This is a genomic window from Wenzhouxiangella sp. 15190, from assembly GCF_003417465.1.
GTDB lineage: Bacteria > Pseudomonadota > Gammaproteobacteria > Xanthomonadales > Wenzhouxiangellaceae > Wenzhouxiangella.
The window spans coordinates 57,672-103,682 of record NZ_QVMV01000030.1 but is presented as its reverse complement, the minus strand read 5'-3'; the positions used below and the strand labels follow the sequence as shown (position 1 = coordinate 103,682).

47 protein-coding genes are annotated in these 46,011 nt (G+C 63.4%); 20 read left to right on the top strand and 27 right to left on the bottom strand.

Annotated elements, in window-relative coordinates:
• Positions 1–83: 83 nt before the first annotated feature.
• Both DZK26_RS09010 and rnt read right to left on the bottom strand, forming a co-directional pair.
• Positions 84–665: a superoxide dismutase gene (locus DZK26_RS09010; protein ID WP_116896696.1), complete on the bottom strand. Its 582-nt coding sequence runs from the start codon at positions 663–665 to the stop codon at positions 84–86.
• A 369-nt stretch (positions 666–1,034) separates the two neighbouring features.
• Positions 1,035–1,655: a ribonuclease T gene (gene rnt, locus DZK26_RS09005; protein ID WP_181918209.1), complete on the bottom strand. Its 621-nt coding sequence runs from the start codon at positions 1,653–1,655 to the stop codon at positions 1,035–1,037.
• Between the two features lie 31 nt (positions 1,656–1,686).
• Here rnt and DZK26_RS09000 point away from each other — a divergent pair, with 31 nt between their 5' ends.
• Positions 1,687–2,559 (top strand): TraB/GumN family protein, encoded by an 873-nt coding sequence (locus DZK26_RS09000; RefSeq protein ID WP_181918210.1) that lies wholly within the window; start codon positions 1,687–1,689, stop codon positions 2,557–2,559.
• Here DZK26_RS09000 and DZK26_RS08995 read toward each other — a convergent pair.
• From DZK26_RS08995 to DZK26_RS08970, 6 genes are all read right to left on the bottom strand, one after another.
• Positions 2,553–3,344, bottom strand: a complete 792-nt coding sequence (locus DZK26_RS08995) for a DUF2063 domain-containing protein (RefSeq protein ID WP_116896699.1) — start codon at positions 3,342–3,344, stop codon at positions 2,553–2,555. The genes DZK26_RS09000 and DZK26_RS08995 overlap by 7 nt on opposite strands.
• Positions 3,310–4,167, bottom strand: coding sequence for a DUF692 domain-containing protein (locus tag DZK26_RS08990; protein ID WP_116896700.1), 858 nt, complete (start codon positions 4,165–4,167; stop codon positions 3,310–3,312). Before DZK26_RS08990 ends, DZK26_RS08995 begins: the two co-directional genes overlap by 35 nt.
• Before the next feature lie 12 nt (positions 4,168–4,179).
• Positions 4,180–4,488 (bottom strand): hypothetical protein, encoded by a 309-nt coding sequence (locus tag DZK26_RS08985; RefSeq protein ID WP_116896701.1) that lies wholly within the window; start codon positions 4,486–4,488, stop codon positions 4,180–4,182.
• Between the two features lie 95 nt (positions 4,489–4,583).
• On the bottom strand, positions 4,584–5,249 hold the full coding sequence (gene nth / locus DZK26_RS08980; RefSeq protein ID WP_116896702.1) for an endonuclease III: 666 nt from the start codon (positions 5,247–5,249) through the stop codon (positions 4,584–4,586).
• Positions 5,246–5,941, bottom strand: a complete 696-nt coding sequence (locus DZK26_RS08975) for an electron transport complex subunit E (protein ID WP_116896703.1) — start codon at positions 5,939–5,941, stop codon at positions 5,246–5,248. Before DZK26_RS08975 ends, nth begins: the two co-directional genes overlap by 4 nt.
• Positions 5,942–5,999: 58 nt before the next feature.
• Positions 6,000–6,614, bottom strand: coding sequence for an RnfABCDGE type electron transport complex subunit G (locus DZK26_RS08970; RefSeq protein WP_181918211.1), 615 nt, complete (start codon positions 6,612–6,614; stop codon positions 6,000–6,002).
• A 268-nt stretch (positions 6,615–6,882) separates the two neighbouring features.
• On the opposite strand from DZK26_RS08970, the gene DZK26_RS08965 reads away from it, so the two are divergent.
• Together DZK26_RS08965 and DZK26_RS08960 are read left to right on the top strand one after the other, a co-directional pair.
• Positions 6,883–10,077, top strand: a complete 3,195-nt coding sequence (locus tag DZK26_RS08965; protein WP_116896705.1) for a choice-of-anchor O protein — start codon at positions 6,883–6,885, stop codon at positions 10,075–10,077.
• 90 nt (positions 10,078–10,167) lie between these two features.
• Positions 10,168–11,058 carry a choice-of-anchor V domain-containing protein gene (locus DZK26_RS08960; protein WP_181918212.1) on the top strand — a complete coding sequence of 297 codons (891 nt, stop codon included), beginning with the start codon at positions 10,168–10,170 and terminating at the stop codon, positions 11,056–11,058.
• A gap of 13 nt (positions 11,059–11,071) precedes the next feature.
• On the opposite strand, the gene DZK26_RS08955 is transcribed toward DZK26_RS08960, so the two are convergent.
• From DZK26_RS08955 to rsxB, 3 genes are all read right to left on the bottom strand, one after another.
• Positions 11,072–12,118, bottom strand: coding sequence for an RnfABCDGE type electron transport complex subunit D (locus DZK26_RS08955; RefSeq protein WP_116896707.1), 1,047 nt, complete (start codon positions 12,116–12,118; stop codon positions 11,072–11,074).
• Between the two features lie 181 nt (positions 12,119–12,299).
• On the bottom strand, positions 12,300–13,829 hold the full coding sequence (gene rsxC, locus DZK26_RS08950; protein ID WP_116896708.1) for an electron transport complex subunit RsxC: 1,530 nt from the start codon (positions 13,827–13,829) through the stop codon (positions 12,300–12,302).
• Positions 13,822–14,379, bottom strand: a complete 558-nt coding sequence (gene rsxB / locus DZK26_RS08945) for an electron transport complex subunit RsxB (protein WP_116896709.1) — start codon at positions 14,377–14,379, stop codon at positions 13,822–13,824. Before rsxB ends, rsxC begins: the two co-directional genes overlap by 8 nt.
• Before the next feature lie 114 nt (positions 14,380–14,493).
• Between rsxB and DZK26_RS08940 the strand changes: the two genes are divergently transcribed.
• A complete protein-coding gene (locus DZK26_RS08940; protein WP_116896710.1) occupies positions 14,494–14,862 on the top strand; it encodes a cupin domain-containing protein in 369 nt (122 codons plus the stop codon).
• Here the strand turns inward: DZK26_RS08940 and DZK26_RS08935 are convergent.
• From DZK26_RS08935 to metG, 5 genes are all read right to left on the bottom strand, one after another.
• On the bottom strand, positions 14,859–15,641 hold the full coding sequence (locus DZK26_RS08935) for a DUF2189 domain-containing protein (protein WP_116896711.1): 783 nt from the start codon (positions 15,639–15,641) through the stop codon (positions 14,859–14,861). The genes DZK26_RS08940 and DZK26_RS08935 overlap by 4 nt on opposite strands.
• Positions 15,641–16,207 carry a PH domain-containing protein gene (locus tag DZK26_RS08930; protein ID WP_116896712.1) on the bottom strand — a complete coding sequence of 189 codons (567 nt, stop codon included), beginning with the start codon at positions 16,205–16,207 and terminating at the stop codon, positions 15,641–15,643. The genes DZK26_RS08935 and DZK26_RS08930 overlap by 1 nt, the downstream gene beginning before the upstream one ends.
• A 60-nt stretch (positions 16,208–16,267) precedes the next feature.
• Complete coding sequence (locus DZK26_RS08925; protein ID WP_116896713.1) at positions 16,268–17,584, bottom strand: PQQ-dependent sugar dehydrogenase; 1,317 nt, start codon at positions 17,582–17,584, stop codon at positions 16,268–16,270.
• Between the two features lie 81 nt (positions 17,585–17,665).
• Positions 17,666–18,244 (bottom strand): electron transport complex subunit RsxA, encoded by a 579-nt coding sequence (gene rsxA / locus DZK26_RS08920; protein ID WP_116896714.1) that lies wholly within the window; start codon positions 18,242–18,244, stop codon positions 17,666–17,668.
• A gap of 137 nt (positions 18,245–18,381) precedes the next feature.
• Positions 18,382–20,421: a methionine--tRNA ligase gene (gene metG, locus DZK26_RS08915; protein WP_116896783.1), complete on the bottom strand. Its 2,040-nt coding sequence runs from the start codon at positions 20,419–20,421 to the stop codon at positions 18,382–18,384.
• Between the two features lie 124 nt (positions 20,422–20,545).
• Between metG and apbC the strand changes: the two genes are divergently transcribed.
• A complete protein-coding gene (apbC, locus tag DZK26_RS08910; RefSeq protein ID WP_258870794.1) occupies positions 20,546–21,628 on the top strand; it encodes an iron-sulfur cluster carrier protein ApbC in 1,083 nt (360 codons plus the stop codon).
• Positions 21,629–21,780: 152 nt separating this feature from the next.
• Here apbC and dcd read toward each other — a convergent pair whose 3' ends face one another.
• Entirely contained in the window at positions 21,781–22,350 is a 570-nt protein-coding gene (dcd, locus tag DZK26_RS08905) for a dCTP deaminase (RefSeq protein WP_116896716.1), read from the bottom strand.
• A 248-nt stretch (positions 22,351–22,598) separates the two neighbouring features.
• Positions 22,599–23,693: a S1C family serine protease gene (locus tag DZK26_RS08900; RefSeq protein WP_116896717.1), complete on the bottom strand. Its 1,095-nt coding sequence runs from the start codon at positions 23,691–23,693 to the stop codon at positions 22,599–22,601.
• Between the two features lie 337 nt (positions 23,694–24,030).
• Here DZK26_RS08900 and petA point away from each other — a divergent pair, with 337 nt between their 5' ends.
• From petA to DZK26_RS08875, 5 genes are read left to right on the top strand one after another with little or no spacing between them, the layout of a single operon-like run.
• On the top strand, positions 24,031–24,651 hold the full coding sequence (gene petA / locus DZK26_RS08895) for a ubiquinol-cytochrome c reductase iron-sulfur subunit (RefSeq protein ID WP_116896718.1): 621 nt from the start codon (positions 24,031–24,033) through the stop codon (positions 24,649–24,651).
• A 2-nt stretch (positions 24,652–24,653) separates the two neighbouring features.
• A complete protein-coding gene (locus tag DZK26_RS08890) occupies positions 24,654–25,898 on the top strand; it encodes a cytochrome bc complex cytochrome b subunit (RefSeq protein ID WP_116896719.1) in 1,245 nt (414 codons plus the stop codon).
• On the top strand, positions 25,898–26,635 hold the full coding sequence (locus DZK26_RS08885) for a cytochrome c1 (RefSeq protein WP_116896720.1): 738 nt from the start codon (positions 25,898–25,900) through the stop codon (positions 26,633–26,635). The genes DZK26_RS08890 and DZK26_RS08885 overlap by 1 nt, the downstream gene beginning before the upstream one ends.
• A 52-nt stretch (positions 26,636–26,687) precedes the next feature.
• On the top strand, positions 26,688–27,302 hold the full coding sequence (locus DZK26_RS08880; RefSeq protein WP_258870789.1) for a glutathione S-transferase N-terminal domain-containing protein: 615 nt from the start codon (positions 26,688–26,690) through the stop codon (positions 27,300–27,302).
• Between the two features lie 3 nt (positions 27,303–27,305).
• Positions 27,306–27,713, top strand: a complete 408-nt coding sequence (locus DZK26_RS08875; protein WP_116896721.1) for a ClpXP protease specificity-enhancing factor — start codon at positions 27,306–27,308, stop codon at positions 27,711–27,713.
• A gap of 83 nt (positions 27,714–27,796) precedes the next feature.
• On the opposite strand, the gene DZK26_RS08870 is transcribed toward DZK26_RS08875, so the two are convergent.
• Together DZK26_RS08870 and DZK26_RS08865 are read right to left on the bottom strand one after the other, a co-directional pair.
• Positions 27,797–28,138: a DUF3301 domain-containing protein gene (locus DZK26_RS08870; RefSeq protein ID WP_116896722.1), complete on the bottom strand. Its 342-nt coding sequence runs from the start codon at positions 28,136–28,138 to the stop codon at positions 27,797–27,799.
• Positions 28,135–28,668, bottom strand: coding sequence for a Smr/MutS family protein (locus DZK26_RS08865; RefSeq protein WP_116896723.1), 534 nt, complete (start codon positions 28,666–28,668; stop codon positions 28,135–28,137). Before DZK26_RS08865 ends, DZK26_RS08870 begins: the two co-directional genes overlap by 4 nt.
• Before the next feature lie 59 nt (positions 28,669–28,727).
• Here DZK26_RS08865 and surE point away from each other — a divergent pair, with 59 nt between their 5' ends.
• Genes surE through DZK26_RS08845 form a run of 4 tightly spaced genes read left to right on the top strand, consistent with a single transcriptional unit; the run spans position 28,728 to position 31,583 of the window.
• On the top strand, positions 28,728–29,510 hold the full coding sequence (gene surE / locus DZK26_RS08860) for a 5'/3'-nucleotidase SurE (protein ID WP_116896724.1): 783 nt from the start codon (positions 28,728–28,730) through the stop codon (positions 29,508–29,510).
• Complete coding sequence (locus tag DZK26_RS08855) at positions 29,507–30,160, top strand: protein-L-isoaspartate(D-aspartate) O-methyltransferase (RefSeq protein ID WP_404976203.1); 654 nt, start codon at positions 29,507–29,509, stop codon at positions 30,158–30,160. The genes surE and DZK26_RS08855 overlap by 4 nt, the downstream gene beginning before the upstream one ends.
• 8 nt (positions 30,161–30,168) lie before the next feature.
• Complete coding sequence (locus tag DZK26_RS08850) at positions 30,169–30,744, top strand: YqaA family protein (RefSeq protein WP_116896726.1); 576 nt, start codon at positions 30,169–30,171, stop codon at positions 30,742–30,744.
• Entirely contained in the window at positions 30,732–31,583 is an 852-nt protein-coding gene (locus DZK26_RS08845; protein WP_258870790.1) for a peptidoglycan DD-metalloendopeptidase family protein, read from the top strand. The genes DZK26_RS08850 and DZK26_RS08845 overlap by 13 nt, the downstream gene beginning before the upstream one ends.
• Here the strand turns inward: DZK26_RS08845 and DZK26_RS08840 are convergent.
• Both DZK26_RS08840 and yhbY read right to left on the bottom strand, forming a co-directional pair.
• Positions 31,552–31,944: an Mth938-like domain-containing protein gene (locus DZK26_RS08840; RefSeq protein ID WP_116896727.1), complete on the bottom strand. Its 393-nt coding sequence runs from the start codon at positions 31,942–31,944 to the stop codon at positions 31,552–31,554. The genes DZK26_RS08845 and DZK26_RS08840 overlap by 32 nt on opposite strands.
• 12 nt (positions 31,945–31,956) lie before the next feature.
• Positions 31,957–32,253: a ribosome assembly RNA-binding protein YhbY gene (gene yhbY / locus DZK26_RS08835; protein ID WP_116896728.1), complete on the bottom strand. Its 297-nt coding sequence runs from the start codon at positions 32,251–32,253 to the stop codon at positions 31,957–31,959.
• A gap of 224 nt (positions 32,254–32,477) precedes the next feature.
• Here yhbY and DZK26_RS08830 point away from each other — a divergent pair, with 224 nt between their 5' ends.
• Together DZK26_RS08830 and ftsH are read left to right on the top strand one after the other, a co-directional pair.
• Positions 32,478–33,077, top strand: coding sequence for an RlmE family RNA methyltransferase (locus tag DZK26_RS08830; protein WP_258870791.1), 600 nt, complete (start codon positions 32,478–32,480; stop codon positions 33,075–33,077).
• A 66-nt stretch (positions 33,078–33,143) separates the two neighbouring features.
• The gene (ftsH, locus tag DZK26_RS08825; protein WP_116896730.1) at positions 33,144–35,057 is read left to right on the top strand and encodes an ATP-dependent zinc metalloprotease FtsH; all 1,914 of its coding nucleotides are present in this window, start codon (positions 33,144–33,146) and stop codon (positions 35,055–35,057) included.
• 150 nt (positions 35,058–35,207) lie between these two features.
• On the opposite strand, the gene DZK26_RS08820 is transcribed toward ftsH, so the two are convergent.
• Positions 35,208–36,044, bottom strand: coding sequence for a methylated-DNA--[protein]-cysteine S-methyltransferase (locus DZK26_RS08820; protein ID WP_181935620.1), 837 nt, complete (start codon positions 36,042–36,044; stop codon positions 35,208–35,210).
• 119 nt (positions 36,045–36,163) lie between these two features.
• Between DZK26_RS08820 and folP the strand changes: the two genes are divergently transcribed.
• The 3 genes from folP to DZK26_RS08805 are packed head-to-tail and all read left to right on the top strand — an operon-like array spanning position 36,164 to position 39,327.
• Positions 36,164–37,015, top strand: coding sequence for a dihydropteroate synthase (folP, locus tag DZK26_RS08815; RefSeq protein ID WP_116896732.1), 852 nt, complete (start codon positions 36,164–36,166; stop codon positions 37,013–37,015).
• A gap of 18 nt (positions 37,016–37,033) precedes the next feature.
• Complete coding sequence (gene glmM / locus DZK26_RS08810; protein WP_220336959.1) at positions 37,034–38,380, top strand: phosphoglucosamine mutase; 1,347 nt, start codon at positions 37,034–37,036, stop codon at positions 38,378–38,380.
• On the top strand, positions 38,377–39,327 hold the full coding sequence (locus DZK26_RS08805) for an isopenicillin N synthase family oxygenase (protein ID WP_116896734.1): 951 nt from the start codon (positions 38,377–38,379) through the stop codon (positions 39,325–39,327). Before glmM ends, DZK26_RS08805 begins: the two co-directional genes overlap by 4 nt.
• 3 nt (positions 39,328–39,330) lie before the next feature.
• Here the strand turns inward: DZK26_RS08805 and DZK26_RS08800 are convergent, their stop codons facing one another.
• The 4 genes from DZK26_RS08800 to DZK26_RS08785 all read right to left on the bottom strand — a co-directional run bounded on the left by DZK26_RS08800 (position 39,331) and on the right by DZK26_RS08785 (position 44,133).
• Positions 39,331–40,809 carry an NAD(P)/FAD-dependent oxidoreductase gene (locus DZK26_RS08800; protein ID WP_116896735.1) on the bottom strand — a complete coding sequence of 493 codons (1,479 nt, stop codon included), beginning with the start codon at positions 40,807–40,809 and terminating at the stop codon, positions 39,331–39,333.
• A 492-nt stretch (positions 40,810–41,301) separates the two neighbouring features.
• Entirely contained in the window at positions 41,302–41,886 is a 585-nt protein-coding gene (locus DZK26_RS08795) for a YigZ family protein (protein ID WP_116896736.1), read from the bottom strand.
• The gene (gene xseA / locus DZK26_RS08790; RefSeq protein ID WP_116896737.1) at positions 41,883–43,250 is read right to left on the bottom strand and encodes an exodeoxyribonuclease VII large subunit; all 1,368 of its coding nucleotides are present in this window, start codon (positions 43,248–43,250) and stop codon (positions 41,883–41,885) included. The genes DZK26_RS08795 and xseA overlap by 4 nt, the downstream gene beginning before the upstream one ends.
• Before the next feature lie 52 nt (positions 43,251–43,302).
• Positions 43,303–44,133 carry a UDP-2,3-diacylglucosamine diphosphatase gene (locus tag DZK26_RS08785; protein WP_116896738.1) on the bottom strand — a complete coding sequence of 277 codons (831 nt, stop codon included), beginning with the start codon at positions 44,131–44,133 and terminating at the stop codon, positions 43,303–43,305.
• Positions 44,134–44,265: 132 nt separating this feature from the next.
• Here DZK26_RS08785 and DZK26_RS08780 point away from each other — a divergent pair, with 132 nt between their 5' ends.
• Complete coding sequence (locus DZK26_RS08780) at positions 44,266–45,912, top strand: amidohydrolase (protein WP_116896739.1); 1,647 nt, start codon at positions 44,266–44,268, stop codon at positions 45,910–45,912.
• Positions 45,913–46,011: the final 99 nt, after the last annotated feature.

Here is a 46,011-nt window from a genome sequence, read left to right as displayed (position 1 = left end):
GTCACTCGGGTCGCACCACACGATCTGCGGCATTTCCGACTGAAACGCGCTCCGCGCAGAGTTATTCAGAGGCTCCTTAATGGTCAGTTGCGCAGACGCGAAGCGACGAAGTCCCAGTCGACGATCTCCAGGAAGGCTTCGACGTACTTGGGCCGCGCGTTGCGGTAATCGATGTAGTAGGCATGCTCCCACACGTCACAACCCAGCAGGGCGGTGTTGTCGGTCAGCAGCGGGTTTTCCGCGTTCGGCGTGGACGTGATCTCCAGCTTGCCGTCCGGAGTCTGTACCAGCCAGCCCCAGCCGGATCCGAAGCGCTTGACGCAGGCCTGGGTGAATTGATCGACGAAGCGATTGTAATCGCCGAAATCGCGCTGGATCAGTTCGCCCAGCTTGCCCTCGGGTTCCTTGCCGCCGTTGGGCGTCATGCAACGCCAGTACAGGTTGTGGTTCCAGATCTGGCCGGCGTTGTTGAACATGGGACCGGAGGACTTGCGAACGATGTCCTCGAGCTGCATGTCGGCGAACTCGGTGCCGTCGATCATGTCGTTGAGCGTGTTGACGTAAGTCTGGTGGTGTTTGCCGTAGTGATATTCCAGCGTCTCGGCCGAAATGTTCGGCGCCAGCGCGTCCATCGAGTAGGGCAGGTCGGGAAGCTCAAAAGCCATGTTGCGATCCTCCGTTGCGTGCGAATGAAGAAAACTCTTACCTGAAACTACATTGGAATGATAAACCCTTCCTTTCAAGGGCGTGCGAATTGGTGTGCTGTCTGGTCCTAATTGCTGATATCAGAGTCCCGCAAATGGTTCACAAAAAGGCGCGAGCCGCAGGGCAGAGTGGGCCTCTGTTCAAGGCTTGCAACGCCGTTGTGGGCCATTTGCGGGACTCCCTTTGGGCGAGCCGCCAAGCGGCCATCTGCGGCGTTGCGCGCTCTTGAAAGGGAACCTCCCTTCCGGCGAGCGAGCGCCTGGCAGCTGACCGCTTGGCGACTCGCTGATATCAGCAATTAGGGCCAGACAGCACACTAGGCCGGAGCGTCAGCCATTGTCTTCTTCCAGTTCCTCCAGGTGACGCCAGCGGTTGACGATGTTGCAAAAGAGCGCCGCGGTGCGCTCGGTATCGTAAGCGGCCGAGTGGGCCCGGCTCTTGTCCCAGTCCAGGCCGGCGGCCGTCACGGCCCGCGCCAGCACGGTCTGCCCGTAGGCCAGCCCGCCGAGCGTGGCGGTATCGAAGCAACTGAATGGGTGGAACGGGTTTCGCTTGTAGTTGGTGCGCTCGATTGCGGCATTGAGAAAGCCCAGGTCGAAATGCGCGTTGTGGCCGACCAGGACGGCGCGTTTGCAGCCGGTCTCACGCAGGCTGTGGCGAACGGGCAGGAACAGGTGCCGGAGTGCGTCGCGTTCAGCCACGGCCGGCCGGAGCGGGTGATCGGGACGGATACCGTTGAATTCCAGCGCGGCTTCTTCGATGTTGGCGCCCTCGAAGGGCTTGATATGCTGCATCATGATCTCGCCGGGCGAGAGCCAGCCGTCGTCGTCCATCTCGATGATGCACATGGCGAGTTCGAGGAGGGCATCGGTACGAGCATTGAAGCCGCCGGTCTCGACGTCGACGACTACGGGCTGGAAACCGCGAAAGCGGTTGACGATTGAAGGCATGAAAAGAGACGCAGGCAAAAGAGTCAGGATAATGCACCGTCACCCGTTTGACCACAGAAGGTTATGGATCAGCGCCTTCGCCCTGGCGTTGGCGTTCCTGCCCGTGGCGGTGTCGGCCGAGGTGTTCTGGTCGGTCACCGACGACAACGGCCGGCGGAACTGGTTGCTGGGTACGATGCACAGCGAGGATCCACGATTGCTCGAATGGCCAAAGCCGTTGGTCGAAGCGCTCGGGAAGGCGGACCGAATTGCACTCGAGCTCGTGCCCGACGGCAGAATGCTCGAGCGCTTGCAACAGGCGATGGTGTCCGAACGAAGCCTGGACGACGTTCTCGATCCCGAACTTCACCGTCAGGTGGTGACGATCCTGACCGACAAATACGGCCTGACCCGGTCGGCCGTCAACCGGCTCAAGCCCTGGGCCGTGGCGCTGACGCTGGCGACGCCGCCGCCGGAGACCGGGATGTACATGGACCTGATGATTTCCTACCGCGCCCAGGGGGCCGGTCTCGATGTGATGGCGCTGGAAACCGTCGATGAGCAGATCGATTTCCTGGCCGGCCTGCCGCTCGAAGATCAACTCAGCCTGATTCGCGAGACCGTCGACGACCACGATGACCACGCGGCCGTTTTCGAGCAACTCGTAGCGGCCTACCTCGACGGCGATCTCGAGCGGCTGGACCGGCTGGCCGAAGAGCAAATGGCGGGGTTGGACGGGCGCATCGTGCGCTACTTCAATGAGCAGGGCCTGGCCGCGCGCAATCGGCGCATGCTCGAGCGGGCCGAGTCCTGGCTGGAAGCCGGCGGGCTGATCATCGCCGTGGGGGCGTTGCATCTGCACGGCGAGGACGGGTTGGTCGAGTTGCTCAGGGAGCGGGGCTGGCAGGTCGAGGGAATCTACTGATTCGGTTTGGGGCGCGCCCCGAGCACGACTTCGCGCTCGAGCAGGCGCTCGAGCATGGAGCGACCGGACTGCACGATCGCTTGCGAGTTCGGTGCCTGCATTTCCTCGGCGATTTTTTCGAGAACCGCCCGTCCCGACAGTTGGGGTTGCTGGTCGATGAGTTCGAGCAAGCGTGCGGTGACTGCATTGAGTTTCATGAAGCCGGTGCGATCGTTTCGCCGGCGCCAGGCGGCCAGAATCAGCGGCTCGTCGAGCGGAGCATCGGGCTGGTTCTCAGGCGCGATTTCGTGCACCGGCCACCGGTACTGCGCCAGCCTCAAGGTGGGATTGAGCGCGACGGGGGCTGAAAGCAGATCGCCGTCGCTTTGACAGTCGGTCTCGTTCGGGTCGGCCTCGGCCAGTCGCACGCAGGTCTCCAGGAATTCCCAGTGGGCCAGCTCCAGCGCGAACGGCGGCAGGCCGTCGGGCTGTTCTTCCTCCAGAAAGCGCACGAATTCCCGGCCGATTTCGGTGAACATCGGCGTGGTCGAGCGATGCTCGGTCAGGAACTCGCGGATCAGCGATTGCCAGCGCTTCCGGTCGACGATTCTGTGGAGCACCGGGAAGTTCTTCGAGAACAGGTTGCTCAGGTTGCTGAAGACCAGCCGCCGGTAGATCGCCAGGCGACGCTCTTCAGGACCCTCCGGCGCCTCGATGTGCTCGGGGTCGCGAATATGCCCGGCGAACTGCCGCTGCAGGGCGAGCAGGCTTTCAGGAGGCGAATTGCTGTCGCTGTGCGGGGGCATGTTCGTGCTGCAGGTTACGAATATGGGAGACCTCGGCGAGAAGTTCTTCGGCCGGAGGGAAATTGAAGTCGCGCTCGAGCAGCGTCGGTACGGCGCCCAGTCGCTGGTAGGCCTCGGCCAGCAGTTGCCAGACCGGGTCGATGACCGCTGCGCCGTGGGTATCGATGATCAGATCCTCGGCCTCGTTGTAATGACCGGCCACGTGGATGTAGGCGATCCGGTCGGCGGGCAGGCCGGCCAGAAACTCGTGCGGATCGTAGCGGTGATTCACGCTGTTGACGTAGATGTTGTTGACGTCGAGCAACAGCAGGCAGTCGGCCTTCTCGAGTACGGCGTTGATGAATTCCAGCTCGCTCATCTGGGCGCCAACCGTCGCATAGTAGGAGATATTCTCCACCGCGATGCGGCGACCGACGATGTTCTGGGTTTCGCGGATGCGCGAAGCGACCCAGTCGACGGCCTCTTCGGTAAAGGGGATGGGCATCAGGTCATAGAGATGCCCGTGTTCGGAGCAATAGCTCAGGTGCTCGGAATAGCCCCTGATGCCGTGCTGGTCCAGAAAGCGGCGGACCCGCTCCAGGAACCCGCGGTCGAGCGGTTCGGGTGCGCCGAGGGAGAGCGACAGCCCGTGACAGACGAAGGGAAAGCGTTCGGTGTACTCGGCGAAGCGGCGGCCAAGACGGCCGCCGACGCCGATCCAGTTTTCGGGAGCGACCTCCATGAAACCGACCTCGGAGAGGTCGGCCTCACGCAGGGGTTCGAGCAGGCCTCGTCTAAGGCCCAGCCCGGCTCCTTTCAGATCAAAGGTGGATGCTCTTGACATGCTCAGCAAGAATCAGACGCTGCCGCAGGAGCCCTCTCCGCAGCTGCCTTCTTCGTCCTTGTCGTCGCCGGAATCTTCACCGCAGGAGCCTTCCTTATCCTTGTCTTCGCCGCAGGAACCTTCGCCACAGCTGCCTTCCTTGTCCTTGTCTTCACCGCACTTGCCTTCCTTGTCGTCGTCGGCGGAGACCTGGAAGCCGGCCGGCAGATCTTCGGCCTGGAATGGATCGACGCCGGTGTCCTGGGATGCCATTGCGCTCAGGGAAAACGAGGCGGCGGCAACGGTACTGATGGCGGTAAGCAGGTATTTCTTGTCGGTCATGACTGATCCTCCACGGATTGGAATAAGGTTGAACACCAGAACTTGATGTTCGTCAATACTCTAGCATCCGGGTGTTAAATGTGCGCTACGGGAATTTACTTAGCGTCATCGGGGCGCGTCGCTTCGAAATGACGCTGTTTCTGCCGCCACCGGCACAGGTCGTAGACGGGGCATTGGCCGCATAGTGGCTTGCGCGCCTTGCAGGTGTAGCGCCCGTGCAGGATCAGCCAGTGGTGGGCGTCCTTGAGGTAGGCTTCGGGCACGCGCTTGAGCAGCGCCTTCTCGACAGCGAGCGGGGTTTTGCCCGGCGCCAGTCCGGTGCGGTTGGCAACCCGGAAGATGTGCGTGTCTACGGCCATCGTGGGTTGGCCGAAGGCAGTATTGAGCACCACGTTGGCGGTTTTGCGTCCCACTCCGGCCAGGGCCTCCAGTTCGGCCCGGCTGTCCGGCACCACGCCATCGTGCTTTTCGACCAGGTCGCGGCAGGTCCGGATGATGTTCTTCGCCTTGGAGTTGAACAGGCCGATCGTCTTGATGTACTCCTTGAGGCCATCTTCGCCCAGCTCGAGGATCGCTTGCGGGGTGTTGGCCACCGGGAACAGGCGACGGGTGGCCTTGTTGACGCCTGCGTCCGTGGCCTGGGCGGACAGGATGACGGCCACCAGCAGTTCGAAGGGAGTTTCGTACGCCAGCTCCGTCGTCGGATGGGGGTTGAGTTCTTTCAGCCTGCGAAAGAACGCCTCGCGATCGGCCTTGTTCATGGCGTGGTCGGTTGGGCGGGTGATGGGGAAGTGCGCGATTCTACGGCAGCCCGACGCGGCCGGTTGACCAGATATTGCCGCAGCGCCACCAGCAGCCCCAGGCCGATGAAGGCACCCGGTGGCAGAACGGCCAGCAGCAGGCCCTGGTCGAAGGGCAGCAGCTGTATTGTCCAGGCACTGGCCGCCCCGCCGAAGAGCATGTCGGCGCCGGCCAGCAGCGTGCCCTGGCCGACGATTTCCCGGCCCGCACCGAGCACGATCAGCACGGCGGCGAAACCGGTGCCCTGGGCCAACGCGTCGATCAGGCTGGCACCCACCGGCTGTTTCGAGGCGAAGGCCTCGGCGCGGGCCAGGATGGTGCAGTTGGTCACGATCAGCGGCACGAATATGCCCAGGGTGCGGCTGAGCTCGTGCAGCCAGGCCTGCATCGAAAGGTCGATGGCGGTGACCGTCGAGGCGATGATCAGCACGAAGGCGGGGATGCGAAGTTCCGGCCGCCAGGTCGAGCGCAGCACTGACACCAGGCCATTGGAAACCAACAGGACCAGCAGCGTTGCAAGGCCCAGGCCCAGGCCATTGACGGCCGTATTCGACACCGCCAGCAACGGGCACAGTCCCAGCAACTGCACCAGACCCGGGTTATTGTCCCAGAGCCCGTTGCGCCAGATGCGTTTCGATTCAGTTTTTGTCATTTGTCATCTTGATAAACATGGAACCACGGAACGCACGGAACGCACGGAAACTTCGATTTTAGTCCGTGTTTTCCGTGTTTTCCGTGGTTGCAAACAGTTTTTTCTTGTTGGATTCGAACGTCCGCAGGACGCGCTTGACCGCGTCGATGACGGCTGCCGAGGTGATTGTCGCGCTGGTGACCGTATCGAAAGCACCGTCCCTGCGATCCGGAGCCCAGTCTTGCGCTGGAGGATTCTGCAGTGACTTGCCCTCGAACTGCTCGATCCAGTCGCTCTTGCTTCGCTCGATTTTGTCGCCCAAGCCGGGCGTCTCCCGGTGTTCGAGAATGCGGATTCCCAGCACTTTGCCATCTGGATCGACCGCCACCAGCAGTCGAATATCGCCGCTGTAGCCTTCCGATGTAGTCACGTCGATAACGGCAGCCGTGGGTTCATTGTCCAGGCGAGCCCGATACACGGTGGCCGGTTCGCCCAGACCCTGGATCGGCAGGCGTGCGGTGTCGTCGAGTAATTCATTGTTGTAACGGCCCGGCTTCAGCATCGCCGAAACCGCCCGCAGGGCGTGTTCCCGGCGCTCGGCCTCGATCCGCGCTTCAGTCAGCGCGTCCAGACCGGCCAGAACGAGGGCCGCCGCGAGCCCCAGGGCGGCGAATACCCCCAGCGCTGACGTCATGGATTGGCCCGCTTTCATGGATGCATGCTCGACAGAGGGTTCACCGGGATTGTACGCAAGCTTCATTCGGCGGGCTTGGTGCTTGCCTTATTAGGAATTACGCATTTATTGATCCATATCACAAGGGGTGCAACGCCCCGGATGTAGACTTCAACAAGAGGATGAACGGGTTTCGGTGTTTTTGGCGGCTCCTTCTGAAGGGCGCCGGGAATTCTTTGCAACCCTGAGTTTCTGAAATTTTTCGCCTTTCGGCGCTTTGGAGCGTTCAATGTTCAATATCAGATTTTCGGTCGTGGCCCTGACGTCGGCGATCACCGGCGTGATGCTTTCGACCTCAGTGTTTTCCCAGGTCGGGGACCCGATCAATCGAGACATCAACCAGAACATCACGCTGGACTCGTCATTACTCGAGATCGACGGCACCGAGCATTCGCCCGAGGCCGATCACGTTTTTATCAAGTATCTCAGGGAATACGTGGACGCCCAGGCTTCCGACGGTACGGCCACGACGGTGCCGTATACGACGGATGATGAGGCAACCCTTGAAAAGGAGCGAGCCCACGCCAAGCCGGCGATCAGCGTCTTTCTCTATGGCGCGGTCAACTCGCCGGAGCCGGCGGGCGACGAAAACGTCGGCGGTTTCGCCGGACACGGCAAGCGGGATGTCTATTCCGGCGTCAGCCTGGACGACGGCCAGACCTGGAAAACGACCAATCTGTCCGAGTCGGCGGCGGAATTCGCCACCTCGGTGCCGGAATATCCAGGTGACGTGACAAACGTCGTCCACGCAGTGGCCGGCCGGCATATTGCCGTGGCCTGGCAGAGCCGTTACTGCACTTCGGGGTCACCGGCCTATGCACTCGATGATGGCACCACGCCCACGCTCAGTGAAGTTGCAACGGAAATCGGCACGGACCCGGCCACGGACCTGTATCTCACCGACCTGTTCGGCGTTGCCGGCTCGCAGGGTCTTATCGACTACGCCGAATTGGGCTACCCAACGGTGGGCGTCGTTCCCTACAACTGCCTGTGGACGGCTCGTGGCGTGCTCGTGGAGGGGGACGATCCCCGCACCGGCGATGCTACCGAGGCTTTTCATGTGGTCTGGTACAAGCCGGAGCGTTTGACCTCCGGCCGTCGTGACGTCAACCGCGTGGAGATCGCCTTTGTCCAGGACGCGGGTGTCGCACTGGTGTGGCAGGAAGATCCGGGCGGCCTGCTGCCCGGTTCGGGGGAAGGCCCGGGCGAAGGTTGGAGCGGTGCGATCGCCAACAACCAGACCGATATCTGGTACAGCTTCCTGCCCGCCGAGCGCTTCGAAACCGTGGACAACGCCGGCACGGCAGAAGATCTGGCTACCTACTGGCCGGCCAATACCGAAAAGCCCAAGCCCTACGTGCCCTTCGCGGTGCCGATGCGCATGACCAACAACGCGCGTTGCACGGGCAGCGGCGACGGAACCGGCGGCGTTCCCGCCTATTGCACGGCCACCGCGGTGGATTACGGCCTGAAGAATCAGTGTGTCGATACGGTCGTGATTCCCACCGGCCAGGGCAGCGGCACGACCGAAATCTGCGTCAGCGAGGATGGTGTGCCCAACGTGGCCAACACGGCCGCAACGCGCGCCCGCATGTCGTTGCAGGCGAGAACCAACGAGCTGGGCGAAACCGTCGGTGCCTGGGTGGTCGCGGTCGCCGAGGAAAGCAAGGGCCTGGGTCGCTTCTTCTTCGATGTCGGCGAGACCGGCGTGGAGACCGCGACGCCCTGTACAGAAGGCGCGGAAAACTGCGAGATTGCCGATATCGGCAAGAACGTCTGGTACTTCTCTTTCGAGATGGGCAGCCCCGCCACCAGCGCCGACAGCTCCGAAACCGGCCTGGTCAAGAACCTGGTCGCCCAGGGCAACATGCTCAACCAGCCGGAAATCGACTGGCGCACGGGTGAAACCCACCCGCCGATGAGTACGGTCGACATGTGGAACTTCATCGGCGTGGATGCCGGAGAGGACTACAATTTCGATATCTATCGCACCGAAATCGCCCGTCGCGGCAGCCTGCTGGTCCAGCCGCTGTCCGCAGCTGAGGAAGCCGGCAGTAAACTGACCGCTTTCCCGCTGTACAAGCAAGGCTTGATGCAGCAGGGTGGGCCGGCCGACATCATGGCGCGTCGCCTGGTCGATTCGGGAGCGTCGATCAACCCGTACGACTTCGACAACCTGGTCTGTAGCGAGCGCTTGTTCGCCGACGGCTCCAATCCCTACTATCCCAAGGGTATCTGCAACGAACCGGCGGTCAATCTCTCGGGTACGACCCCGGAGAATTGCGCGGCCGGTGGTGGCGGCGAAAACGATACCAGTGACGGTGTCTGCCCGAGCATTACTGAAGAGGGCATCGCCAGCGACAACCCGGAAGACCAGAAGGTTTTCGACAAGATGGAAACCTGGATCCAGTGCCCGGGTTCGCCCGAATGCGGGACCTTCGATACCAGTGTTAATCTGGGCAGCAACCTGGACGACCAAAGCTGGTACAACCCGCTGGATGTCGCCAAGGGGCACCGCGGCTACATCTGGCGCGACATGATCGTGGTGATGTATGCCTGGTCGCCCAACTGGAAGCGCAATGCCGACGGCAACGATCGCTACGAACTCTATATACGGCGATCCTTCGACGGCGGTCGCTCCTGGACCACCACGCCGGCCAGTTGGGGCGGTGAAGGGACGGCCACCTGCGAATTCATGCGTGATGGCGCGACCGCCCCTGAATCCGAGCGCCGCTGCACCGCTTATGCGGCGGGAGCACCGGAGCAGGCGCGCAACGTGTCGCAGCTACAGGGCTCGGAAACGGGTACGTCCACCTACAAGTTCACGGTTCTCGACCCGCGCTATGCGCCGGATCCGCCCACGATGAAGACCATCGGTGCATCGGGTGACGGCGTCTACGACGAGGATTCCGACGAGTTCAATCCGACCCGCTTCTTCGTCGTCTACGAAACCGGTGACAACACCACCGTCGCCGAGGGCGAAGCCGAAGCGCTGGATCTCTTCTATGGTCGAGCCGTCGGCTATGGCGACCACTACCAGGTGAATTCAGCAGAAGCCACGATCGGTGACGACACCACTTGCGATCCTGGCCTGGCAGCAGTCACGGACGACAAGCAAACCTTCGGGATCTTCTGCAACGAGTTTGATCGATTGACGACGGGTTCCGACGTGTCGGCAGAGGAGGCGAGCCTCGCCATGAGCCCGGCCGGCGATACGCTCTACTCCACCTGGGCGCAGTTCACGACCGCCGAAGTGACATTCCCCGAACCCCTGTCCGATACCAGCTACGGGCGTATCTGGTACACCGACCCCTACATGGAGTGGACCTGGGATCCCGCCGATCCGGTGGACGATCCGGTCATCGGCGATCCCCTGGATCTGATCTTCTCGGATCGCTTCGAGTCCCTGATCGGTCAGTTCTGAGCGCCGGGCGGCGCGCGGCGGACTTCGCCGCGCGTCTCTGCCCGCTCATGAACCCGGGAAGGTCCTCAAGACGGGAGAACTCCGGTGTCGATGTCCAGAGCTTGTGTGTGCGCCGTTATCGGCCTGTTGGTGCTTGCGCCTTTTGAAGAAGTACTCGCCTCCTCCTCCGGAGATTTTGACGGCACCCTGCGTCCCGGCGATGTAGGCAACGGCTGCGGCGGCTGCCACGGTTCGGCCGGAGGCGTAAGCACCCAGTCGACGGGCCCTGAGGCGCTTCTGCCCGGTGTGACCGTCGAGTACTTGATCACCGTCTCCGAGATCCAGATCGCGAACGCCGAGGTCGGGTTCACCGCCGCGATCACCAATGATGCCTCTCACCAACCCGTTTTCAGTGTCGTCAGCGGCGAGCCGGCCAGGACCGGCGATAGCGGTACGCAGATCACACATACCAACGAAAGCCAGGCACTCAAGCTGCCCCAGGACGGGGCCGCAAGCTATGCTGTCAATCTGACGATGCCGAACGACACCCCGTTGGGCACCAGCTACACCCTCTACGCCGTTGGCGATGCCGGCAAGAACGCCACCCAGGACGGCTGGGCGCACGCGGCCAGCCTCGCGATCAGGGCCGCTCCGCCGGTTCCGCTGAGCATAACCGCCGACCAGGGCAGCGCCACGGAGTCCGAGATCCCGCTATCCTGGTCGGGCAGTCAGGGAGAACACTTTCGTGTGCTCGCGCGCCCCGGCGCCGAGCCTTCGGGCCCTGCCGATCCAGATGCGATCCTGGTGTACGAAGGGTCGGCGGAGAGCGCGAAGGCAACTGGATTGGCCTCCGATACGACCTACTTCTTCTCCGCCTGGGGCAAGGCACCCTCCGCTGACTACTATTCCAGCGAAGCTGCCCGGGCCAGCGCTTACACGCTCTCGTCCGACCCCGGTTTCATATTCGCAGATCGTTTCGAGACCACGAATATCAGCCGGTAGTGAGCCAGCTGCTCTATGAGCCCGAGCTGCTGTTTCCGTGCCCGTAGGTTCTCGGCCGGGTCAGTCGGTCGACCAGCGGGGCGGTCATGTTCATCAGCAGGATGGCGAAGGCGACGCCGTCGGGGTAGCCGCCCCAGCGCCGGATGACCAGGGTAAGGATCGCGACCCCGGCGCCAAAGAGGAGCTTGCCGCGCAGCGTGCTGCAGCCGCTGACCGGGTCGGTGGCGATGAAGAACGCGCCCAGAACCAGCGCGCCGGAGAAGATGTGCTGCAGCGGCGAGGGGTTGGTGTCGGGGCCGAGCAGCCACAGCGGTGCGGAGACGATGATCGTGGTCGCGAGGACGGCCACGGGCACATGCCAGGAGATGACGCGCTTCCACAGCAGGTAGATTCCGCCCAGGGCGTAGAAGTTGGCGATCCACTCCCAGCCCCGGCCGCCGAAGTCGCCGAAGATCGGGGCATTTCGGATTTCGGTGACCAGCAGGTTTTCGCGCACGCCAGTTCGAAGTTCGTCCAGCGGCGTGGCGCCGGTGACGGCGTCCCAGTTCAGCTTGGCTGGAAGGTGGCCGGTGAATATGGCCTGTGCTGTTTCGAGCAGGCCGGGCAGGCCCGGCGAGAGGGAGCGGGGCAACACCCACTGGCTCAGCTCCAGCGGGAAGGCGATGATGACGGCGGCAAAGCCGACCATGGCCGGGTTGAAGAGGTTGTAGCCGAGCCCGCCATAGAGATGCTTGGCGATGACGATTGCGAACAACATGCCGATTGCCGCGATCCACCAGGGTGCCAGCGGGGGCATGCACAGGGCGAACAGCACGCCCGTCACCACCGCGCTGTAGTCCGACAGAAACAGCCGAATGGGGCGATCGCGCAACTTCAGCATCGCCGCCTCGAGGCCCACCGCGAATGCGACGGCAAGCGCGATCTGGAACAGGATGCCGTAACCGAAAAACCACACGTGCGCGACCACCGCCGGCACCAGCGCATAGAGCACCTGCCGCATGACCCCACCCACGCTGGCGGCGGGCGGTTGATGAGGCGCACCTGCAAGCTCGAATTTCATTGCTGTTCTTTTCTTGAAATATTGTCCACAGATGAACACAGATGAACACAGATGAAAGAACTTGATTGGATGAGGGCAGATGCTGTCGCAGAGCTGGATCCTATGTGAGACCTACCGGAACTGATCGAACGGATCATTAATAATCTGTGTTTATCCGTGTTCATCTGTGGACAAAAGGTTTTCATGTTTTCTTGTTTCTCTTTGCTCGCTCGATTGCGGCCTGGATTTCGTCCTGCGCCTCTTCCGGGCGCTTGAGCTTCTCTTCGCGTTCCTTCCGCCTGGCCTGCCGCTCCTCCTTTTCGCGACGCAGTCGTTCTTCCCGCGCCTCGTAGCGTCGCTTCGCCAGGGCCGCCCGGCGGCGGTCGAGTCGGCGTCGGGTCAGTTCATCCTTGCCGTGTTTGTAATAGTCGACCAGTGGGATATGGCTCGGGCAAACAGCCGCGCAACAGCCGCATTCGATGCAGTCAGGCAGGTCATAATCGGCGGCGGCGTCGTAGTTTTCGGCCTCGATCAGCCTGAAAAGGGTCTGCGGCAGCAAACGGGCCGGGCAGACGCGGACGCATTCGCCGCAGTTGATGCAGGGCAGGGTTGGTTGCGTCGGCGCGGTTTCGTTGTCGGTCAGGGCCAGGACGCAGTTGCTGCCCTTGGTAACCGGGATCTCGTCGCTGGCCAGGGCCGTGCCCGACATCGGTCCACCGAGAATCAGCCGCGTGACCTCGCCGCGATAACCGCCGGCGGTCTCGACCAGGTGATTGAAGGGTGTTCCGACGAGGGCCAGCAGGTTGCGCGGCTCGGCGATTCCGGGCCCGGTGACGGTGACGATGCGCTCGATCAGCGGCCTGCCTTCGACGACCGCGTCGCGGGCTGTCGCGGCCGTTCCGACGTTGTGCACGATGACCCCGAGGTCCTGGGGCAGGCCATCGTGAGGCACCTCGCGGCCGGTCAGGGCCTGGATGATCTGGCGCTCGCCGCCTTCGGGATAGACGGTGAAGACCTTGCGGATGCGCACGTTTCTCTCGGCGTCGAGTTCCCGGCGGGCCTCGCGCAGTTTCGCCTCCACCGCACCCATGCGATCTTCGATGGCGATGACGACCCGTTCGGCGCCGGCGGCGCGCGCCAGGATCAGGCCGCCTTCGATGACGTCGCGGGGGCGTTCGCGCATGAGCATTTCGTCGCAGGCGATCCAGGGCTCGCACTCGGCGCCATTGAGAATGACGCTGTGGATACCGGGCCAGTCGCCACGGAGCTTGGCCGCAGTGGGAAACATGGCGCCGCCGAGTCCCGCCATGCCCGCTCGATGCAGGTGGTCGACGATGGCCGTCCCGGATGCATTGCGCCAGTCGGAAAGCGGGTTGCGCTCGGTCCACTCGTCCCGGCCGTCGGGTACGAGCACGATGGCCTGCTGTGTGCCTCCCGGCGGGAAGGCGGCCGGGTGGTCGGTGATCGCTTCGATCGTGCCGGAGCTCGGCGTGTGCTCGGGAACGATGAAATCGTCGCCGGCTGCGGTCAGTGCCTGACCTTTGGCCACCCACTCGCCGGGTTCGACCACAATCCGGCCCGATTCACCCTGGTGTTGCACGACCTGGATGAACAGGCGCTCGGGCATGGGGGGACGTGCAACCGGCCGCTCGCATGCGACCGCCTTGTGGTGCTCGAGTTTCAGTCCGCCGGGAAAGCCGTGGATGCGGTCGCCGGGAAGCAGGTCATCCATGCGCGGCCTCCCGGATCCGGATCGGGATCGGTTGTGGTCGCGGCCAGGTACTGGGCCGGGATTCCTCGATCATGTCGATACAGTCGACCGGACAGGGCTCGATGCAAAGCTCGCAACCGGTGCATTCGGCCGCGATGACGGTGTGCATCTGCCGCTGCGCGCCCAGAATGGCATCGACCGGGCAGGCCTGGATGCAAAGCGTGCAGCCGATGCAGCGATCCTCGTCGATCACGGCGACCATCGGTGGTTTGTGCTCGCCGCGCGACTCGTCAAGCGGCTTGGGCTCGGTGTCGAGCAATTCGGCGAGTTTTCTCACACCTTCCTCGCCACCGGGCGGGCACTGGTTGATGTCGGCCTCCCCGTCGGCGATGGCCTGTGCGTAGGGTCGGCAGCCCGGGTAGCCGCATTGTGCGCATTGAGTCTGCGGCAGGCACTCGTTGATCTGCTCGACCAGGCTGTCCTCGTCCGGCGCCAGTCGGCGGCTGACCCACAGCAGGATGGCCCCTATGACGAGCGCCATGGCGGTCAGTGTCAGGACGGCGGTAACCATGGGGTCATGATAGTGCGTGTGGATCCATTTCGTGGCCGTTGATTTGAAGCAAGTGCCATGGGGCCGGAATCAGGGACAATTCAAATGCAATCATGGGAACAGTGAGGACAGGCAATGAGCGAAACAGACAAGACAACGCTTCCGATCGTGCAGATGGCCCGGGACAACGACGAGTTCCGCAAGGTGATCTGGACGGGTGGCAACAGCCAGCTGGTGCTGATGGCCATCCCTGAAGGCGATGAAATCGGCGGCGAGGTGCACGAAGGTCACGACCAGCTGCTGTGGTTCGTCGACGGCGAAGGCGTGGCCAAGATCGGCGATCGTGAAGAGACGGTGCACGCCGGCGATGTCAGCATCGTGCCGTCGGGAACCTGGCACAACTTCAAAAACACGGGTTCGGGCATGCTGAAGCTCTATACCACCTACTCCCCGCCGGAACACGAGCCGGGCACCGAGCACGAAACGAAAGAAGAAGCTGATTAGTCCAGCAGGGGCCACTGGCTGGCGTCGATAGTGCGCCGGTAGGCGTGCCAGGTTGCATGGCCGATCAAGGGCAGCAGCACGATGAAGGCAAGCCAGGCTGTGGCCGCACCCACCACCACGCAACCCACGATGATGGCGGCCCACACTGCCATCGCCCCCTTGTTTCGCAATATGGCGTTGACCGAAGTGACAACGGCGGTGACCGTGTCGGTGCGGCGGTCCATCAGCATCGGCAGTGAGAAGGCGCTGGCGGCGAAAATGATTGCGCTGAAGACCGCACCCACTGCCGTGCCCACGGCCAGAAAGGGCAGCAGTTCCGACCAGCCGGGGTTCTCGGTGGGCGGAAAGAAGACGTGCACCATGGTCGCCGCCCGGGCCCAGACCAGGAATACCACCGTCAGGATCACGGCAAAGATCAGCGCGTTGCCGACCGCACGCGCGGCATCGCCCATGCTGCGCCCCAGGCTGACCCGCCGACCGTTCTCCAGCCGGCGGCTGATGGCGTACAGGGTCAAGGCGAGCCAGGGCCCGACGAAGACGAATCCCGAGACCAGCCCCAGGTAGAGTCCGATATTGCCGAAAAACCACGTGGCCGCCGTGATGCCATAGCTCAGCAAGAGCATGATCACGCCGTAGCACAGGCTTTGTCGGGGTGCGGCCCTCAGGTCGGCCCAGCCGAGACGCAACCACCCGAACGGCTCGATCGCGGACAGGCGCCGGCAGGGAGCGGCAAACGGCAACTCATCGGAATTGCCGGCCGGGTCGTCTTGCTCGGACATCAGTCGGCCCGCCCGGCCAGGTTTTGTTCGATGCGCTTGAGGCTGTCGCGGATCTCGCCGAGCACTTCGAGCGAGCCCGCCGTCGCCTCTTCGCGGGCACCGGCTTGCGGTCGTGCGGCGTCTTCATCCTCTTCCTGCCAGTCGCTGACGCGATCGCGCTGATCGAGAACGGCGTCGCGAAACTCGTCGACGCCGTCGATGCCGACGATGGTCACCAGTGCCCCTTCCGACGACTGACCGGCCGTTTCGACCTTCATGCCCTTGATGTCGAACAAGCGCATGATCGGCCCCTGATTCAGGGCCAGGTCGGTAATCTTCTCCAGCGGTACGCTTTTTTCCTCCACGTTCCAGATGCCGCGGCGAACCTTGAGATCGCGCCGGGTCAGGACGATCTCGAGCCGGGCGTAATAGCGTTTGGTGAAGTAGTAAACGATCGGCAGGATCAGGGGAAGGAGCGGAATTGCAACCACCGTACAGGTCACCAGGATGGCCGTGCCCCACATCTGATAGCGGATGACTTCCGGCTTGATGCTGGCTTCGCGCAGCACCGGGCTGCGGTTTGTCATGATCGGGGTCCCCTCGGTTGGAATGCGGCCCGGCGACGAGGCCGGGCCGCCGCAAGATTTCTAGCCGTTGTCGGGCACGATGCGCAGCACCTGCCCGTCGGACTCGTCGGTGACCAGGTAGATGGCGCCGTCCGGACCGGTCTTCACGTCGCGAACCCGGCTGCCGATTTCCAGCCATTCCTCACCCACGACCCGGTTGCCGTCCAGCACCAGGCGTGAGACGCGTTCTTCCCGCAGCCCCCCGACGAACAGGTCGCCCTGCCAGGCTTCGAAGGCCTCGCCGGTGTAGAAATCCATGCCGGACGGCGCGATCACCGGATCCCAGAAATAGATCGGCTGCTCCATGCCCTCGGCTTCGGTGCGGCCCTCGTAGACGTCGCCGCCACGATATTCGATGCCGTAGGAGATGGTCGGCCAGCCGTAGTTCTTGCCCGCTTCGGGGCGGTTGAGTTCGTCACCGCCGCGCGGTCCGTGCTCGATCGCCCAGAGGGTACCGTCCGAATCCTTGGCCGCGGCCTGGATATTGCGGTGGCCGTACGACCAGATTTCGGGGGCATTTTGCTCGTGATCGACGAATGGATTGTCCTGCGGCACGGAGCCGTCGAAATTCAACCGCACGATCGTGCCGATATGGTTGGTCGGGTCCTGCGCGTTCTGGCGCACCGGATGGCCCTGGCGGTCACCCATGGTGAGCCACAGCGTGTCTTCGTCTTCAAACACGATGCGCGAGCCGAAGTGCCCGGTCGATTCCACGGCCGGCTGCTGACTGAAGATGACCTCGATGTCTTCGAGGCCGGAACGGTCCTCCTTCAGGCGTGCGCGGGCCAGGGCGGTATTGTTGGTCCCGTCCTCATGCGGTTCGGAGAAACTCAGGAAGATCGTGCGGCTCGACTCGAAATCGGGTGCGATCGCCACGTCCAGCAGGCCGCCCTGGCTGCGGTTGTCCACTTCGGGCACGCCGGCCAGCGGCTCGGAGACGTTTCCGTCGGCGCTCACGTGGCGCAGGCGGCCGGGCCGTTCGGTCACCAGCATCGAACCGTCGGGCAGAAACTCGATCGCCCAGGGATGTTCGAGGCCTTCGGTCACGGTCTCGAGCGTCCAGTCTTCGCTCTCGTCAGGGATGGGTGCCCGCGTCTGGCCCGCGAAGGCCGGTTCCAGGTGCGGTGCCTCACGGTCGCGTGTTTCCGCCGTTTTCGGGGACGCGGTGGCTTCCTCTTCAGGTTGGGTGGTTTCCGCCTGGGCGTCTTCCGAAGCAGGCTCGGTCGCGGCCGGGGTGTCGGTATCGGCCGACGCTGTCTCTTGATCGGGACTGGTGGCCGTTTCGGAATTGCAGGCGGCCAGCAGGAAAATGCTGATGAATAGCAGGATGGTTCTCATGACTGTGCTCCTTCAGTGAGTCGAGACCGGTTCGATGACTATCTTAGCAGTCGTTGTTCAGAGACTCCCTGATAAGGGAGGTTACAGCTTCGCAAACCCGGCGAAGCCCATGAAGGCCAGCGCCATCAGGCCGGCCGTGATCAGGCCGATGGGCGCGCCGCGAAAACTTGCCGGCACGTCGGCCATGGCGAGCTTCTCGCGCGTGGCGGCCAGCATGACCAGCACCAGCCCGAAACCGAGCGCGGCACCGAAGCCGTAGAAGGCCGACTCGACCAGGCTGTGCTGCTCGCGCACGTTGAGCAGGGCCACGCCGAGTACGGCGCAGTTGGAGGTGATCAGCGGCAAGTAGACACCGAGCACCCGATGCAGAAGGGGTGCGGCGTGACGCATGTAGAGCTCGGTCAGCTGAACCAGCGCGGCAATCACCAGGATGAAGGCGACGATGCGCAGGTACTCCAGGCCCAGCGGTACAAGCAGCCACTCGGTAACCATGTAACTGGCCACCGAAGCCAGGGTGAGCACGAATGCCGTGGCCACCGACATGCCGAAGGCCGACGAGACACTGTTCGACACGCCCATGAAGGGGCACAGGCCCAGGAACTGGACAAGTACAAAGTTGTTGACCAGCGCGGCCGATATGACGATGAGGGCGATGTCCATGCGTTTGCAAGAAAATAGAGAATAGAAAATAGAAAATAGAGCGACTCCGCAGCAGGTCACTGCTCTTGTAAGCGGACTCGATTCCTGTCCATTTTCTATTCACTATTTACTATTTTCTAGTTTCCATTTTCTTTCATTCACTTGATGCGCATGCCGGGCTCGGCGCCGCTGTCCGGCGAAAGCAGAAACGGCCGGTCGTCCTCGCCACTGGCCGCCAACACCATGCCTTCAGAGGTGCCGAAGCGCATCTTGCGCGGTTCTAGATTGGCGACCACCACGGTCAGGCGTCCGTCGAGTTCGCCGGGTTCGTAGTACCCGCGGATGCCGGCGAGGACCTGGCGCTGGCCCAGCTCGCCCAGGTCGAGCTGCAGGCGCAGCAGCTTGTCGGCGCCCTCGATTTCCTCTGCCTTTTCGATGCGGGCGATGCGCAGGTCCACTTTCATGAATTCATCGAACTGGATCATGTCGTCGTCTTCACTGTCTGGTTCGTTGGCTTGTTCGGGGCTGTCTGTCAATTGGCCGGATTTACTCAGTGATTCGCGGCTCGCTTCGAGGAGCGCATCGGTCTGTTTTTCCTCGACCCGTTGAAGCAGCGGTCTGAACTTGTTGATTTCATGATCGAGCAGCGGATCGCCGATCAGGTTGAAATCGTCGAGGCGCGTGCCGAGAAACTCGGCGGCCTTCCCGGCGGTTTGCGGAATCACCGGCGAGAGCCAGGTCATCAGCAGCCGGAACAGGTTGAGGGCCTGGGTGCAGATGGCTACGACTTCGTCTTCGCGGCCTTCCTGCTTGGCCAGCTTCCAGGGCTCATGCTCGTTGATGTAGACGTTGGCCTCGTCGGCCAGGGCCATGATGCGGCGGATGGCGGCATGGAAGTTGCGCTTTTCGAAGTCCTCGGTAATGGCCAGGTGCTCACCGACGAAGCGCTGGTGCAGTTCAGGATCCGGCAGCTCGGCCGCCAGCTTGCCACCGCCGAACTTGTGAATGAAGCCGGCCGAGCGACTGGCGATGTTGACCAGCTTGCCGACCAGGTCGGAATTGACCCGGTAGCGGAAGTCCTCGAAGTTGAGGTCGATATCGACCAGGCCGGATCCGAGTTTGGCGGCGAAGTAATAGCGCAGATAGTCCGGGTGCAGGTGCTCCAGCCAGGTGCGCGCCATGATGAAGGTGCCGCGCGACTTCGACATCTTGGTGCCGTTGACCGTCAAAAAGCCGTGGGCGTAGACGCCGGTCGGACGCTTCAGGCCTGCACCCTCGAGCATGGCCGGCCAGAACAGGCAGTGGAAATAAATGATGTCCTTGCCGATGAAATGGTGCATCTCGGCATTGGAGTCGGGTCGCATCCAGTCTTCGAAATCCCAGCCTTGTCGCTTGCACACTTCCATGAAGCTGGCCAGGTAGCCGACCGGTGCATCCATCCAGACGTAGAAGAACTTGTCGTCGGTGTTGGGAATGCGAAAACCGAAATAGGGCGAGTCCCGCGTGACGTCCCAGTCGCGCAGGCCGTCGGCGAACCATTCCTCGAGCTTGTTGGCGACCTCTTCCTGCAGGGCACCGGAGCGGATCCATTCCCGAAGGCTGTCGCTGAAGGCTGACAGCGTGACAAAGTAATGTTCGGTTTTCTTCATCACGGGCGTACTGCCGGAGACGACCGAGCGGGGATCGGTCAGTTCGGTCGGTTCGTAGGTCGCGCCGCAGGACTCGCAGGAATCACCGTACTGGTCCGCCGCACCGCAGCGCGGGCAGCTGCCCTTGATGAAGCGGTCGGGCAGGAACATGTTGCGTTCGGTGTCGAAGTACTGCTCGATCGTGTCCGTGCGGACGACGTCGCGGTCTTTCAGTGCCGACCAGATTCGCTCGACCAGTTCGCGGTTCGTGTCCGTATGCGTCGAGGAGAAGTTGTCGAAGGACAGGGCGAAGTCCTCGAAATCCTTCAGGTGTTCGGCGTGCATCCGCTCGATCAACTCATCGGGGCTGGTGTCCTCCTTTTCGGCGCGCAACATGATCGGCGTACCGTGGGCATCGTCGGCCCAGGCGAAAACCACCTCGTTGCCCATGGCGCGCTGAAACCGTGCCCAGATGTCGGTCTGGATGTACTCGAGCATGTGCCCCATGTGAATCGAGCCGTTGGCATAGGGCAGGGCGGCGGTGACCAGGATGCGGCGCGGGGTGGTCATGGTGTCGGATTTCGAGAAGGATTTGAACGTGGGCAAAATTATCGCACGCACTGGAACCGTTTGCTTGTTGGCTGCCAGCGAACCAGCCAAACCGGTACAATATCGGTCCAGATTCAGGCAGGGCATTTCGGACATGAATAACGAGGAAGGCAAGTCACTCGTCGCAGCGATCGAGGATCCCAATACCGGTCGCCCGCTGGGCGATGCGGTGCGCGGCGTGGCCGTGCGTGATCGACGCGCGGCGGTGGATATCCGCCTGGCCTATCCGGCGGCGGGCTGGCGCGACGAACTGGCCGGGATAATCACCGAGCGGTTGTGTGCCGAAGGCGAGGTCGACGAGGCAACCGTCGAGATCGACTGGCAGATTCCCCAGCATGCCGTGCAGGGTGGCCTCGATCCGGTCGAAGGCGTTCGCAACGTGATTGCCGTCGCATCCGGCAAGGGCGGTGTGGGCAAGTCCACCGTCAGCGCCAATCTGGCGCTGGCCCTGGCGGCCGAGGGCGCCCGTGTGGGCGTGCTCGATGCCGACATCTACGGTCCCAGTCAGCCGCGTATGCTGGGACTGAAAGGCGGTCCGGAAACAACCGAGAACCGCCGCATCCTGCCGATGCAGGCCCACGGCCTGCAGGTGATGAGCATCGGGGTGCTGGTCGATGCCGATCAGGCGATGATCTGGCGCGGCCCGATGGCGACCCAGGCACTACAGCAGATGGTATCCGAGACCCTCTGGGAAGGGCTCGACTACCTGGTCGTCGACCTGCCGCCGGGAACCGGCGATATCCAGCTCACCCTGGCCCAGCGCATTCCCGTGGCCGGGGCGGTCACCGTGACCACGCCGCAGGAAGTCGCCGTGGACGACGTGCGTCGGGCCGTGTCCATGTTCAACAAGGTCAAGGTGCCGGTGCTGGGCGTGATCGAGAACATGAGCACTCACATCTGCTCCAACTGCGGCCACGAGGATGCGGTCTTCGGCAGCGGCGGTGGTGAGCGCATCGCCCGCGAGATCGGTGTACCCAATCTGGGCCAGTTGCCGCTCGTCTCGGAGGTGGGACGCACGACCGACGAGGGCACGCCGATCGTGGCTGCCGCGCCCGAGCATCCGGCGGCCCTGCGCTTTCGCGAAATCGCCCGCCGCGTCGCCGGTCGCCTGTCGACCCACTCGCGCGAGGCGAAGGTCAGGATGCCGAAGATCAAGATTACGGACTAGACACTTCCGGGATCGGAAAAAAACCGGTTAACCACGGAAATCACGGAATGCAAGGAACATAAAAGCATGCTTGGTTCGAATTTCTCGATCGAATCTCTCCTTGTTACTTCCGTGAATTCTGTGTCTTCCGTGGTTCCAAAGCTTTTGACTTTTCAGGCTTTCGGCAAGGTGACGCCGCGCTGTCCCATGTACTTGCCGGCCCGATCGGCGTAGGAAGTCTCACAGGGCTCGTCGGATTCCAGGAACAGGAACTGGGCCACGCCTTCGTTGGCGTAGACCCGTGCGGGCAGTGGGGTGGTGTTGGAGAACTCGAGCGTGACGTGGCCTTCCCACTCCGGTTCGAGCGGCGTCACATTGACGATGATGCCGCAGCGCGCGTAGGTCGACTTGCCCAGGCAGATGGTGAGCACGTTTCGGGGGATGCGGAAGTACTCGACCGTGCGTGCCAGCGCGAAAGAGTTGGGCGGAATGATGCAGACATCACCGGTGAAGTCGACAAAGCTCTTCTCGTCGAAGGATTTCGGGTCGACGATGGCGGTGTTGATGTTGGTGAAGATCTTGAATTCGTTGGCACAGCGCCCGTCGTAGCCGTAGCTCGAGGTGCCGTAGGACACGATCTTGCGTCCATCCTCGGACTGCCGGATCTGCCCGGGCTCGAACGGCTCGATCATGCCGTGTTCGGCGGCCATGGTGCGAATCCAGCGGTCGGACTTTATGCTCATCGTTTTGGGTGGCTCTGGTTCGGGTGTGCGGGCGGCGGATTATCGCATGACTCCGAAATTTAATTCGTTGGCTGGTTTGCTTGTTCGCTGGTTTGCTTGTTCGGCATCGTCACCCAGCGGTGGGCGGCATGGCCGCGTCTACAGTGCGGGCGCATGAATCTGCACCCTGACTCCGCCGCGTAGCGGCCCCGCAATGCCTTCCGCGCCGAACCAGCAAACCAGCCAACAAGCGAACCAGCGAACCTCGTTCACCCCTGCGGTGGCGGCTGCTGTATCAGTTCCACGCTGGTGGTGAAGACCTGGTTGCCGCGCAGGACTTCCAGTTCCAACTCGGAGCCCGGTTCGGTACCGGCAATGCGCTGCATCAGCTCGCGGGCGCTGCGAACCTGCTGACCGCCTGCGCTGATGAGCACGTCGCCGCGCTGCAGGCCGGCCTTCCAGGCGGGACTGTCGCGGTGAACCTGGCTGACGCGGGCGCCGGGCTGCAGGGTTTCAGCGGTGGCCAGGCGCAGGCTGACGTCGGTCAGTTCCGCGCCCATCCAGCCCCGGGTAACCCGCCCGTACTCGATGATCTGTTCGGTCACGCGTCGCACGACCGAGGCGGGAATGGCGAAAGATATGCCCTGGGCGCCGGTTTCCTGGCCCATCGAGGCGCTGTTGATGCCGACGACTTCGCCGTCCGGGTTGATCAGGGCGCCACCGGAATTGCCGGCGTTGATCGCCGCGTCGGTCTGGATGAAATCCTCGGTTGAAGCCAGGCTGAGATGCCCTCGGCTGGTGGCGCTGACGATGCCCATGGTCACGGTGTGGCTCAGGCCGAAAGCGTTGCCGATGGCCAGCACCACATCGCCGGTGCGCAGATCGTCGTCTTCGGCCAGCGAGGCCACGGGCAGGTCGTCCAGGTTCACCCTCAGCAGGGCGAGGTCGGTGGCAGGGTCGGAGCCGACCACGCTGGCATCGGCGACACGCCCGTCCCAGAGCGCGACCAGGATGTCGTCGACGTCGGAGATGACGTGCTGGGTGGTCAGCACCAGGCCATCGCTGGAGATGATCACGCCGGAACCGAGGCCGCGACGGGGGCGGGTGACCGTGCGGTCGCGGTAGAGTCGGTTGAACAGTGGGTCGGAAAACTCCGGCCCGAGCGGTTCGGTGACCATGGTGCGGGTGTAGACGCTGACGACCGACCTCGCGGTGCGGTTGACGGCGTCGGCATAGGAAGTGGCAGGGCTGGCCGCCTGTTGGCGACCGGCCGGGAGCAGTTCGGGCCGCAGCCAAACCAGCAGGAAAGCCACGGCCAATCCGATGATCACGAACTGCACGGCGAAATGAATGATGCGCGTCATGGACTTGGCTCAGGCGAGTCTGTCAGACTAAGTGACTGTTTCTAGGTGGGCGTTCCGCCGAAAAAAGCCCCGGGCGGTTTCGATGCGTTCTGGTATCGTCGTCCCAATTTTGAAAGGATACCAGCGCGGAATTGAGTATTTGCTTAATTTTTCGCTAAAATAGCCGGCTGATTGCCTTCTCGTTCCGGAATTTGGGTGGTCGATGCCTGGGATGGTCTTTGCAGGCGCTTTCGGTTAGAGCGTCTCCAGGCAGCGCCAGGAGTAAACCTGTCCGGCGGTTATGAATGAACTTGTGATCCTGAGCTTGTTATCTTGATCTTGCCATTGGGAGTGTTCCATGTCGGAAACTGATCTTGCTTCCACGCAGCCGCCGGAGAATCCCGGCCGGCGTCGTCTGTTGATCTGGACGACGGGCGTGGTGGGTGCCGTCGGCGCCGGTCTGGCCATCTGGCCGTTCGCGGCATCCTGGAAACCGAGCGCCAAGGCCCGTCTCGTCGGCGCGCCGGTCGAAGTCAATATCGGCAATCTGGAGCCGGGCCAGATGATGCGCGTTGTATGGCGCGGTCAGACCATCGGCATCATGCGTCGCAGTGAGCGCATGATCGACGACCTGCCCGATCTCAACGAAAAGCTGGCCGACCCGCAATCCGAGGTGGCGACCCAGCAGCCGGAGTATGCGCAGAACGAACATCGATCGATCAAGCCCGAGTATCTGGTGGCCAACATTCACTGCACGCACCTGGGCTGTATTCCGCAGGTGTTGCCGGAAGTCGAGGCGCAGCCGTTCGACGCCGAGTGGCGCGGCGGCTTTTTCTGCCCCTGTCACCGTTCCAAGTTCGACCTGGCCGGGCGCGTCTACAGCGGTGTGCCGGCCCAGCTGAATCTCGTGATTCCCCCGTATCATTTCGTCGACGACAGCACCGTCATGATCGGTGTCGGTCCCGAAGGAGCAGCGTGATCATGGCCAAGCCCGCGAGCAACCTCAGCAAGAACGTTCAGGCCGTCGGGGCCTGGGTCGACGAGCGACTGCCGGTCAGCAAGACCTGGCGGGAGCACCTGACCGAATACTACGCTCCGAAGAATTTCAATCTCTGGTATTACTTCGGTTCCCTGGCAATCGTGGTTCTGGTCATCCAGCTGGTGACCGGGATCTGGCTGACCATGTTCTACACGCCGCATGCCGACATGGCCTTCGGCTCGGTCGAGTTCATCATGCGCGACGTCGAGTGGGGGTGGCTGATTCGCTACATGCACTCCACCGGCGCCTCGTTTTTCTTCATCCTGGTGTATTTGCACATGTTTCGCGCATTGCTGTACGGCTCGTACCGCAAGCCGCGCGAACTGATCTGGATTCTCGGCGTGCTCATCCTGCTGGTGATGATGGCCGAAGCCTTCATGGGCTACGTGCTGCCGTGGGGCCAGATGTCCTACTGGGGGGCGCAGGTGATCATTTCGCTGTTCGGGGCCATTCCGGAAGTCGGCGATGTCCTGGTCGAGTGGATCCGCGGCGACTACATGATCTCCAACGCCACGCTCAACCGCTTCTTTGCGCTCCACGTGGTGGCCATGCCGCTGGCGCTGCTGGCGCTGGTCGTTTTGCACCTGGTGGCGTTGCACGAGGTCGGCTCCAACAATCCCGACGGTGTCGAGATCAAGAAGCACAAGGACGAGAAGGGTCGTCCGCTGGACGGCATTCCCTTCCATCCCTACTACACGGTCAAGGATCTGTTCGGGGTCGGGGTCTTCCTGATTCTGTTCGCCTTCGTGCTGTTCTATGCGCCGGAAATGGGTGGCTTGTTCCTCGAGCCGGACAACTTCGTACCGGCCGACCCGCTGGTCACGCCCGAGCACATCGTGCCGGTGTGGTATTTCACGCCCTACTACGCCATGCTCAGGGCCGTACCCGACAAGTTCCTGGGCGTCATGGTCATGGGTGCGGCTATTTTTGTGCTGTTCTTCCTGCCCTGGCTGGACCGCTCGAAGGTGCGTTCGATCCGCTACAAAGGCCTGCCGAGCAAGATCATGCTGGCACTTTTCGTGGTCGGCTTCATTCGCCTGGGCATGCTGGCGCTGGGTGACGGCACGCCGATCCAGACACTCGAGTCACGTATCTGGACGGCGTACTACTTCGCGTTTTTCGTGCTGTTGCCGTTCGTGACCAAGTTCGAGAAAACCAAACCGGAACCGGATCGGGTGACCAAGTGATGAGACTCAGAAACTTTCTTGCAGCAGCCGCCATGCTGGCGTCCGGCCTAGCATTTGCCGCCGCCGGTGGCGAAGGCCTGGAAAATGCCGATATCAACGTGCATGACAAGGCCTCGCTGCAGCGCGGTGCGGCGATGTACGTCAACTATTGTCTGGGCTGCCACTCCATGCAGTACCTGCGCTACAACCGTTTGGTCGAAGATCTCGACTTGAGCGAGGAGCAGGTCCAGCAGTTCCTGCTCAGCGGTAGTCAGGAAGTATCCGATCCAATGCTCAGCGCCATGGACGCCGACGAGGCCGAGGAATGGTTCGGTATTGCGCCGCCGGATCTGACCCTGACGGCACGCTCGCGTGGTCCCGACTGGATCTACAGCTATCTCAAGAGTTTCTACCTGACCGAGGACGGCTGGAACAATACCGTCATGCCCAACGCTTCCATGCCGCATGTGCTGTGGGAACTGCAGGGCATCCAGCGCCCCATCACCGAGTCCCATACCAATGAAGAAGGCGTCGAGCGCGTCGAGATCGTTGACCTGGAACTCGACGAAGCGGGCACGCTGTCGCCGGAGGAGTACAGCGATCACGTTCGCGACCTCGTGGCCTTTATGGAGTATGCCGCCGAGCCGGCCGTGCTCAAGCGTGAGAAGATGGGTATCTGGGTGTTGCTGTTTCTGGTCATTTTTACCGGCCTCGCCTGGCTGCTTTACCAGGAGTACTGGAAGGACGTGAAGAAGTGATCCTGCGTGAAGGCGTTCGAACCGGTACACCGGCCAATGGAGTAGCTGGCTTATGATGGCTTTATATTCATCCGAGAACTGCCTGGATTGCCATCGGGTCAGGTTCGTGCTGGCGGAAAAGGGCATCAACGTGGAGATCATCCACGTCGAGCAGGATCGTGCGGCCTCGGCCGACCTGGCCGAGCTCAATCCATATGGCGAGACGCCGACACTGGTCGACAAGGATCTCAAGCTTTACGGCACCTGGGTGGTGACGGAGTATCTCGACGAGCGTTATCCGCATCCGCCCCTGATGCCGGTCGATCCACTTTCCCGCGCCTACTTGCGACTCGCGATGTATCGCATCAACCGCGACTGGATCGAGCCGGCCAAGATCATCGAGACCTCCAGCGGGCAAAAAAAGGTCGCCTCCGCCAAGAAACAGTTGCGCGAGAGCATCATTGCCTCCGACGACCTGTTCGGATTGCGCACCTTCCTGCTCAGTGACGAACTGTCGCTGGTCGACTGCGCCCTGGTGCCGCTGTTGTGGCGTTTGCCGGCCTACGGGGTCGACCTGACGGCCAAGAAGGCGCCGAATACCCTCAAGTACATGGAACGGATGTTCGCGCGGGATTCGTTCAAGCGCAGTTTGACCGAGCCCGAGCGCATCCTGCGGGAGGGCGAGTAAGCCGTGCTTTCGAGCCGACCGTACCTGGTTCGCGCCGTCAACGAGTGGATCGTCGACAGCGGCTTGACGCCCCACCTGCTGGTCGATGCCGAGCAGCCTGGCCTGGAGGTCCCCCCGTCGAGCATCCAGGACGGGCGGGTCGTGCTCAATATCTCACCAGGCGCAGTCCGGGACCTGCTCATCGACAGCGAGATGGTCACCTTCGTGGCACGCTTCGGCGGCGTATCACAGGCGGTTACCGTACCGATGAGCGCGGTCGAGGCCGTCTATGCACGCGAAAACGGCCGGGGCATGATGTTTCCGGTCGACGAGGATGAGGAAGACGGATCCGGCGAGCAGGGCGCGGAAGACTCCGATGGCGACGACAAGCCGGATCGGAAGTCCAGGCCGAATCTGAAGGTGGTTAAATAAAGTGTGATGTGTTCAGTGTGAAGTGTGAAGAAGAGAAGCCATCCTGCTGATTGGCACCAACTTTACACTTTACACTTCACACTTCACACTTTCCCTTCTTCAATCACCACACCGCTCTCTTCGGTCTCTCCCCAGATCCGAATCACCCGCCGACCCATCAGGGTCAGTTCCCCCGCTCGCCGCCCCGTGCCTTCGGGGCTGAAATCGAAGCGATAGCGTCTTTGCCAGCGCAGCCCGTCCGGGGTTCTCACCGGGCGCAGTGATCGCAGCGCAACGGTCTGGTCGAGCAACTGCCAGCCCTGGCGCTGGCAGAAGTTGCGGGCCAGGTCGCGCGCCCGGTCGCGGGCATTGACGGCGGACAGCCAGAACACGATCGCTGCCGCAAGTGCCAGCAACGCGGCGAAGGGCCCTTCCAGCCCGCTCATCGCCGCGCACGCAGCAGGACGTAGACCGCACCCGTGCCGCCGTCGTGTGGTGGGGCGGAAGCGAAAGCGGCCACGCGATCGTGGCGGCTCAGCAGCTTGGCGGTCAGCCGCTTGAGCTGCGGCCCTGCCGGCCCCGAGCGCAATCCCTTGCCGTGGATGATGCGCACGCAACTCATTCGGTCGCGATCGGCCTCGATCAGGAAGCGCCGGATGGAGGCCGTGGCCGCCTCGAGGTTCATCTGGTGCAGGTCCAGTTCGTCTTCCACGCGCCAGTGTCCGCGTCGCAGGCGCGTCAAGACGCGCTTTTGCAGTCCCGGGCGCAAATAGCTGATTTCCTCGCCGGTTTCGATGCTGGCAAAGTCGATCGGGCCGTGGGCCAGATCGTCCATGACCTGGGCCTCGTCGCGTTCGCGCTGGCTCGGTTTCGGTGGCGGTGGCGCCGGCCGGGAGTGGTCGCGCTCACTGCGAATCCGGCGTACCTCGCCGACTGAGGAGCGGAACAGGTCGATGTCGTCATCGGATTCGTTCATGGGGGCTCCCCGGGTGCGCTCTTGGTTTATAGTTATGGCTTTGACCTTCCGGTTCAAGCATGCATATTCTGATTGCCAATGACGACGGGCTTCACGCGCCCGGCATCCGCTTGTTGTCCGAACGCCTGGTCGACCACTCCGATCAGGTTACCGTGGTTGCGCCCGATCGTGACCGTTCCGGCGCCAGCAATTCGCTCACCCTCGATCGCCCGATCCGTGTCGAGAAGCGTCGCGACGGCGTGTTCAAGGTCTACGGTACACCGACCGACTGCGTTCACGTCGCCATTACCGGTCTGCTCGGCGAGGAGCCGGACATGGTGGTCTCGGGTATCAATGCCGGGGCCAACCTGGCCGACGACGTGCTTTATTCCGGCACCGTTGCCGCGGCCATGGAAGGCCGCTTCCTCGGACTGCCGGCCATGGCCGTGTCCCTGGCCTATTCCGACGGGGAACCGCATCACTACGAGACGGCTGCCGAGGCCGCCTGCCTGCTGATGGCGCAGCTGAAGGAAAAACCCCTGCCGGCCGACACCATCCTCAACGTCAATGTACCCGACCTGCCGTGGGGAGAAATCAAGGGCTTCGAAACAACGCGTCTGGGACATCGTCACCGTTCTGAGGACGTGATTCCCATCGAGGACCCGCGCGGTCGCCGCTTTTTCTGGATCGGTCCGGCCGGCACCGAGGAGGACAACGGTCCCGGCACTGACTTCCACGCGGTTCGCAATTGCTACGTGTCGGTGACCCCGATTCACGTCGATCTGACGCGCTATCAGGCCCTGGATGACGTGAGTCAGTGGATCGACGAACTCAACAGCGGACGGTATCGCCAGGCGCAATGATGAGTTCGAGCGGTATTGGCATGACGTCGGAAGGGACGCGCCAGCGCCTGATTCGACGCCTGCGCGAGGAGGGGATTCGCGATGAGCGTGTGCTGGAAGCCATGCTCAACACGCCGCGCCACCTGTTCGTCGACGAGGCATTGTCGTCGCGCGCCTACGAGGACACGGCCCTGCCCATCGGCCGTGGCCAGACCATTTCGCAGCCCTACGTCGTGGCCATGATGACCCAGGCGGTGATGCGTGACGAGCCCCTCGGCAAGGTGCTCGAGATTGGCACCGGATCGGGCTACCAGGCCGCCATCCTGGCGCGACTGGCGGACAAGGTCTTCACCACCGAGCGCATCGGTGAACTGCAGCGAAGTGCGCGACAGCGCTTCCACCGCATGGGTCTGCACAATGTCTACACCCGCCATGCCGACGGCATGGAGGGATGGCCTTCGCAGGCGCCGTTCGACGCCATTTTGGTCACGGCGGGCGGCCGTATTCCCGACCAGCTCTACGAGCAGCTCGATGTCGGCGGCGTGCTGGTCGCCCCCGAGCATGCGGGTCTGCATCAGCAACTCGTGCGGGTAACGAAGACGAAAAAGGGCCTGGACCGCGAGGAACTGGGCGCGGTGAGTTTCGTCCCGTTGCTCGAAGGGCTGGATTGACAACGGTTATGTTCCGGACACTCTACGATCGGGTTCTGTCGTGGTCGCGTCATCGCCATGCCCGGCGCTATCTGGCCGGCCTGAGTTTCGCCGAGGCGACCTTCTTTCCGGTTCCGCCCGACGTCATGCTCGCGCCAATGGTGCTGGCCGAGCGCTCTGCCGCCTGGCATCTGGCTTTCCTGACCACCGCGGCGTCGGTCATCGGCGGAATGTTCGGCTACCTGATCGGCTGGCTGGCGATCGAGGCGGTCCTGCCGCTGATCGAGGAAGTCGGCTATCTCCACGCCTATCATTCGGCGGTCGAGGCCTTCGAAGCCTACGGTGTCTGGTTCGTCATGCTGGCCGGATTCACGCCCATCCCGTTCAAGATCATCACGATCGCCGGCGGCGCACTGGGCACACCGTTGCTGGGTTTCGTGATCGGATCGGTGATCGGGCGCGGGGCGCGTTTCTACCTGGTTTCGGGCATCGTCTGGGCGGGCGGTGAGCGTGCCGCGGACCGGCTCAGGGATTGGGTCGACCTGCTGGGCTGGCTCGTCATCGCGGCGGTTGCCGTCGGGGGGCTGATCTGGTGGCTCTGGTAGCGTCGACAGGGCGATATACGATCCTGCTGGCGGTACTGCTGCTGGTCGCCTGCGCCCCCTGGCAGCCGAGTCCCGACAGCCCTCGGAAATCCCCACCAAAGACGGAGCAACGAGTCGTCCAGACCCCCCCGACCTGGTACCGGGTCGAGCGCGGTGACACGCTCTATTCCATCGCCTTCCGCTATGGTCTGGACTGGCGCGAGGTGGCGCGCTGGAACTCGATCGGATCGCCTTACACCATTCGGCCCGGTCAGGAACTGCGCATGACGCAGCCGCCGTCGCAGTCCGGTCAGAGTGAATCGGAGGAGGAGGCTACCTCGAGCCCTCCCAGCGAAAGCGAATCCCGGCAGCGGCCGGCCGAACCGGCACCGACGCCCGAGCGTCCCGAGCCGACCGAATCCCGGGCCGATCCGCCGCCGTCCAACCCGTCACCGGCGCCGTCGGCGTCCGGCAATACCCGTAGCGTGAGCGGCGTGGCTTGGCAGTGGCCGACCGACGGCCGGCTCGCGCGCTCGTTCGATCCGGCTGATACCCGCAAGGGAATCGGGGTTGCGGGGGATGCCGGGCAGGACGTGTTCGCCGCGGCGGCCGGTCAGGTGGTCTATAGCGGCACGGCGCTGATTGGTTACGGCGAACTGATCATCATCAAGCATTCTGACAATCTGCTTTCAGCCTACGGCCACAACCGTCGCCGCCTGGTCGGCGAAGGCGATCGCGTGCAGCGCGGGCAGAAAATCGCGGAAATGGGGCAGGACGACCGCCAGGAAAACATGCTTCACTTCGAGATACGCCTCGACGGCGAGCCGGTCAATCCGCTGGATTATCTCCCGAGGCGATAATCAAAGCCGCCAGGGCCCGGCGGTCTTCGCTCATCAGGACGTTGAAGGTCCGGGCGGCGGCGTCCAGCGTCATGCACTCGACGCCGATACCGCGGCGAAAGAAGGTGCGTTGCACGGCGTGCGGCAGGAATTGCTGTTTCTGTCCGGCGCCGAAGACGACCAGCTCGGGCCCGAGTTCGATCAGCGGGGCGATGTGCTCCTCGCCCAGTTCGGCCAGGCTGGCGACCGGCCAGTCGGGCTCCAGGTAATGGGCACCCACCACCAGGCTCGAGCTGTACCACTGATCGGTCACGAAGACGCGGTGGGGCTCGATGCCGCGAATCTGGTAATGGTTGCCGGCTGTGTGTTCGGTCAGTTCCATGACGGGTGTCGGCTATTTGCGGGGCAACTCGATCTTCGGTTTTTCCGGGTGGCGACGGTACAGGCACACGACCTGGCCAATCCGATGCACCAGCTCGGCGCCCGAGGTTGAAACCAGCTGGCCGATCCAGGCATCGCGCTGTTCGCGCTCACCACGGAGCTTGACCTTGATCAGTTCGTGATGCTCGAGCGCCTGTTCGACTTCGGCGAGCACGTTTTCGCTCAGCCCCTTGTCGGCCACCATCACCACCGGATGCAGGTCGTGGCTGAGGCCGCGCAGGTGCTTTTTCTGGGGGTTGGTCAGGGGCATGCGATGCGGCAGTTTATGTGGAGCATCAATGGTAACGCGGATGGGAAAGTGTGAAGTGTTCAGTGTGAAGTGTGAAGTGGCGGGCTTTAGAATAGTGGTTCGTGTTTCGTATTTTACGGCTTGCGGCTGGCGTGGGTCAGCTTAGGTGTTACGTGTTAGGTACCAACATAAAGCCATCTCATTGATCCTTAACACTTAACACTTCACACTTAACACTGTTATTCGTGGACTGGAAAAAACGCCAACAATCCGACCCTTACGTCAAGCGTGCCCGAGAAGCCGGTTACCGGGCGCGGGCAGCGTTCAAGTTGCTGGAACTCGACGAGAAGGATCGGCTGTTCCGTCCCGGCCAGTTCGTCGTCGACCTGGGGGCGGCACCGGGCAGCTGGTCGCAGGTGGCGCTCGAGAAGGTCGGCTCGTCGGGGCGGGTCGTTGCACTCGACATCCTGCCCATGGATCCCATCGACGGTGTGGTCTTCATCCAGGGCGATTTCCGTGAGGATGAGCCGCTGGCGGCGCTGGAGACGGCCATGGAAGGGCGCCGTGCCGACCTTGTCCTGTCCGACATGGCCCCCAATATCTCGGGTATCGGCCCGTCCGACCAGGCCCGCAGCATGCACCTGGCCGAACTGGCCGAAGCGTTCGCCGACGAATGGCTGGATGCGTCCGGCACGTTCGTGGTCAAGGTTTTCCAGGGCGAGGGCTTCGACGCCTTCCTGGCTGATCTGAAGCGCAAGTATTCTGTCGTTCGCGTTCGAAAGCCCCGCGCATCGCGGGCCGAAAGCCGCGAAGTGTATGTCGTGGCCAATCGGCCGCGTGGTTGAACGCAGAGTTGATCGCATTGTCGTAGAATCGGGCCGCAAACACGGCGTCCACCGGAGATAAGCATTTTGAGTGATTTTGCAAAGAACCTGGTGATGTGGATCATCATCGCCGTCGTGCTGATGAGTGTGTTCAATCACTACTCTCAGCCCGATGCGCAGCCGCGCGAAATGAATTACTCGGTCTTCCTCGAGGAAGTCGAGCGCGGCAACGTCACCAGCGTCGAAATCCAGGAAGGTAGTGGCGGGAAAACCATTACCGGCCAGACGAGCGACGGTCAGGAATTTCGTGTCATGGCGCCGCGCGACGACGGCCTGATCAAGGACCTGCTCGACAACGAGGTGGAGATCGAGGCCAAGCCGCCCGAGGGCCGCTCGATCGTCGTCGACATTCTCATCAGCCTGCTGCCGGTGCTGGTGCTGGTGGGCCTGTGGGTTTACTTCATGCGCCAGATGCAAGGCGGTGCCGGCGGTCGTGGTGGTGCGATGAGCTTCGGCAAGTCGCGCGCCAAGCTGCAGGGCGAGGACCAGGTCAAGGTCACCTTCAACGATGTCGCCGGCTGCGAGGAGGCCAAGGACGAAGTCACCGAGCTGGTCGACTTCCTGCGTGACCCGGGCAAGTTCCAGCGCCTGGGTGGGCATATTCCGAAGGGCATCCTGATGGTCGGCCCGCCGGGCACGGGCAAAACCCTGCTGGCTCGCGCCATTGCCGGCGAGGCCAAGGTGCCGTTCTTCTCGATTTCCGGCTCTGACTTCGTCGAAATGTTCGTCGGCGTCGGAGCCTCGCGCGTTCGCGACATGTTCGAGACGGCCAAGAAGCACGCCCCGTGCATCATCTTCATCGACGAACTCGATGCCGTCGGCCGCCAGCGCGGTGCCGGTCTTGGCGGTGGCCATGACGAGCGCGAGCAGACCCTCAATCAGCTGCTCGTCGAAATGGACGGCTTCGAAGGCAACGAAGGGATCATCCTGATCGCCGCGACCAACCGGCCGGACGTGCTCGACCAGGCCCTGCTGCGCCCGGGTCGTTTCGACCGCCAGGTGGTCGTGCCGCTGCCCGATATCAAGGGCCGCGAGCAGATTCTCAAGGTTCACATGCGCAAGCTGCCGCTGGGCGACAATGTCGAGGCGCGCGTTATCGCGCGCGGTACGCCCGGTTTCTCGGGCGCCGACCTGGCCAACCTGGCCAATGAGGCGGCGCTGTTTGCCGCCCGCGAAGACAACAAGACCGTGGAACAGCGGCATTTTGAGCTGGCCAAGGACAAGATCATGATGGGCGCCGAGCGCAAGTCGATGGTCATGTCCGAAGAGAACAAGCGCCTGACCGCCTTCCACGAAGCCGGTCATGCGATCGTCGGACGCATCGTCCCGGAGCATGACCCGGTCTACAAGGTCTCCATCATCCCGCGCGGCCGCGCGCTGGGCGTGACCATGTTCCTGCCCGAAGAAGACAAGTACAGCCAGAACAAGACCGAGCTGGAGTCCAACCTGGCCAGCCTGTTCGGCGGCCGCGTGGCCGAGGAGCTGATCTTCGGCAAGGCAAAGGTGACCACGGGCGCGTCGAACGATATCGAGCGCGCCACCGACATCGCCCGCAACATGGTCTCCAAGTGGGGCCTGTCCGACGAACTCGGCCCGCTGTCCTACGACGAGAACGAGGACGAGGTCTTTCTGGGGCGGTCGGTCACGCAGCACAAGAACATCTCCGACGAGACGCACCGCAAGATCGACAAGGAAGTGCGCCGGATCATCGATGCGGCCTATGGGCGCGCCAAGGAGATCCTGACCGAACACGACAAGCAGCTTCACCTGATGGCCGATGCGCTCATGCGCTACGAGACCATTGACTCGAAGCAGATCGATCAGATCATGGACGGCCAGGAGCCCGATCCGCCCGAGGGCTGGCACGACAGCGAACCGCCGAGCGGCGGTGACGGAGATAACAAGGGCGAGGAGCCGTCGGGAGAGCCGGCGCTGGGGTAAGGCAAAGGACCAAATCCCAAGCACCAAATTCGAAACAAATTCGAAATTCCAATGTTCGAATGACCGAAACCGGCCCCTGATCGGGGCTGGCGTAGGTCGGGGTAACACCCCCGACGGGACGGACAACGCTTCGGATCGGATCGAACGGCTCTAAACGTCCATTCGCTCGCGCTCCAGCAACGCCTGCTTCTTTTCGATCCCCCACCGATAGCCGCCCAATCCGCCGTCCGCGGCGACCACCCTGTGGCAGGGTACGACCACCGCCGCCGGATTGGCGCCGCAGGCCTGTGCTACGGCCCGGGCGCTACCGGGCAGGCCCACCCGGCGGGCCAGTTCACCATAGGTCAGCGTTTCGCCGGCCGGAATCTGTTGCAGGGCGGCCCAGACCTTGCGCTGAAACACGGTGCCGCGAAGGTCCAGGGGCAGTGCCTCGCTCGGCTGCCGGCCCCGATCGATCAGCTTGACCACCTGATCGAGCGTCTCGACGAAGGCGGAATCGCCGCTGCGCCGATCCGCTTGCGGGAAGCGACGCGCCAGCTCCAACTCGATTTCTTCGTCCGATTCCCCCAGCAATACCGCGCACAACCCTTTTGCCGTGGCGGCCACCAGTACCCGGCCGAGGCGGCAGCCCGCCGTCGCGAAACGAATCGTTTCACCTTCGGCCCCACTTCCCAGTTTCGAGGGTTTCATGCCCAGGCCGTCCTGCGCGGCCTGGTGGGCGCGGCTGGAGGAGCCGAAGCCGGCTTCCGCGGCGGCGTGCGTGACACCGTGCCCGGATCGCAGAAGCTGCGCGAAGCGATCGATGCGCGAGTGACGCAGGAAACGGCCCGGGGAAATGCCGAAATGGTGGCGGAACAGGCGCTGAAAATGCCCGGAGCTGTAGCCGGCGAGCCCGGCCAGGCCGGCGACATCGATATCGAAGTCGCCTTCGGCGGCGGTTCGCAGGGCCCGGGCCAGATTCTGCGCTTGTCGGTCGGCGTTGTGCATGGTCGAAAGCATAGCGTCGCCGGCGGCCCGGCGCATTCCGATTTCTGATCTCTTGCAGCGGGCAGTGCCGTCGCAACACGATAAAATAGCGGGCTGGATACCGACTTCGAGAGACATGCATGCCCGATAGCCTCGGACAACGCCTGCAAAACGCGCACCTGACCGGCGAAACGCTGGTCATGGGCGTGGTCAACGTGACACCCGATTCGTTTTCCGACGGCGGCGAGTTCCTGGCGCCGGATCGCGCCGTGGCGCATGCGCTCGAGCTGGTCGAAGCCGGTGCCGATATCCTGGATGTCGGCGGTGAGTCGACCCGGCCCGGCGCCGACCCCGTGGCCGAAGCCGAGGAACTCGACCGGGTGCTGCCGGTGATCGAGGGCATTGTCTCGGCGACAGAGGTGCCGGTGTCGATCGACACGGCCAAGCCGGGGGTCATGCGGCGAGCCATTGCCGCCGGTGCAGCCATGATCAACGACGTCAATGGCCTGCGGGCCGAGAGGGCGCCGGAGACCGTGGCGGAGCTCGACGTGCCGGTCTGCATCATGCACATGCTCGGCGAACCGCGCACGATGCAGAAGAACCCGAGCTACACATCGGTCGTCGACGATATTCGCGATTTCCTGCGCGAGCGGGTGCTGGCCTGCCGCGCTGCGGGCATCGACGAGACGCGCATCGTGCTCGATCCGGGCTTCGGCTTTGGCAAGACGCTCGAGCACAACCTGGAACTACTCGCGCGGCTCGACGAGCTGGTCGAGCTGGGCTTTCCGGTACTTGCCGGCATGTCACGCAAATCCATGCTCGGGGCCATCACGGGGCGGGAGAATCCCGCCGACCGGGTCGCCGCCTCTATAGCGGCGCACCTCATCGCATCCGGTAAGGGTGCGGCGGTGCTGCGGGTCCACGACGTGGCCGAGACGGTCGATGCCCTGAAGGTTGCACGGGCCGTCGGGAAAGCGGAAAAAACCCGATAGAATGGGCGGATGGCAGCAATGAAGTATTTCGGAACCGATGGTATTCGCGGGCGCGTGGGCGAGCCGCCGATCACCGCTGATTTCGTCCTCAAGCTCGGCTGGGCCGCCGGCCGCGTACTGGCCGAGGAATTCGGCGAAGACGCCACGGTGGTCATCGGCAAGGACACGCGCATTTCCGGCTATCTGTTCGAGTCGGCCCTGGAAGCCGGTTTTTCGGCCGCCGGTATCGACATCCTGCTGCTCGGTCCCATGCCCACGCCGGCCATCGCCCACCTCACGCGCAGCATGCACGCGGCCGCGGGTATCGTGATTTCGGCTTCGCACAATCCGTTCGAGGACAACGGCATCAAGTTCTTCTCGCGCGAAGGCCAGAAGCTGTCCGACGACCTGCAGTCGGCCATCGAAGCACGTCTCGAGCAGCCGTTCGAGCAAGTCAGCCCGGAGCGACTGGGCAAGGCCCGGCGCATTGACGATGCCGTCGGACGTTATGTCGAGTACTGCAAGGGCACGGTGACCTGGGGAACGCGTCTGGACGCGCTCAAGATCGTGGTCGACTGCGCCAACGGCGCCACTTACCGAATCGCCCCGGAGGTCTTCCGCGAGCTCGGCGCCAAGGTGATCGGCATCTTCGACCAGCCCGACGGCCTCAATATCAACCAGAAGTGCGGGTCGACGCACCCCGGCAACCTCGCTCGCATGGTCACGGCCGAGCGCGCCGACCTGGGTGTGGCCTTCGACGGCGACGGCGATCGTGTCGTGATGGTCGACCATCGGGGTGAACTGGTCGACGGCGACCAGATTCTCTTCGTCCTGGCCGCCGCGCGTCAGGCCAACGGGGGTCTCGAGGGCGGTATCGTCGGTACGGTAATGAGCAATTTCGGGCTCGAACAGGCACTGGCCGAGCGCGGCATCGATTTCGTGCGCAGCGCCGTCGGCGACCGGAACGTCCACGAGGCCCTGGTCGAGCGCGGCTGGGTGCTGGGCGGCGAGTCGTCGGGGCATATTCTGTGCCTGGACCGGGCAACCACCGGATGCGGCATCGTCAGCGCGCTGCAGGTGCTCGAGATTGTTGCCAGAAGTGGGCGCAAGCTCGCCGACCTGACCGCCGGCATGACCAAGTGCCCGCAGGTGATGATCAACGTGCCCAGCGGCGGTAACGGCCGCGCGGTTCTGGACGGCAACGAGGAAATCGGGGCGGCGGTGCGACGGGTCGAAGATGAACTCGATGGACACGGGCGCGTCATCCTGCGCCCGTCCGGCACCGAGCCGCTCGTTCGGGTGACCGTCGAGGGCTTCGATTCGCAACAGGTTCAACGGCTGGCCGAGGAACTGGCCGGCTCGGTCAAACAGGTACTCACGGCATGACGACACACGATACCGGGATCCCCGTCCTTTCCCTGTCCGATTTCGACGGCCACAAGGGCGATTTCAGCGACCGCCTCGGCGAAGCCTGGCGCGAATTCGGCTTTGTCGGCATTACCGACCACGGCATCGAGCAACAGACCATCGACGATGCCTACGCGGCCTTCCGCGAGTTCTTCGCCCTGCCTGAAGAAACCAAGATGGCGTATCACCAGGCGGGCAAGGGCGGTGCACGCGGCTATACCGGTTTCGGGGTCGAGCATGCAAAAGGGCGGGAGGTGCCGGACCTCAAGGAGTTCTGGCACGTGGGCCGAGAAATCGCACCGGAAGACAATCCCCACCCGGAGATTCTCCTGCCCAATCTCTGGCCGCAGGAGGTGCCCGGTTTTCGGGAGCGCGCGATGCGCATCTACAACGCGCTCGAGCAGGTGGGTGATCGCGTCCTTTCGGCGGCGGCCTGCGACCTGGGCCTGGAGCCGGACTGGTTCGCCGACAAGACCAACTTCGGCAATTCCATCCTGCGCCCGCTGCACTATCCGCCGATCGAGAACGCACCGGAGGGCGCCGTTCGCGCCGCGCAGCACGAAGATATCAATCTGATCACCCTGCTGGTCGGCTCAAGCGAGCAGGGCCTGGAGATTCTCACGCGCGACGGGCGCTGGATCGCGGTCACCACCCTGCCGGGCACCATCGTGGTCAACGTCGGCGACATGCTGCAGCGCCTGACCAACCACGTCTATCCCTCGACGACACACCGGGTCGTGAATCCGCCGGGCGAAGCCGCGAAGCGTTCGCGCTACTCGATTCCTTTTTTCCTGCACCCCAATCCCGACTTCGTCATCGAGACACTGCCGGGCTGCGCGAGCGAGGACAACCCGAACCGTTACGACCCGATCGCCTCGCACGACTACCTGCTCGAGCGCCTTCGTGAGATCGGTCTTTTGAAGTAGGACTCAGGCTGCTGAGTCCGGGCGTTGATAAGCGGCCCGGTCGAAGCGTTTTACGCGGCGCCGGAAGTCGAGGACAAAGCCCGGCCAGATGGTGGTGTTGCGCCCGCTTGCCGGGTGCAGGTACCAGCTGCTACAGCCGCCCGCGTTCCAGACCGAGTGCGCCAGCCGCTGTTCGATCCAGTCGTTCCAGGCCGTTTCCGCTTCGCGACTGACCTCGAGCGGTCCCTCGCCGGCGTCGAGGTGATCGAGGGCAGAGAGCAGGTAGCGGATCTGCGATTCGATCATCAACAAAACTGAACTGTGTCCGAGGGCCGTGTTGGGGCCCAGCAGAATGAACAGATTGGGAAAGCCGTGCACGGTCGTGCCCTTGTAGGCGGCCGGCCCGTCGCGCCATTGCCCGGCCAGGTCGCGTCCGTCGCGGCCGGTGATCATGCCTTCCGGAACGGGTTCCGTGGCGCGAAAGCCCGTCGCCAGGATCAGTGTGTCCACTTCGTGATGCCGGCCGTCCGCGTCGACGACGCCGGTTTCGGTCACTCGGGCGACCGCACGATCGATCAGGGTGACGTTGTCGCGATTGAAGGTCGGGTAGAAATCGTCGGACAGGATGACGCGCTTGCAGCCGATGTCGTAGCTCGGCCGCAGTTTCCCGCGGGTTTCCGGGTCCCGGACCTGGCGTCGTCGGTGCCGGTCGGCCAACCAGCGGTGGCCGGCGCCGAGCCAGTGCCAGCGCATCAGCGCGGGGACCCGCATTTCGTTGCGCGCGAAGATCATGAACCTGGCCAGGCGTAGCAGGACGGGTATGCGCCGGAACAGTTGTCGGCGAATCGGGCCGATGGGCCGGTCACGGCGCGGGATGATCCAGGCCGGCGTTCGCTGGAAGACGGTCAGGTGCTCGGCCGTTTCGGCGACATGCGGCACGAACTGTGCCGCCGAGGCGCCCGTGCCGACGACCGCCACGCGCTTTCCAGCCAGATCGAGCTGGTCGGGCCACTGCTGGGAATGCACGATTGTTCCGGAGAAGTCGTCCAGTCCGGGCAAGTCCGGCCAGGCCGGCCGCGACAGGCCGCCGATGGCGGAGACGAGTACGTCGGCGGTGTATTGTCGGCCTTGTCCGTCCGCCAGCTGCCAGAGGCCGTCGGAGTCGCTCCATTCGGCCCGCACGATCTCCGTGCCGGTCTGCAAATATTGTTTCAGCCGGTATTCGTCGACCAGTCGTTCGAGGTATTCCTGGATCTCGGCCCGCGGCGCGAAGTGCCGCGTCCAGTCCGGGTTGGGCGCGAAGGAAAGCGAGTACAGCCGCGAGGGTACGTCGCAGGCACAGCCGGGATAACGGTTGACCCACCAGGTGCCGCCGACGCCTTCGGCCTTTTCGAAGATCCGGAAATTCCTTTCGCCACGCTGGCGCAGACGAATGGCGGTGCCGATCCCCGCGAATCCGGCGCCGATGATGGCTATATGCAGGTGCTGGGTGTCGGCAGGCATCGTTCATTCAGTCTAGCTTAGGGTGGGGCGGGCCGTGCGGGGCACGCCGTTCGCTCATGCGGCTTGTTCCGCGGGTGTGGGACGGTCGTGCGCTATGGTTCGCCCGCTCCCGCGGCTCGAGCTGCGGCTGGCGCCGCAGCTTTCCCTGCAGTGCTCGCGAAGAGCGGCGCCGTCGGAACTCGCTCCGGCCCTGCGGGCCTCCGCTCAGACATCCGCCGGCTGTTTTCCGCTCTTCGCTGTGCGCTTCGGCTTCGCCGAGGTCGCGGGCGAACCATACCGCACGACCTTGGTGATTTTGTTTGAGTTGGTTCGTTTGCGTCGTTTCGTTTCGGGGTGCCCGCAACAAGTTGCTTTCCAGCACCGTTCCCGTTTTGAACATTCAATTTTTGATCATTCGAATTTGTTTGGTACTTGGTGCTTCGAATTTGAAAATTTCCGAGCCAGATCGAAAGCCGCAGAGCCAGCGGATGGCAGCCCCCATTCGAGCAGACCTTAAATCCTCGCCACCCGAACCCGCCCCTTGGCGAGGTCCCTCATGTAATCGGCAAACGCGGCGCGGCTGACGGCCGGGATGGTCACGATCAGCGTGGCGCCGTCGCTGTCGTATTCCTCGTCGAGCTTGTCGCCCTCGAACTCGGACAGGGCGTGGTGAGCGGCGTCGACGAATTCGAAGGGCAGGATCAGTCGTAGCCGGACCTTGGGAACGATGGGTGCGCTCTCGGCAGTGCGCAGGGCCTCGTTGGCCGTGCCGCCGTAGGCTCTTGCCAGGCCGCCGGTGCCCAGCTTGGTCCCGCCGAAGAAACGGGTGACGACCACGACGGTGTGATCGTAGCCCTGGCTCTCGATGGCCTGCAGTATCGGGCGCCCCGCCGTGCCGCCGGGTTCGCCGTCGTCGTCGAAACGGTAGTTGTCGCCGATCAGCCAGGCCCAGCAGTTGTGGGTGGCGGCCGGGTCGCTGATTCGATCGATGAATTCGCGCGCGGCATCCTCGTCGTCGACGGGAGCGGCCTGGGCGATGAATCGGCTCTTCTTGACTTCCACCTCGTGTGTGACGGGCGCGAGCAGGCGATAACTCATTTCAGGCGGGCGTCCCGGGGTGAGTCCACGACTTCCGCGTCTACTTCAAACTGATCCATCAATATATTGATTCGCTTTCCTTTGTCGAATTGGGTGCGCTGCGTCACCGCCTGGCCTTCCTTGTCCCGAACCACGGCGTAGCCGCGTTCGAGCACGGCCAGCGGACTGACGTTGTTGAGCGATCGGGCGACGGAGGCGAGCTGTTGCTGGCGGCTCTCCAGCGCGTATTTGGCGGCGCGATCCAGACGTGCCCGAAGCATGCCGACTTGCTGCTGCAACTGATCGAGCTGGCGTTTGGGGTGGCGGGCGGCCAAACGGCTTTCGAGTCCCTGTAGTTGCCGTTGGCGTGTATCCAGCTGTCGCTTGATGGCGAGTTCGCCGCGGCGAGCCAGTTCTTCCCGGCGGCGCGACAACTCGTCCAGGCGGCGTTGAGGGTGTTGCTGTTTGAGGCGGTTGTCGGCGTGGTCGAGACGCTGGGCCTGCTGCATCAGTTTCTGATCGAGCGCGCGCTCGAGCCGCGATTCCTGGCGGCGAAGCTGAACGAGCAGTTCGGGACCGTCAGGCGTGGCGGCCACCGCGGCCGCGGTCGGCGTCGGCGCGCGCAGGTCGGCGACGAAGTCGGCGATGGTGAAATCGGTTTCGTGGCCGACACCGCTGATCACCGGGGTAGCGCAGGCATGAATGGCGCGGGCGAGGGTTTCGTCGTTGAACGCCCACAGGTCTTCCAGCGATCCGCCGCCGCGGGAGAGAAGGATGACCTGGCCGAAGCCGTGCCTGTCGGCGGCCTTCAGGGCACGCACCAGCTCGGCGGGTGCCGTCTCGCCCTGGACCTGGCTGGGATAGATGCGCACTTTCGCGCGGGGCCAGCGCCGGCCCAGCGTCTGCAGGATGTCGCGGATGGCCGCGCCCGACGGTGAGGTCACGACACTGATCCGCTCCGGCCATCTGGGCGGGGCCTGCTTGTGGGCCTCCTCGAACAGGCCTTCGCCCTCAAGTTTCTTCTTGAGCGCTTCGAAGGCCTGGGCGAGGGCGCCGGCGCCGGCCTCCAGCAGGCCGTCGGCGATCAACTGGTAGTCGCCGCGTGGTTCGTAGAGGCTCAACCGCCCGCGTACCAGCACCTGCATGCCGTTCTCCGGCCGAAAGCCGACAGCGGCGGCGTTGCCGCGGAACAAAGCGCAGCGGATCTGGGCGCGTTCGTCCTTGAGCGTGAAATACAGGTGTCCCGACGGCGGTCGGGCCAGGTTGGAGATTTCGCCCGACAGCCACAGGCGGGGAAAGCCGGCCTCGATATGGAGGCGGACCTCCTTGTTCAGTTCGGCAGGTCGATAGACGCGTGTTTCGGGGCCGGGGGCAGTGAGTGACATGGCATGGGATTATACCGGCGCGCCGCTGCCTTCTTGTCGAGCGGCAAAATGTTCACGCTGCCTGTTGCGCATCCGGCGTGGGCGAGCGCTTGCGTCGCGGCGGCAGGCGCTTGACGACTTCCTGCACATCACTGGAGCGAATCAGCTCGATTGTGCCGTCATGGTGTTCGATCAGGGCAGTGCAGCTTTCCACCCAGTCGCCGCAGTTGAGGTAGATGACTTCCTCGCCGACGGCGATCTCGGGGCGATGAATATGGCCGCAGACGAGGCCGTCGACCTCGTTTTTCTGCGCGGATCGGCGCACGGCTTCCTCGAAATTGGACATGAACTTCACTGCCTTTTTGACCCGCTGCTTGATGTAGGCGGCCAGCGACCAGTGTCCACGACCCATCTTGGTTCGAATCCAATTGATGAGGCGGTTGAACTTGAGTAGTCCGTCGTAGACTCGTGAGCCGATCAAGCCCAGTAGCGGGGAGCTGACCACGGCAGCATCGAATTGGTCGCCATGCAGTACCAGCAAGCGTCGGCCGTCGGCGGTTTCGTGGATGATTTCGTTGGTGACCTCGATGTTGCCGATCGTCATGCCGTCGTACTGCCGCATGGCTTCGTCGTGGTTGCCGGGCACGTAAATCACGCGGGTTCCGTGCTTGGCCTTGCCCAGCAGGGAGCGGATGACGTTGCTGTGGCTCTGCGGCCAGTGGCGTTTCTTCTTCAGATACCAGAAGTCGACGATGTCACCGACCAGGTAGAGTGTCTCGCAGCGCATCTCGCGGATAAAATCCAGCACCTGCTCCGCGCTGCAGCCGGGGAAACCCAGGTGCAGGTCGGAGATCCAGATCGTGCGGACATGCCGCTTGAACGGAAAGGAATTGCGCTGTGTCATGTCGCCACCTCGACAGAAATCTGACTGCAGCCTGGAATCGGTATGTGGCAGCGCGATGACCGGCGCTTGACGAAACCGTGACGGCATTGGAGACTGGCCGGCGTTTCCCTGACTGCCCGGATCGATTCTGCCATGCCACGTATCTTCCTGCTTGCCTCGCTGTTGTTGTTGTCCCTGACCGCCACTGCCGGTAAGCCCGGGGCAGTTGTCAACGCACGAATCCATACCATGAACCCGGATGCGCCGCTTGTCCAGGCGATAGCCTGGGACGAGATCGGGAAGGTCGTCTTTCTGGGCGCTTCCGAGGAACTGGAATCCAGCCATCCCGATCTGGAGACCGTCGACGCCGGCGGCCATACGCTGCTGCCGGGCCTGATCGATGCGCACGGCCACGTCATGGGCCTGGGGCTGGCGCGACTTCGGGCCGACCTGACCACGGCCGACAGCCTCGATGAAGCCATCGAGGCGCTGAAGGCCCATGCCGACACCCTCCCCGAGGGCGCCTGGCTGACCGGACGCGGCTGGGACCAGACCCGCTGGGAGGGACCGTTTCCCTCGGCCGCCGACCTGGACGAGGCGTTTCCCGAGCGCCCCGTGTGGCTCGTTCGCGTCGACGGCCATGCCGGCTGGGCCAACTCGGCCGCGCTCGAACGCGCGACCCGCGATCTGGCCGGCGAGTGGCAGCCGCAGGGCGGGGCGATTCATCGCAACGACGACGGTCGCCCGACCGGCATCCTGATCGATACCGCCATGCGCTTCATCGAGGACGCCATGCCGGCGCCCGGAGACGAAGTGCGCGAGCGTGCGCTCGAACTGGCAATGTCGGAAATGGCACGCTACGGCCTGACGGGCGTACACGACATGGGCGCCAGCCTGGCCGACTTCCGGCTCTATCGACGTCTCGACCAGGCCGGCGATCTGCCGGTGCGCGTTACCGCCTTCGCCGACGGCGACGAAGCCATGCTCGAGTGGTTGTGCGAGAGCGGACGCCATTCCGGCGATCGCCTGAAGGCCCGGTCGGTCAAGTTCTATGCCGACGGGGCGCTCGGCAGCCGCGGTGCGGCACTGCTCGAAGACTACAGCGACGATCCGGGCAACAGCGGCTTGCTGTTCGAATCCGACGAGGATCTGCAGGCCCTCGTCGACCGTGCAATGGGCTGCGGCCTGCAAGTGGGCATCCACGCCATCGGCGATGCCGCCAATCGGCAGGTGATCGACGCCATCGTCGCGAGCAAGGGCGATCATCCGGACAATCCGGGTCGTCACCGCATCGAACACGTCCAGATCATTCATCCCGACGATATCCCGCGTCTGGCCGAGCACGACATCATCGCCAGCATGCAGCCCATCCACGCGACCTCCGACATGCGCTGGGCCCGCGATCGCCTGGGCGAGGGGCGGCTCGAAGGCGCCTACGCCTGGGCGACCATGCTCGAGCATGGTATTCATCTCGCCCTGGGCTCCGACTTCCCGGTCGAGCCGGTCAATCCCTGGCTGGGTATCCATGCCGCCGTCACCCGGCAACGCGACGGTCTGCCGCCCGGCGGTTGGCGTCCACAGGAGGCGCTGACATTCGAACAGGCATTGCGCGGCTTCACCATCGACGCGGCCTACGCCGGGTTTGCCGAAGATCAGGTCGGCAGCCTGGAAGTCGGCAAGCAGGCCGACTTCATTATCGTGGATGCCGATCCCTACGACGTGGAAGCCGCCGACCTGGCCGATATCGAAGTGTTGCGAACCGTCGTCGGCGGCGAGACTGTCTTCGAGCATGGTGAATGAGGAATCTACAGATCGCCACAGTTTCACGACCCATCCGGGGTCAACCTGATCTGCGTTAATCTGTGTTCATCTGTGGCCACTTTCATCATTCCAGAGCGT

Bases quoted from the DNA above. Each gene is read 5' to 3' on its own strand.
- DZK26_RS09010 (WP_116896696.1), bottom strand. From the start codon at position 665: ATGGCTTTTGAGCTTCCCGACCTGCCCTACTCGATGGACGCGCTGGCG.
- rnt (WP_181918209.1), bottom strand. From the start codon at position 1,655: ATGCCTTCAATCGTCAACCGCTTTCGCGGTTTCCAGCCCGTAGTCGTC.
- DZK26_RS09000 (WP_181918210.1), top strand. From the start codon at position 1,687: ATGCACCGTCACCCGTTTGACCACAGAAGGTTATGGATCAGCGCCTTC.
- DZK26_RS08995 (WP_116896699.1), bottom strand. From the start codon at position 3,344: ATGCCCCCGCACAGCGACAGCAATTCGCCTCCTGAAAGCCTGCTCGCC.
- DZK26_RS08990 (WP_116896700.1), bottom strand. From the start codon at position 4,167: ATGTCAAGAGCATCCACCTTTGATCTGAAAGGAGCCGGGCTGGGCCTT.
- DZK26_RS08985 (WP_116896701.1), bottom strand. From the start codon at position 4,488: ATGACCGACAAGAAATACCTGCTTACCGCCATCAGTACCGTTGCCGCC.
- nth (WP_116896702.1), bottom strand. From the start codon at position 5,249: ATGAACAAGGCCGATCGCGAGGCGTTCTTTCGCAGGCTGAAAGAACTC.
- DZK26_RS08975 (WP_116896703.1), bottom strand. From the start codon at position 5,941: ATGACAAAAACTGAATCGAAACGCATCTGGCGCAACGGGCTCTGGGAC.
- DZK26_RS08970 (WP_181918211.1), bottom strand. From the start codon at position 6,614: ATGACGTCAGCGCTGGGGGTATTCGCCGCCCTGGGGCTCGCGGCGGCC.
- DZK26_RS08965 (WP_116896705.1), top strand. From the start codon at position 6,883: ATGTTCAATATCAGATTTTCGGTCGTGGCCCTGACGTCGGCGATCACC.
- DZK26_RS08960 (WP_181918212.1), top strand. From the start codon at position 10,168: ATGTCCAGAGCTTGTGTGTGCGCCGTTATCGGCCTGTTGGTGCTTGCG.
- DZK26_RS08955 (WP_116896707.1), bottom strand. From the start codon at position 12,118: ATGAAATTCGAGCTTGCAGGTGCGCCTCATCAACCGCCCGCCGCCAGC.
- rsxC (WP_116896708.1), bottom strand. From the start codon at position 13,829: ATGGATGACCTGCTTCCCGGCGACCGCATCCACGGCTTTCCCGGCGGA.
- rsxB (WP_116896709.1), bottom strand. From the start codon at position 14,379: ATGGTTACCGCCGTCCTGACACTGACCGCCATGGCGCTCGTCATAGGG.
- DZK26_RS08940 (WP_116896710.1), top strand. From the start codon at position 14,494: ATGAGCGAAACAGACAAGACAACGCTTCCGATCGTGCAGATGGCCCGG.
- DZK26_RS08935 (WP_116896711.1), bottom strand. From the start codon at position 15,641: ATGTCCGAGCAAGACGACCCGGCCGGCAATTCCGATGAGTTGCCGTTT.
- DZK26_RS08930 (WP_116896712.1), bottom strand. From the start codon at position 16,207: ATGACAAACCGCAGCCCGGTGCTGCGCGAAGCCAGCATCAAGCCGGAA.
- DZK26_RS08925 (WP_116896713.1), bottom strand. From the start codon at position 17,584: ATGAGAACCATCCTGCTATTCATCAGCATTTTCCTGCTGGCCGCCTGC.
- rsxA (WP_116896714.1), bottom strand. From the start codon at position 18,244: ATGGACATCGCCCTCATCGTCATATCGGCCGCGCTGGTCAACAACTTT.
- metG (WP_116896783.1), bottom strand. From the start codon at position 20,421: ATGACCACCCCGCGCCGCATCCTGGTCACCGCCGCCCTGCCCTATGCC.
- dcd (WP_116896716.1), bottom strand. From the start codon at position 22,350: ATGAGCATAAAGTCCGACCGCTGGATTCGCACCATGGCCGCCGAACAC.
- DZK26_RS08900 (WP_116896717.1), bottom strand. From the start codon at position 23,693: ATGACGCGCATCATTCATTTCGCCGTGCAGTTCGTGATCATCGGATTG.
- petA (WP_116896718.1), top strand. From the start codon at position 24,031: ATGTCGGAAACTGATCTTGCTTCCACGCAGCCGCCGGAGAATCCCGGC.
- DZK26_RS08890 (WP_116896719.1), top strand. From the start codon at position 24,654: ATGGCCAAGCCCGCGAGCAACCTCAGCAAGAACGTTCAGGCCGTCGGG.
- DZK26_RS08885 (WP_116896720.1), top strand. From the start codon at position 25,898: ATGAGACTCAGAAACTTTCTTGCAGCAGCCGCCATGCTGGCGTCCGGC.
- DZK26_RS08880 (WP_258870789.1), top strand. From the start codon at position 26,688: ATGATGGCTTTATATTCATCCGAGAACTGCCTGGATTGCCATCGGGTC.
- DZK26_RS08870 (WP_116896722.1), bottom strand. From the start codon at position 28,138: ATGAGCGGGCTGGAAGGGCCCTTCGCCGCGTTGCTGGCACTTGCGGCA.
- DZK26_RS08865 (WP_116896723.1), bottom strand. From the start codon at position 28,668: ATGAACGAATCCGATGACGACATCGACCTGTTCCGCTCCTCAGTCGGC.
- surE (WP_116896724.1), top strand. From the start codon at position 28,728: ATGCATATTCTGATTGCCAATGACGACGGGCTTCACGCGCCCGGCATC.
- DZK26_RS08855 (WP_404976203.1), top strand. From the start codon at position 29,507: ATGATGAGTTCGAGCGGTATTGGCATGACGTCGGAAGGGACGCGCCAG.
- DZK26_RS08850 (WP_116896726.1), top strand. From the start codon at position 30,169: ATGTTCCGGACACTCTACGATCGGGTTCTGTCGTGGTCGCGTCATCGC.
- DZK26_RS08840 (WP_116896727.1), bottom strand. From the start codon at position 31,944: ATGGAACTGACCGAACACACAGCCGGCAACCATTACCAGATTCGCGGC.
- yhbY (WP_116896728.1), bottom strand. From the start codon at position 32,253: ATGCCCCTGACCAACCCCCAGAAAAAGCACCTGCGCGGCCTCAGCCAC.
- DZK26_RS08820 (WP_181935620.1), bottom strand. From the start codon at position 36,044: ATGCACAACGCCGACCGACAAGCGCAGAATCTGGCCCGGGCCCTGCGA.
- folP (WP_116896732.1), top strand. From the start codon at position 36,164: ATGCCCGATAGCCTCGGACAACGCCTGCAAAACGCGCACCTGACCGGC.
- glmM (WP_220336959.1), top strand. From the start codon at position 37,034: ATGAAGTATTTCGGAACCGATGGTATTCGCGGGCGCGTGGGCGAGCCG.
- DZK26_RS08805 (WP_116896734.1), top strand. From the start codon at position 38,377: ATGACGACACACGATACCGGGATCCCCGTCCTTTCCCTGTCCGATTTC.
- DZK26_RS08800 (WP_116896735.1), bottom strand. From the start codon at position 40,809: ATGCCTGCCGACACCCAGCACCTGCATATAGCCATCATCGGCGCCGGA.
- DZK26_RS08795 (WP_116896736.1), bottom strand. From the start codon at position 41,886: ATGAGTTATCGCCTGCTCGCGCCCGTCACACACGAGGTGGAAGTCAAG.
- xseA (WP_116896737.1), bottom strand. From the start codon at position 43,250: ATGTCACTCACTGCCCCCGGCCCCGAAACACGCGTCTATCGACCTGCC.
- DZK26_RS08785 (WP_116896738.1), bottom strand. From the start codon at position 44,133: ATGACACAGCGCAATTCCTTTCCGTTCAAGCGGCATGTCCGCACGATC.
- DZK26_RS08780 (WP_116896739.1), top strand. From the start codon at position 44,266: ATGCCACGTATCTTCCTGCTTGCCTCGCTGTTGTTGTTGTCCCTGACC.